General features: G+C 70.5%; 40 protein-coding genes, 5 tRNA genes, 2 pseudogenes and 1 riboswitch (1 of these 48 running past the window's edge). Of the genes and pseudogenes, 25 read left to right on the forward strand and 22 right to left on the reverse strand.

Annotated elements, in window-relative coordinates; genetic code table 11:
* Nucleotides 1-635: 635 nt before the first annotated feature.
* A complete protein-coding gene (locus ACIBJG_RS02935; RefSeq protein ID WP_352123066.1) occupies nt 636-1,190 on the reverse strand; it encodes a MarR family transcriptional regulator in 555 nt (184 codons plus the stop codon).
* Nucleotides 1,191-1,346: 156 nt separating this feature from the next.
* On the opposite strand from ACIBJG_RS02935, the gene ACIBJG_RS02940 reads away from it, so the two are divergent.
* Nucleotides 1,347-2,654: an MFS transporter gene (locus tag ACIBJG_RS02940; protein WP_399303845.1), complete on the forward strand. Its 1,308-nt coding sequence runs from the start codon at nt 1,347-1,349 to the stop codon at nt 2,652-2,654.
* 18 nt (nt 2,655-2,672) lie between these two features.
* Here the strand turns inward: ACIBJG_RS02940 and ACIBJG_RS02945 are convergent, their stop codons facing one another.
* The gene (locus ACIBJG_RS02945) at nt 2,673-4,340 is read right to left on the reverse strand and encodes a SpoIIE family protein phosphatase (RefSeq protein WP_399303308.1); all 1,668 of its coding nucleotides are present in this window, start codon (nt 4,338-4,340) and stop codon (nt 2,673-2,675) included.
* Nucleotides 4,341-4,534: 194 nt separating this feature from the next.
* Complete coding sequence (locus tag ACIBJG_RS02950; RefSeq protein ID WP_399303310.1) at nt 4,535-5,932, reverse strand: NAD(P)/FAD-dependent oxidoreductase; 1,398 nt, start codon at nt 5,930-5,932, stop codon at nt 4,535-4,537.
* 338 nt (nt 5,933-6,270) lie between these two features.
* On the opposite strand from ACIBJG_RS02950, the gene ACIBJG_RS02955 reads away from it, so the two are divergent.
* Together ACIBJG_RS02955 and ACIBJG_RS02960 are read left to right on the forward strand one after the other, a co-directional pair.
* Nucleotides 6,271-7,173, forward strand: coding sequence for a TetR/AcrR family transcriptional regulator (locus ACIBJG_RS02955; RefSeq protein ID WP_399303312.1), 903 nt, complete (start codon nt 6,271-6,273; stop codon nt 7,171-7,173).
* Between the two features lie 356 nt (nt 7,174-7,529).
* A complete protein-coding gene (locus ACIBJG_RS02960; protein ID WP_399303314.1) occupies nt 7,530-9,527 on the forward strand; it encodes a sigma-70 family RNA polymerase sigma factor in 1,998 nt (665 codons plus the stop codon).
* A gap of 37 nt (nt 9,528-9,564) precedes the next feature.
* Here ACIBJG_RS02960 and ACIBJG_RS02965 read toward each other — a convergent pair whose 3' ends face one another.
* Nucleotides 9,565-12,927: a BTAD domain-containing putative transcriptional regulator gene (locus ACIBJG_RS02965; RefSeq protein WP_399303316.1), complete on the reverse strand. Its 3,363-nt coding sequence runs from the start codon at nt 12,925-12,927 to the stop codon at nt 9,565-9,567.
* 521 nt (nt 12,928-13,448) lie between these two features.
* The gene (locus tag ACIBJG_RS02970; protein WP_399303318.1) at nt 13,449-15,560 is read right to left on the reverse strand and encodes an asparagine synthase-related protein; all 2,112 of its coding nucleotides are present in this window, start codon (nt 15,558-15,560) and stop codon (nt 13,449-13,451) included.
* Nucleotides 15,561-16,940: 1,380 nt separating this feature from the next.
* Here ACIBJG_RS02970 and ACIBJG_RS02975 point away from each other — a divergent pair.
* The 4 genes from ACIBJG_RS02975 to ACIBJG_RS02990 all read left to right on the forward strand — a co-directional run bounded on the left by ACIBJG_RS02975 (nt 16,941) and on the right by ACIBJG_RS02990 (nt 22,777).
* Complete coding sequence (locus tag ACIBJG_RS02975; protein ID WP_399303320.1) at nt 16,941-18,656, forward strand: sporulation protein; 1,716 nt, start codon at nt 16,941-16,943, stop codon at nt 18,654-18,656.
* 133 nt (nt 18,657-18,789) lie between these two features.
* Nucleotides 18,790-20,046 (forward strand): L-2-hydroxyglutarate oxidase, encoded by a 1,257-nt coding sequence (gene lhgO / locus ACIBJG_RS02980; protein WP_399303322.1) that lies wholly within the window; start codon nt 18,790-18,792, stop codon nt 20,044-20,046.
* A 4-nt stretch (nt 20,047-20,050) separates the two neighbouring features.
* Entirely contained in the window at nt 20,051-20,914 is an 864-nt protein-coding gene (gene trmB, locus ACIBJG_RS02985) for a tRNA (guanosine(46)-N7)-methyltransferase TrmB (RefSeq protein ID WP_399303847.1), read from the forward strand.
* Between the two features lie 180 nt (nt 20,915-21,094).
* On the forward strand, nt 21,095-22,777 hold the full coding sequence (locus ACIBJG_RS02990) for a PrsW family glutamic-type intramembrane protease (RefSeq protein ID WP_399303324.1): 1,683 nt from the start codon (nt 21,095-21,097) through the stop codon (nt 22,775-22,777).
* Here the strand turns inward: ACIBJG_RS02990 and ACIBJG_RS02995 are convergent.
* From ACIBJG_RS02995 to ACIBJG_RS03010, 4 genes are all read right to left on the reverse strand, one after another.
* Complete coding sequence (locus tag ACIBJG_RS02995; RefSeq protein ID WP_399303326.1) at nt 22,774-23,718, reverse strand: aldo/keto reductase; 945 nt, start codon at nt 23,716-23,718, stop codon at nt 22,774-22,776. The genes ACIBJG_RS02990 and ACIBJG_RS02995 overlap by 4 nt on opposite strands.
* A 161-nt stretch (nt 23,719-23,879) precedes the next feature.
* Entirely contained in the window at nt 23,880-25,043 is a 1,164-nt protein-coding gene (locus ACIBJG_RS03000; RefSeq protein ID WP_399303328.1) for a M23 family metallopeptidase, read from the reverse strand.
* Nucleotides 25,044-25,054: 11 nt separating this feature from the next.
* Nucleotides 25,055-25,208, reverse strand: a riboswitch (cyclic di-AMP (ydaO/yuaA leader).
* A 265-nt stretch (nt 25,209-25,473) separates the two neighbouring features.
* The gene (locus ACIBJG_RS03005; RefSeq protein ID WP_399303330.1) at nt 25,474-26,661 is read right to left on the reverse strand and encodes a PP2C family protein-serine/threonine phosphatase; all 1,188 of its coding nucleotides are present in this window, start codon (nt 26,659-26,661) and stop codon (nt 25,474-25,476) included.
* Between the two features lie 188 nt (nt 26,662-26,849).
* Nucleotides 26,850-26,923, reverse strand: a tRNA-Met gene (locus ACIBJG_RS03010).
* Nucleotides 26,924-27,381: 458 nt separating this feature from the next.
* Here ACIBJG_RS03010 and ACIBJG_RS03015 point away from each other — a divergent pair.
* Both ACIBJG_RS03015 and ACIBJG_RS03020 read left to right on the forward strand, forming a co-directional pair.
* The gene (locus ACIBJG_RS03015; RefSeq protein WP_399303331.1) at nt 27,382-27,744 is read left to right on the forward strand and encodes a hypothetical protein; all 363 of its coding nucleotides are present in this window, start codon (nt 27,382-27,384) and stop codon (nt 27,742-27,744) included.
* 154 nt (nt 27,745-27,898) lie between these two features.
* On the forward strand, nt 27,899-28,309 hold the full coding sequence (locus ACIBJG_RS03020; protein WP_399303849.1) for an SHOCT domain-containing protein: 411 nt from the start codon (nt 27,899-27,901) through the stop codon (nt 28,307-28,309).
* 120 nt (nt 28,310-28,429) lie between these two features.
* Here the strand turns inward: ACIBJG_RS03020 and ACIBJG_RS03025 are convergent, their stop codons facing one another.
* Entirely contained in the window at nt 28,430-29,842 is a 1,413-nt protein-coding gene (locus ACIBJG_RS03025; protein WP_399303333.1) for an NAD(P)/FAD-dependent oxidoreductase, read from the reverse strand.
* A 118-nt stretch (nt 29,843-29,960) separates the two neighbouring features.
* Nucleotides 29,961-30,563 (reverse strand): hypothetical protein, encoded by a 603-nt coding sequence (locus ACIBJG_RS03030; protein ID WP_399303335.1) that lies wholly within the window; start codon nt 30,561-30,563, stop codon nt 29,961-29,963.
* Nucleotides 30,564-30,795: 232 nt separating this feature from the next.
* Between ACIBJG_RS03030 and ACIBJG_RS03035 the strand changes: the two genes are divergently transcribed.
* Nucleotides 30,796-31,227, forward strand: coding sequence for a hypothetical protein (locus ACIBJG_RS03035; protein WP_399303337.1), 432 nt, complete (start codon nt 30,796-30,798; stop codon nt 31,225-31,227).
* Between the two features lie 128 nt (nt 31,228-31,355).
* On the opposite strand, the gene ACIBJG_RS03040 is transcribed toward ACIBJG_RS03035, so the two are convergent.
* The 7 genes and pseudogenes from ACIBJG_RS03040 to ACIBJG_RS03070 all read right to left on the reverse strand — a co-directional run.
* Nucleotides 31,356-31,429: transfer RNA gene (locus tag ACIBJG_RS03040), tRNA-Lys, on the reverse strand.
* A 91-nt stretch (nt 31,430-31,520) separates the two neighbouring features.
* The gene (locus ACIBJG_RS03045) at nt 31,521-33,101 is read right to left on the reverse strand and encodes an amino acid permease (RefSeq protein ID WP_399303339.1); all 1,581 of its coding nucleotides are present in this window, start codon (nt 33,099-33,101) and stop codon (nt 31,521-31,523) included.
* A gap of 103 nt (nt 33,102-33,204) precedes the next feature.
* Nucleotides 33,205-36,234, reverse strand: a complete 3,030-nt coding sequence (locus ACIBJG_RS03050; protein WP_399303341.1) for an FG-GAP-like repeat-containing protein — start codon at nt 36,232-36,234, stop codon at nt 33,205-33,207.
* Nucleotides 36,235-36,451: 217 nt separating this feature from the next.
* Nucleotides 36,452-38,650 carry an FG-GAP repeat domain-containing protein gene (locus ACIBJG_RS03055; RefSeq protein WP_399303343.1) on the reverse strand — a complete coding sequence of 733 codons (2,199 nt, stop codon included), beginning with the start codon at nt 38,648-38,650 and terminating at the stop codon, nt 36,452-36,454.
* Nucleotides 38,651-38,957: 307 nt separating this feature from the next.
* Nucleotides 38,958-41,207 carry a DEAD/DEAH box helicase gene (locus ACIBJG_RS03060; RefSeq protein ID WP_399303345.1) on the reverse strand — a complete coding sequence of 750 codons (2,250 nt, stop codon included), beginning with the start codon at nt 41,205-41,207 and terminating at the stop codon, nt 38,958-38,960.
* A gap of 241 nt (nt 41,208-41,448) precedes the next feature.
* Nucleotides 41,449-42,027: a hypothetical protein gene (locus tag ACIBJG_RS03065; protein ID WP_399303347.1), complete on the reverse strand. Its 579-nt coding sequence runs from the start codon at nt 42,025-42,027 to the stop codon at nt 41,449-41,451.
* Nucleotides 42,028-42,203: 176 nt separating this feature from the next.
* Nucleotides 42,204-42,308, reverse strand: a pseudogene (locus tag ACIBJG_RS03070) (metallopeptidase family protein); the annotation flags it as partial.
* A gap of 32 nt (nt 42,309-42,340) precedes the next feature.
* On the opposite strand from ACIBJG_RS03070, the gene ACIBJG_RS03075 reads away from it, so the two are divergent.
* From ACIBJG_RS03075 to ACIBJG_RS03120, 10 genes and pseudogenes are all read left to right on the forward strand, one after another.
* On the forward strand, nt 42,341-44,050 hold the full coding sequence (locus ACIBJG_RS03075) for a recombinase family protein (RefSeq protein ID WP_399303349.1): 1,710 nt from the start codon (nt 42,341-42,343) through the stop codon (nt 44,048-44,050).
* 600 nt (nt 44,051-44,650) lie between these two features.
* Nucleotides 44,651-44,914 (forward strand): hypothetical protein, encoded by a 264-nt coding sequence (locus ACIBJG_RS03080; protein WP_399303351.1) that lies wholly within the window; start codon nt 44,651-44,653, stop codon nt 44,912-44,914.
* A 451-nt stretch (nt 44,915-45,365) separates the two neighbouring features.
* A complete protein-coding gene (locus tag ACIBJG_RS03085; protein WP_399303353.1) occupies nt 45,366-46,793 on the forward strand; it encodes an HK97 family phage prohead protease in 1,428 nt (475 codons plus the stop codon).
* Nucleotides 46,794-47,614: 821 nt separating this feature from the next.
* Complete coding sequence (locus tag ACIBJG_RS03090; RefSeq protein ID WP_399303355.1) at nt 47,615-47,836, forward strand: HNH endonuclease; 222 nt, start codon at nt 47,615-47,617, stop codon at nt 47,834-47,836.
* 163 nt (nt 47,837-47,999) lie between these two features.
* Nucleotides 48,000-48,434: a hypothetical protein gene (locus ACIBJG_RS03095; RefSeq protein WP_399303356.1), complete on the forward strand. Its 435-nt coding sequence runs from the start codon at nt 48,000-48,002 to the stop codon at nt 48,432-48,434.
* A gap of 418 nt (nt 48,435-48,852) precedes the next feature.
* Entirely contained in the window at nt 48,853-49,098 is a 246-nt protein-coding gene (locus ACIBJG_RS03100) for a hypothetical protein (protein ID WP_280892212.1), read from the forward strand.
* Nucleotides 49,067-49,591, forward strand: coding sequence for a DUF6879 family protein (locus ACIBJG_RS03105; RefSeq protein WP_399303358.1), 525 nt, complete (start codon nt 49,067-49,069; stop codon nt 49,589-49,591). Before ACIBJG_RS03100 ends, ACIBJG_RS03105 begins: the two co-directional genes overlap by 32 nt.
* A 23-nt stretch (nt 49,592-49,614) precedes the next feature.
* Nucleotides 49,615-49,815: pseudogene (locus ACIBJG_RS03110) on the forward strand (helix-turn-helix domain-containing protein); the annotation flags it as partial.
* Between the two features lie 54 nt (nt 49,816-49,869).
* Complete coding sequence (locus ACIBJG_RS03115) at nt 49,870-50,466, forward strand: DUF5753 domain-containing protein (protein WP_399303851.1); 597 nt, start codon at nt 49,870-49,872, stop codon at nt 50,464-50,466.
* A gap of 94 nt (nt 50,467-50,560) precedes the next feature.
* Nucleotides 50,561-50,758: a hypothetical protein gene (locus ACIBJG_RS03120; protein WP_399303360.1), complete on the forward strand. Its 198-nt coding sequence runs from the start codon at nt 50,561-50,563 to the stop codon at nt 50,756-50,758.
* Between the two features lie 335 nt (nt 50,759-51,093).
* On the opposite strand, the gene ACIBJG_RS03125 is transcribed toward ACIBJG_RS03120, so the two are convergent.
* Nucleotides 51,094-51,507 (reverse strand): metallopeptidase family protein, encoded by a 414-nt coding sequence (locus ACIBJG_RS03125; RefSeq protein WP_399303362.1) that lies wholly within the window; start codon nt 51,505-51,507, stop codon nt 51,094-51,096.
* A gap of 86 nt (nt 51,508-51,593) precedes the next feature.
* Here ACIBJG_RS03125 and ACIBJG_RS03130 point away from each other — a divergent pair, with 86 nt between their 5' ends.
* From ACIBJG_RS03130 to ACIBJG_RS03145, 4 genes are all read left to right on the forward strand, one after another.
* Nucleotides 51,594-53,183, forward strand: a complete 1,590-nt coding sequence (locus tag ACIBJG_RS03130) for a metallophosphoesterase (protein ID WP_399303364.1) — start codon at nt 51,594-51,596, stop codon at nt 53,181-53,183.
* Between the two features lie 177 nt (nt 53,184-53,360).
* A tRNA-Glu gene (locus tag ACIBJG_RS03135) sits at nt 53,361-53,433 on the forward strand.
* Between the two features lie 36 nt (nt 53,434-53,469).
* Nucleotides 53,470-53,544, forward strand: a tRNA-Asp gene (locus ACIBJG_RS03140).
* 22 nt (nt 53,545-53,566) lie between these two features.
* Nucleotides 53,567-53,643: transfer RNA gene (locus ACIBJG_RS03145), tRNA-Phe, on the forward strand.
* 38 nt (nt 53,644-53,681) lie between these two features.
* Here ACIBJG_RS03145 and ACIBJG_RS03150 read toward each other — a convergent pair.
* The 3 genes from ACIBJG_RS03150 to ACIBJG_RS03160 form a co-directional block, all read right to left on the reverse strand.
* Nucleotides 53,682-54,557: a cytochrome c biogenesis CcdA family protein gene (locus ACIBJG_RS03150; protein WP_399303366.1), complete on the reverse strand. Its 876-nt coding sequence runs from the start codon at nt 54,555-54,557 to the stop codon at nt 53,682-53,684.
* The gene (locus ACIBJG_RS03155; RefSeq protein WP_399303368.1) at nt 54,554-55,462 is read right to left on the reverse strand and encodes a DsbA family protein; all 909 of its coding nucleotides are present in this window, start codon (nt 55,460-55,462) and stop codon (nt 54,554-54,556) included. The genes ACIBJG_RS03150 and ACIBJG_RS03155 overlap by 4 nt, the downstream gene beginning before the upstream one ends.
* 63 nt (nt 55,463-55,525) lie before the next feature.
* Complete coding sequence (locus tag ACIBJG_RS03160) at nt 55,526-55,885, reverse strand: hypothetical protein (protein WP_399303370.1); 360 nt, start codon at nt 55,883-55,885, stop codon at nt 55,526-55,528.
* A gap of 158 nt (nt 55,886-56,043) precedes the next feature.
* Here ACIBJG_RS03160 and hrpA point away from each other — a divergent pair, with 158 nt between their 5' ends.
* Nucleotides 56,044-57,671: the 5' end (the start) of an ATP-dependent RNA helicase HrpA gene (gene hrpA / locus ACIBJG_RS03165; RefSeq protein WP_399303371.1), read on the forward strand. The gene runs 2,293 nt beyond the window's last position; only the first 1,628 of its 3,921 coding nucleotides appear in the window; the start codon lies at nt 56,044-56,046; its stop codon lies off the right edge, out of view.

Consider the following 57,671-nt stretch of genomic DNA (forward strand, 5'->3'; position numbering starts at 1 on the left):
GCGTTCGTCCTGAGCCAGGATCAAACTCTCCGTGAATGTTTTCCCGTAATCGGGTAGACACCACGAGAGCGGAACGACCGAGTCGGAATATGACCAGTCGTCCACTGAATCCTCGCTGTGTGCATTGCCTACCAGGCCAGAGACCCGTTAGGACTTTTCAAAGGAACCTCGAACCTGCCGAAACAGGTCGGGGTATCAACAAATATGGCGTTGACTTTTGGCACGCTGTTGAGTTCTCAAGGAACGGACGCTTCCTTTGTACTCACCCGCAGAACATTTTCTGGGGCTTTCCTCCGGGCGCTTCCCTTCGGTCTTGCGTTTCCGACTCTATCAGATCCTTTCGGGCCTGATTCCCAGTCAGCGGGTTTTGTCTTTCCGGCTGTTGGGCCGTTCCGACGTCCAAACTCTAGCGAATTTTCCCGGCGACTCATAATCGAGTCTTCGTACATCAATTTCGGCATGCCGAAATTGATCCCGAGTGGGAGATCGTGTGGAGAGTGGGTTGCCGCATTCGCGGCGGATTGTTGTCCAAGAACCGTTCCGGCTCGGGGACAACTCGAAGAACCTTACGGATCCCGGCGGGTCGTGTCAACCCCCTCTTGCGGCCACTCCCGCAGGGTCTGCGGCAGGCAGTTTCACCCCAGGTCGGTGAGGCGGCCGCCGGCGTCCGGCTGGGCGTGCTCGACGCGGCGCAGGAGGCGGATCAGCATCTCGCCGAGGACTCCACGTTCGTCGCCCGAGAGGTCCTGGAGCAGGTCCTCCTCGAAGTGTGTGGCCATCCGCATCGCCTCGAGCCACTTCGTGCGACCCTCGTCCGTCAGTTCGACGATGACCCGCACCCGGTTGTTCTCGTCGCGGTCGCGGGTCACGAGTCCCTCGCCCGCCATGCGGTCGATGCGGTGCGTCATCGCGGCCGGGGTGAGACCGAGTCGCTTGGCCAGCTCTCCGGGGCCCAGCCGGTAGGGGGCGCCGGACAGGACGAGGGTCTTGAGGACCTCCCACTCGGCGTTGCTGATCCCCAGGGCGGCGACCTGCCGGCCGTACGCCACGTTCATCCGGCGGTTCAGCCTCCCCAGGGCCGAGACGACCTGCTCGACCTGTGGGTCCAGGTCGCGGAACTCGCGCTGGTAGGCGGCGATCTGCTCGTCGAGGCTCGGCTCCTGGAGCTCGGGCTCGGTGGTGTCAGACATGGCGGGCAGTATGGCACGCCCTTCGTAGCCGTCGAAGTCCTTCGGTCTGTATTGTTGACGTTCTAACTTTAGTGCTAAAGTCTTCGGGTTCGAGTCGTTCACGTCGTTCGATGACGTGGTTCCGAGACCTTGAGGTAGGTGAGTGTGACCAGGGAAATGGGTGCAGCACTGCGGCGGATCCAGCTGGGGAGCGCGCTGAGCGCGTTCGGGCTGGGCTTCACCGTTCCGTATCTGTACGTCTACGTGGCGCAGGTGCGGGATCTGGGTGCCGGTACGGCGGGAGTCGTACTGGCGGTCTTCGCCATGGCAGCGCTCGCCGTCCTACCGTTCACCGGCCGGGCCATCGACCGGCGCGGGCCGCTGCCCGTCCTGGTCATCGCCTCGGTCGTCGCCTCCCTGGGCGCCGCAGCGCTGGGGTACTCCTCGGGCGTCACCGCCGCCGTCCTGTCGGCAGCGGTGCTCGGCGCGGGTACCGCCGTCATGCAGCCGGCGCTCGCCACGATGCTCGTCCGATGCTCCGATACGTCCACCCGCACCCGCGCCTTCGCGATGCAGTTCTTCCTGCAGAACCTGGGGCTCGGCATCGGTGGTCTGGTCGGTGGGCTGATCGTGGACACGAGCCGGGCCTCGTCCTTCACGATGCTGTTCCTGATCGAAGCGGTGATGTTCCTCGTGCTCGGTGCCATCGCGGCGACCGTGCGGATGCCGCGTACCCCTGCCGCCGTGAAGGAAGCGACGGCCGACGGGTCCGCTCCGCGCGGTGGGCTGCGGGTGCTGCTCTCGCACCGGGCCATGGTGCAGCTGTGCGTGCTGGGCTTCGTGGTGTTCTTCGCCTGCTACGGACAGTTCGAGTCCGGCCTCGCGGCGTACGGCACCGAGGCCGCCGGGATCCAGCCCTCGACGCTCGGGATCGCCCTGGCCGCCAACACCGCCGTCATCGTGGTGGCCCAGTTCGTGGTGCTGCGCATGGTGGAGCGTCGCAAGCGCAGCCGGGTCATCGCCTCGGTCGGCCTGATCTGGGCGTTCGCCTGGATCGTGGCGGGCTACGCGGGTCTCGGGCACGGCAGCCAGACCATGGCGACCGCCGCGATGATCTCCACGTACGCGCTGTTCGGGCTCGGCGAGGCGATGCTGTCGCCGACCGTCGCGCCGCTGGTCGCCGACCTGGCGCCGGAGTCGATGGTCGGTCAGTACAACTCCGCGTTCGCGCTCTGCAAGCAGCTGGCGCTGGCGGTCGGCCCTGCCGTGGGTGGTCCGATGGGGGCCTCGCTGCACGGGCCGTACATCGTGACGTTCGTCCTGTTCTCGCTGGGCATCACGGTGCTCGCGCTGCGGCTCGGCCGACGGCTCACCCCCGTACAGGACCAGCCTTCGCTCGCGGCCGTGCCGTCGCGGGTGGTGGCCGTGTCGTTGCCGGAGAACGCTTCGGCCGAGGGGCCGGCGGCGGTCGCCGCCGGGCACTGACGGGCCGGCTCCGGTCCGCTACTGCGGCAGGGCGAACTCGCACCAGACCGCCTTGCCGCCGCCGGGTGTGCGGCGACTGCCCCACGACGTGGCGATCGACGCGACGATGGAGATGCCCCGGCCCGCCTCGTCCCCCGGTGCGGCGCGGCGCCGACGCGGCAGGTGGTCGTCGCCGTCGGTCACCTCGATGATCAGCCTGCGGTCCGTGCGCCGCAGGCCCAGGCGCATCGGCGGCGTCCCGTGCTGCAGGGAGTTGGCCACCAGCTCACCGGCGGCGAGGACACCCAGGTCGCACAGTTCCATCGGGAAGCGCCACGACGTCAGCACGCCTGTCGCGAAGGCGCGGGCGCGCGGGGCCGCCTCGATGCCGCCGAGCAGATCGAGCGAGGCGTTGTGGAACAGCTCCGCCGTCGCTCCTGTGCGGGCGGGGTGCTGGACCACCAGTACCGCTACGTCGTCGTCATGTTCCGCGGTGATGTTGAGAGAACGCATCAGGCGGTCGCAGACCACCTGTGGCGCCCCCTTCGCGCCGGACAGTGCCCGCTCCAGCGCGGCGACGCCCACGTCGATGTCCTCGCTGCGGCGCTCGACCAGGCCGTCCGTATAGAGGACGGCGGTGGAGCCGGGCGGCAGCGCGATCGTGCCCGAGGTGTGGATCCAGCCGCCGGTGCCGAGCGGGGGGCCGGTCGGGTCCTCGGCGCGGTGGACCGTGCCGTCCTCGTCGCGCACGAGGATCGGGAGGTGGCCTGCGGAGGAGTAGACGAGCAGGCCCTCGTTGGGGTCGTGGACGGCGTAGGCGCAGGTCGCGATCTGGCTGGCGTCGATCTCCGCCGCGAGTCCGTCGAGTAGCTGGAGCACCTCGTGCGGGGGGAGGTCGAGACGGGCGTAGGCGCGTACTGCGGTGCGCAGCTGGCCCATCACCGCGGCGGCGCGTACCCCGCGGCCCATCACGTCCCCGATGACGAGTGCGGTGCGGCCCGCGCCGAGGGTGATGACGTCGTACCAGTCGCCGCCGACCGCGGCGTCCGTGCCGCCCGGCTGGTAGGTGGCGGCGATCCGCAGGTCGTCGGGCTGTTCCAGCTCCTGCGGGAGCAGCGAGCGCTGAAGGGTGACGGCCGTTTCACGGTGCCGGCTCTCGCTGGTGCGCAGCCGCTCGGCCGCTTCGGCGTGGTCGGTGACGTCCGCGGCGTACACGAGAACGCCGCCCTCGTGTCCCTGGGCCATGTCGCGCCGCACGGGGGTGCAGGTGACCGTGTACGAGTTGCCGCTGCCGGCCTTGCGGGACTTGACCGTGCGCGGCGTGCCGCTGCGCAGGACCTGGTCCATCAGGGGGAGCAGGCTGAGCTCGGTGAGCTCGGGCATCGCCTCGGCCGCGGGGGCACCGCAGGGGCGGGGGCCGAACGCCGCCTCGTAGGCGTCGTTGACGTACTCGATGCGGTGGTCGGGTCCGTGCACCAGGGCGACGAGGGCGGGCAGCCGGCCGAGGATGTCGCGGGCGGAGAGGTTTTCCAGGGCGGGTGCGGCGGCGGGCGGGGTGCCGGGGCCGTCGGGAGCGCCGTCCGGAGGGCCCGCTCCGGTGTCGGCCCGGTCGTACTCGGCGCGGGCCGCCGGTACGGGACTGCGGTCCTCCCGGGCGGCTCGACGCTGCGTACCGGGTAGGCGGGCGCTCCAACGCGTGAAGTTCACGGAATCCATTGCCTCGTGTGTCGGTCTGGTCCGCTCGGGCGGGCTGCTTCCTCTGCCGGGGCGTCACAAGTATGCGGTGGCGGTCTGTTGCCCCTGGGACGGTCTTCCTCGATGGTCACTGTCGGTCGCTGCCGGCCGGGTCACTCTGTGCAGATGTGAGCCCACCTATGGTCACACGTCCAGTGTGTCGGACCCTACTGACAGTCGCCGTCGTCCGGGCCGGGGCGTCTGCCTGCGGCGATCTCGAACTCGGCCCGGGGGTGCTCCAGTGAGCCCAGGGAGACGATCTCGCGCTTGAAGAGTCCGGCGAGGGTCCATTCGGCCAGGACCTTGGCCTTCCGGTTGAACGTCGGGACGCGGCTCAGGTGGTACATACGGTGCATCAGCCAGGCCGGATACCCCTTGAGCCGACGTCCGTAGACGTGCGCGACGCCCTTGTGGAGGCCCAGGGAGGCGACGGATCCGGCGTAGCTGTGGCGGTACTCCTTGAGCGGGCGGCCGTCGATCGCCGCGACGAGGTTGTCGGCGAGGACCTTGGCCTGGCGGACCGCGTGCTGGGCGTTGGGGGCCGTCTCCTTGCCCGGTTCGGTTGCGGTCAGGTCGGGGACGGCGGCGGCGTCGCCGGCGGCCCAGGCGTGGTCGGTCGCCTCGACGGTGAGCCGGGCGGTGCAGACGAGCCTGCCGCGTGCGTTCAGGGGGAGGTCGGTGGCGGCGAGCAGCGGGGCGGGCTTCACTCCGGCGGTCCACACGAGCGTGCGGGTCGGGAAGCGGGAGCCGTCGCTGAGCACGGCGATCCGGTCCTCGCAGGACTCCAGGCGGGTGTCGAGGCGTACGTCGATGTTGCGGCCGCGCAGTTCCCGGACCGCGTACCTGCCCATCGACTCCCCGACCTCGGGGAGGATGCGGCCGGTGGCTTCGACGAGGATCCACTTCAGGTCCTCGGCCTTGATGTTGTGGTAGTACCGCGAGGTGTAGCGGGCCATGTCCTCCAGCTCGGCGAGCGCCTCCACTCCCGCGTAGCCGCCGCCGACGAAGACGAAGGTGAGGGCGGCGTCGCGGATGGCGGGGTCGCGGGTGGCGGACGCGATGTCCATCTGCTCGATCACGTGGTTGCGCAGCCCGATGGCCTCCTCGATGGTCTTGAAGCCGACGCCGTGCTCGGCGAGGCCGGGGACCGGGAGGGTGCGCGAGACGGATCCGGGGGCGAGGACGAGCTCGTCGTACGGGATCTCGACGGCGCCGGTTCCGTCCTCGCCCGTGGCGAGGGTGGTGACGGTGGCGGTGCGCTTGGCGTGATCGATGCGGCGGGCCTCTCCGACGACGATGGTGCAGTGCGCCAGGACCCTGCGCAGTGGCACGACGACATGGCGCGGCGAGATGGAACCGGCGGCGGCCTCGGGGAGGAACGGCTGATACGTCATATAGGGGTCGGGGGTGAGGACGACGATCTCCGCCTCACCGCTTCTCAGTCTCTGCTTCAGCTTCCGTTGGAGACGCAGCGCTGTGTACATCCCGACATAGCCCCCACCGACGACGAGAATGCGCACACCCGGCGGGGGGCCGGGGGGTGTTCCCCCAGAATCTGAAGCCATCACCACCCCATGACGCAACGTGCGCAGGAGTTTGTCCACAGCCTCGGCAAATTGTGTGACCGGAGGTTCTGTAGGGGCCGCGGTGGGCGACCGTGCCGTATATACGGAAGTCCCGCAGGTCAGAGGTTATGGAGAGGGCTGTGGGAGGGGTGCCGGTGGGTGACCGGCCGGTCCGTGCTCCGCGCGGACGGCGCTCCCGGCGGGCTGCCCCCTTCTGAATTGACCCTGGCTCAACTATGTTCGTATGTCGTCGGGGTGTCGGACGGTGACCATCGATCCACCCCTGACTGACACGGCGGGAGTCTCCGGGGGGAGACGTCATAACCGGGGGAACAGTTATGCATATTCAGGAATCGCATTGGCCGACTGCTGCGGTCACGTCCGAAGGAAACGGACGGATCGGGGCAGTCGGCACAGTGAGCGGTGTCGGGGCCGGCGGGACCACCGCGGCGTCGGGGACCGTGAGCACGCTGGGCGACCGGGCCGGCGGAGCCGGCACGCACGGGCGCTCGGCACCGCTGCGTGTGGACGCGCAGCGCAATCTGGAACACGTGTTGCGGGCCGCGCGCGAGGTGTTCGGCGAGCTGGGGTACGGCGCTCCGATGGAGGACGTGGCGCGCCGCGCCAGGGTCGGTGTCGGCACGGTGTACCGGCGCTTCCCCAGCAAGGACGTGCTGGTGCGCCGGATAGCCGAGGAGGAGACCGCGCGGCTGACCGACCAGGCCCGTTCCGCGCTGGGTCAGGAGGAGGAGCCGTGGTCGGCGCTGTCGCGCTTCCTGCGGACGTCGGTGGCCTCGGGCGCCGGGCGGTTGCTGCCTCCGCAGATACTGCGGGTCGGCGTCGAGGTCGACGAGTCAGCGGTGGTCGGCGACGCGGGTGCCGTACGGGCCTCGGAAGCGGCGCCGGGCGACGCGTGGGACGAGCCCCGGGTGCCCCAGCAGCGCCAGGAAACCGGTCAGGCTCCGGTCCAGGCCGGTCTGCGGGTGGCCGAGCACCCTTCCGGACCGGCGGACGTGAGCGAGGACCTCGGTGCCGGGGCGGCCGATCTGCTGGAGGTCGTGGGACGACTGGTCGACCGGGCGCGGGCTTCCGGGGAGCTGCGCCGCGATGTGACGGTGGCCGATGTGCTGCTGGTCATCGCGACGGCGGCGCCCTCGCTTCCCGACGCGGACCAGCAGGCGGCGGCCTCGGCCCGGCTGCTGGACATCCTGTTGGAGGGACTGCGCTCGCGCCCCGCGTGAGCTCGGCCCGGAGGCCGCAGGGGGCGAGGGTCGGAGAGGAAGAGGCGGGACGCGGCAGGTCCGGGCCGGCTGGGCCGAGCCGCGCTGCTGCCCCTGCCCGGATGGGGCACGGTCGGCTGGGGGCTGTTCGGATGGCCGCTTCCTTGTGGGCTGCTTCCGGCTGACTCGTCGCGTTCCGTCCCCACTGCACCGTCAACACATCCAGTTGCTCCTTCCCCGAATGGGTGTCGACTAGTGCTCGCCTTCGGGAAAACTCCCCGGATGAGTGGTTGGCGGGGCTGAAGGGCCGCTGTTCCTGCGCTCTGTGGCACGCTTGCCCGGTATTCGGGCCGAAAGCGCATACGGGGGCGTCCGCGATGAGCGGTGACGGGCAGCAGGAAGAGCCGCTCGACGGTGTGTCCATCTCCGGCGGCGGTACGGAGGCGGGCGCACCGCCCGGACATCAGGTGCCGAGCCAGGCCGGGCGCCGGCGCTCGGAGCCCGGGGAAGAGGGCGGCGGTACCGTCCTGCCCGGACCGTGGCCGCCCGCTCCCGTCGAGAACCCGGCGGGTACCGGCACGGACGCGATCGATCCCGCGGCCGCGGTGCCCATGCAGCGGGCGCCCCGCAGCACGGCCGCGGGGGACGCCCCCTCCGACGCCCGCTTGATCCAGCAGATGCGGGAGGGCGACGGCCTCGCGTACGAGGAGTTGTTCCGCCGCCACTCCGATGCGGTGCGCCGCTATGCGCGTACCTGCTGCCGGGACGCGCACACCGCGGACGACCTGACGGCTGAGGTCTTCGCCAGGACCCTGCAGGCGGTACGGGGCGGCAAGGGTCCGGAGGAGGCCGTGCGGGCCTATCTGATGACGGCGGTCCGGCACGTCGCCGCCGCATGGACGAAGACCGCGAAGCGAGAGCACCTGGTCGACGACTTCGCGGTGTTCGCGGCGCAGGCGTCGCGCACCTCGGAGGTGTCGGACGCGGACACGCTCGATCTCGGTGCCGACGTGATGGCGATGCACGAGGCCGAGCAGACGATGGCGATGCAGGCGTTCCGCAGTCTCCCGGAGCGCTGGCAGGCCGTCCTGTGGCACACCACCGTCGAGGAGGAGTCGCCCAGTGACATCGCCCCGCTGTTCGGACTGACGGCCAACGCCACGTCGGTGCTGGCCAGCCGCGCCCGTGAAGGGCTCAAGCAGGCCTATCTGCAAGCCCATGTGAGCCAGGCGCTCACCTCCGGCGGCGACTGTGCGCGCTACGCCGACCGGCTCGGCGCGTACGCCCGCGGAGGCCTGCGGATGCGGGCCGAGCGCGGCCTGCGCGGACATCTGGACGAGTGCGCGAAGTGCCGGCTCGCGGCGGGCGAGTTGGCCCATGTCAACGCCGGGATCCCCGCGCTGCTGCCGGTCGCGGTCATCGGCTGGTTCGCCGCCGGATACGCGCTCAAGGCCGCCGGGATCGTGGCAGGTGGCGCTGCCGGTGCCGCCGGTGCGGGAGCCGCCGCCGCGGCGACCGGCGGAAGCTCGTCCGCCGGTTCTGCCGGGGGCGCCGCGGCTTCCGAGGGGCTCGGTGCGCCGGCGAAGGCCGGTATCGCGGCGGCGGTCGCCGTCGCGGCCGCGGCCGGGCTCGTGTGGGCGCTGGTAGGCGACGATCAGCCGCGCCCCGAGGCGAAGCCGGTCGCCAGGCCCCCGGTCGTGGCGCCCGCCGTGCCTACTCCCACACCCCCGAAGCCGACACCGATGCCTCCAGCGCCCGCGCCCGTGCCACCGGCGCCCGCACCGCCGGAACCCACGCCCACATCCACTCCGACGCCCACCCCGACGCCCACCCCGGCGCCCACCCCGACGCCGCCCCCGAAGCCCACTCCGGCCCCCACCCCTCCGCCGCCCACGCCCACGCCCCCGGCGCCGACTCCGCCGCCGCCCGCACCGGCCCCGGAGGTGTACCAGGTCAGCGAGCTGGACTACACGCTGCTCGGTGACCACACCGGGCCCGAGGTCGTGCTCGAGGAGAGCAGTTGGGTCTGGCAGCGTTCCGATATGTCGATCGGCGGCACTCAGTACGCGCACGGGGTGACCGTCCACAGCCGTTCCTCGGTCTACATCCAGCTGAACCGCCCGTGCACGCGCTACGAGGCGATGGTCGGCGTGGACGACCTGACCATGGGGCTCGGCTCGGTGCGGTTCTCGGTGTTCAACGGCGACGGGGCACGGCTCTGGCAGTCCCCCGTGATGAACGGTGACGACCCGGCCGTGCCCGTGAGCGTCGGCATCGAGGGTCAGGAGCGGATCCGGCTCGTCGTGGAGCCGACGACCCCGTTCGGCGGCGTGGCCCTCGCCGACTGGGCCGAATCGCGCATCAGCTGCCGCTGAGCGATCGGCCGGGAGCCTTCCCGTACGGCCTCCGTCGTCACGGCAGGTCCGCGGTGACGCTCTCCAGCAGAGTGATGACTCCGTCGATGGTCAGCCCGACGCCCGCGACGCGCTCCTGCTCGTAACGGACGGCACCCAGTTCCTTGCGGGCCAGTTGCTCGGCCGCGTCGACCTCGGCCTGCTCGGCCGGGGTCCTGGGTCCGGACAGCCGCCAGCCCTCGGCGGCGGCGAGGACGCTCGCGGCTGCCGCGTGAGCGCCCACCTTCGGCAGCACGGTCACCACGCCGTCCGCCAGGTATCCGGTGACGATCTCGGCGCACCGCGCGTCCCTCGCCGCGACCAGGGCCGCCGCCAGCCCGCGCAGCCCGGCGACGGGGCCTCCCGCGGGCTCGGGTTCCTCCACGGAGATGCGGGCCGACAGCCCCTCCAGCGCCACGGTGAAGTGCGAAGGCGGGCCACCACGCCCGGTCTCCCCCTGGGCGGCGACGAGCGCGTGCCGAGCGGCCGCCACATCGCCGCGGTGGAACGCCATGGTGGCCCGGAGGTAATGGATGTACGCGGCGGCGTCGTGCACCTGGTGACTCTCCGCCTCGGCCTCCGAGCGGTCCAGCCCCTCGGCGGCGGCGGCAAGGTCGCCCGTGCGGTAGGAGAGTTCGGCGAGCCGGGCGAGCAGGAACGGGGCCTCGGCGTGTGCCCCGACCTCGCGGGCGAGCAGCAGCGCCTCCTCATAGGCCGCACGTGCCTCGTCGTAGCGCCCACGCATCATGCCCGCCTCCGCTGCGGCGCTCGCGACCTGGGCGCGCATCCAGCGGTCGCCGATGCGGCGGCTCAGCACGCGCAGTTCGGCGAGGTCGTCGTCGATCCCTGGCATGCCACCGGGCATGTCGACGATCATGTGGGTGCGGAACATCAGGGTGATTCCGTACTCCCACTCGCCCCCGTGGACACGGGCGTTGTCGACAGCCGCGTCGATCTTCCGCCGTACGTCTTCCGCCGTTCCGGTGAGGAACGAGGTCATCGGCCAGAGCAGCCCGGGGAACCGGGCGCCCCGCGGCCCGGAGGCGGCGAACACGTCGGCCACCCGGCTCACGAACGCGTGGAGCCGCGCGTCGTCCTGGTCCGTCTCGGTCGACCCACGCTCCGCCGCGTAGAAGAACCACAGGATGTGAAGGTTCATCCGGTCCCAGTACCGGGCGTCCGTGTCGTCTGCGGGGTCCTGGCCGAGCGCCAGGACCTTCACGGTCCAGGCGAGGCCCTCGGGGCGGTAGTTGCGCAGCCACCAGAACCAGGCCAGGCCCAGCACCAGCCGTGTCGCGTCCTGTTCGCGGGGGAGGGCGGCGTCCGTGGTGCGGTGCAGGGCGGCGCGGATGTTGTCGAGGTCCGTCTCCAGGCGCTGGATCCAGGGGAGCTGGTCTCCGGAGCGCAGACGCGGTTCGGCCTCCTCGACGAGCGCGGTGAAGTACGCGGTGTGCGCGCGTCCGGCTGCGGCCCGTATCTCCGGGGTCTCGGCTATGCGCTCGACGGCGTACTCGTGAATGGTCTCCAGGAGCCGATAGCGCATCGTGCCGTCCGCGGCCGGGGCGGCGACGACCAGGGACTTGTCGACGAGGGCGCCGATCAGGTCGGCGGTGCCGGCGGAGGCGTGCGGGCCGGGGCGGGCCGGTGGGCTGATGACGGCTTCGGCGGCGGTCAGGTCCCAGCCGCCCGCGAAGACGGAGACCTGGCGCAGGGCGGTGCGTTCGTCCTCGTCGAGGAGGTCCCAGGACCAGTCGACGACAGCTCGCAGGGTCTGCTGGCGGGGCAGCACGGTCCGGCTGCCGCCCGTCAACAGGCGGAACCGGTCGTCGAGCCGGTCCGCGATCTGACGCGGCCCGAGCAACCGCAGTCGGGCAGCCGCGAGTTCGATGGCGAGGGGAAGGCCGTCCAGGCGGCGGCAGATTTCGGCTACGGCTTCCGCATCATGCGCTGGTTCGTGTTCGGGGTCGAATCCAGGGCGTACGGCCCTGGCGCGCTCGGTGAACAGACGGTGGGCGGGGTCGGCGGGCAGCGGGTCGACCGGTCGTACGGACTCGCCGGGGACGCCGAGCGGTTCGCGGCTGGTCGCGAGGACGCGCAGGTGTGGGCAGCGGGTCAGCAGGGTCTCGGCCAGCGCGGCGGCCGCCCCGATGACGTGCTCGCAGTTGTCGAGGATGAGGAGGACGGGCCGGGCGCGCGAACCGAGGCGGTCGATGAGCAGGTCGACCGGGTCGGCGCGGGGGAAGGGCCCGTCGTGGGTGCTGTCCCGCAGCAGCGTCGTCTCGCGCAGCCCGAGCGCGGACAGCACGGCTCCCGGGACGGCGTCGGGGTCCTCCACCGGAGCGAGTTCGGCGAGCCAGACGTCTCGCGGAGCGGCGGCGGCCTGGCTCTCGCGCGCGGCGGACTCCTCGGCGAGGCGGGTCTTGCCCGAGCCTCCGGGGCCGGTGAGCGTGACCAGCCGGGACCGGATCAGGTCGTCCCGGATGGCACGGAGCTCGGGTTCACGGCCCACGAAGGAGGTGAGCCGGGGGCGAAGGTTGCCCCGGGGCGGTTTCACGTGAAACGTGCCGGTCGGGGCGGGAGTGGCCGGTGCGGGGGCGAGCAGTTCGCGGTGGAGGGCGGCCAGTTCCGGCCCGGGGTCGGTTCCGAGGCCGTCGGCGAGGGTGCGGCGCGCGTCCTCGTACGCGGCGAGCGCGTCGGCCTGCCGGCCGTCGGCGCGGAGGGCGCGGATGAGCTGGGCCCGGAAGCGTTCGTCGTACGGGTGGGCGGCGGTCAGCTCCGTCAGTTCGGCGACGAGGGCGGCGGGGGCGGCGGCGGCATGGGCATCGGCGGCGGCATCGGGATCGGGCGCGGTTCCGGCCGCCCGCTGCGCCTGGGGCACCGCACTGCGCAGGTCGGCCTCGATCCGGCGCTCCAGTGTGGCGAGGCGGTGGGCCTCCGGACGAAGGGCGTGGCCGTGGTCCCCGTCGGGCAGGTCGGCGAGGGCGGGGCCACGCCAGAGGGCGAGTGCGGTACGCAGGGTGCGGGCGGCATCGGCCGAGGCGCCGGCCTCCAGCTCGGCCCCGCCCTGCCGGGCCAGCCGCTCGAACACGTACAGGTCGACGTCGTCCGGCCGGGCGGCGAGGCGGTAGCCGCCGGGGCTGCTGGTCAGCGCATCCTTGCCCAGCACCCGGCGCAGCCGCCCGACGAGGGCCTGGAGCGCGGCGGTGGCGTCCGCCGGGGGCTCGTCCGCCCAGACGTCGTCCACGAGCTCGCCAACGGGTACGGCGCGGTCCGGCCGCAGAGCGAGGGCGGCCAGCAGGGCGCGCAGACGCGTACCGCCGAGGGGCAGCGCCGCGCCACGCTCGTCTCGCGCCTCCGTGACGCCCAGGATCAGATACCGCACCCCGCCATTGTGTCCCGATGCTCGGACAACGGGGCGTCGGATGCCGCACCACGACGCGTAATGCGGGAAGCCGCCGCGGGAGACCGGGCGCGGGGAGCGGACGCAGGAAGCGGGAGCCCCCGTGCAGGAGACCGGACGCGGGAAGCGGATGCCGGGGCCGGGCCGTGGGAGGCCGCCGCGGACCAGGGCCTGTCCGGCGGCTCAGGGTCGGCCAGGGTGCGGCTCTGGTGCGGTACATCGCAAGGCGCCGGAGCGTTTTCATAGCGCAGCTATCCGGACGTCTCGGCAACGCGGCAAGGTGCTGTGTCAGACCCGCCACCCCGGCCCTGATCCGCCGGACAGGCCTACGCGGCAAGGTGCCGTGCCGGACGCCGCCACCCCGGCGCTGACCCGCCGGACAGGCCAACGCGGCAAGGTGCCGTGCCGGACGCCGCCACCCCGGCCCTGACCCGCCGGACAGGCCAACGCGGCAAGGTGCCGTGCCGGACGCCGCCACCCCGGCCCTGATCGCCGGACACGCCCTAGCCCTGCAGCGACCGTCGGGCCGGGGCCACTCCGCCGGCGACCGCGCGCTGCCGTGGTGCCGCCGTCCCCGTCCAGCAGGTGCCGCGCCGCGACACGAGGCGGCGCAGCCACAGTTCCGTGGAGGCGAGGTCGGCCAGGCCGTCCAGGGGGAGGGGCTCCCCCTCGGAGGCCGCGCGCAGGGCCTTGCGTACGACGCGGGCCTCGACCAGACCCGCGTCGGCGAGCAGCGGGGCGTCGAACAGGGCGATCAGTTCGGGCAGCGAGGCGCGCAGGCCGGTACGGGTGACGGCGGTCGACGTGGCCTGGGACGGGGTGCCCCAGCCGGGCGGCAGATCGTGGATGCCCGCACCCGCCAGGACCCTGCGCAGGATCGCCGCGCGGGCGCCCGGCTGGACCCGGAGGGATTCGGGGAGCGCGCGGGCGGCGCGTACGACCTGGTTGTCCAGGAAGGGGGCGTGCAGCCGCTGGCTGCGGATCTCGGCGGCCTGTTCCAGGATCCGGTGGCCGGCCGCGTGCCGGGCCAGGGAGGCTCTGGCCCGGGCCTCGCCGGGTCGCTGGACGGAGGTGGGACGGATCGCCGCCTCCTGGAGACGGACCGATACTTCAGCCAGCGCCTCTCCGGTGAGCCACCGGGCGGCCGGTCCCGGACGGGACCAGGCCAGTGCGGCGAGCGAGGCGTCGGCGGGGGTGTCGAGGTCGGGGGTGAGGCGGTTGGCGTCGGGCAGGCGGCCGGCCGCCGCTTCGAGACCGGTGCGGTAGGACGTACGGGCCAGGCGCCGGGCCGCCCTGTAGACGGTCAGCGGCACGAACAGGGAGTGCGCGGACGGTCCTTCCGCCCTGGCGAGCGCGGCGACCGGGCGCACCAGATGGCGCCTCCTGCGGTCGATCAGCAGATCGGCGAGACGGGCCGGGTGGGCGTCGAGCACCTGCCGGGCACCGTCGCCGACGAAGTGGTCGGCGCTGCCCGCGGAGAGGCGGCGGCGGTGGCGTTCGACGAGGACGAGGGAGGGGGCCGGCTCGTCGGTGAGCGGGCCGTTCTCCAGGTCGGCGTAGGGCAGGGCCTCTTCGCCGGCGGCGACCACGACGTGGTGCAGCCTCGGGTTGGCGGCGATGACGCGGGCACGTTCGAGCTCGTCCTCGTGCGCGCGGGTCGTCAGGTCGTTGAAGGTGACGGCGAGCAGTCGCTCCCCCGCTCCCGTGCCGTGGCCCAGGATCGTGCCGGGCAGGCCGGGGAGCCCGGCGGCGAGCAGGGCGAGCGTCGCCGAGGCGCTGCCCCCGGAGAGGTCGGAGCCGATTCCGGGCACGGGTGCGCCCCTGGCGGCACGGCGTTCGGCTGGGCCCATGCCGGGGACGGGGCCGGGGTCGGGCGGCAGGGTCTCCGGGGCGTGGCGCGGGGCCAGGAGTCTGGCGCGTACCGCTTCGACGAGGGCGTCGCGTACCCCGTCGACGGCGCTCACCGGGTCGAGTTCGGGCGCGGCCACGGCGAGGGAGGCCACCGCCTCGTACCCCGTGATCTCCCGCGAGCCCTCGCGGAGGATCAGCGCGTGACCGGGCGGGATGCGCTTCACCCCCTCGTACGGGGTGCCGTCGCGCAGCGCCTCCGGGGTTTCGGGGCAGGCGAGCAGGGCGGCGAGGTGGCCGATGTCCAGCTGTGCCTCGATGAGGTCGGCGAGGGGGAGCGCGGCGGTGGCGTAGGCCGTGCCGCCGGCCCAGGGCGTGTAGAAGACCGGGCGGGCTCCGGCGAGGTCGCCGGCCACGGTGATCCGTCGGCCTATCTGGACGACGGCCGTGTAACTGCCGGTCCATGCGGTGAGGTGGCGCAGGGCCCCGCCGCGGGCGGCGAGCAGACCGACGCGCAGTTGTTCGTCGGTGGCACCGCAGCAGCCGAGGACGGCGAGCCGTGCGGTGGGGGCGCCCTCGGCGGTGTCCACCCGGACCGTTCGGATCTCGTCGGGCCGCCAGTCGCCCACTGCCCAGAGCGGATCCGGGTCCCCCCACAGGAGTTGGGAGCCCACGGGGTGCATCGTGCGCCCCTCGTCACTGCCGCCGACCGCTCCGGCCGTGCCGAAGCTCGCGGCGATACTGCTCCAACCCACCAACCAACGCATCGCCGCCTCCACAGGCTGTGGACAAATCGGCGCAGCAGGGCAGTATCGGGAGAACTCCGGTAACGCGCGGCGCCGTTGCGGACATGCTGCCACGACAACGGCGCGCAGGAGTGGCTACGGAGGGCGCACGTCGTGAGCGCATGCGCCCCTGGCAAAGGCCGGAGGGCGGCCGCCGGACCTGGCGTTCCGTGAACGGCCCGCGCGCGTCGGCCCCGACGGCAACGGAGTTACGGATTCCGCGCGTTGCCTTCCCCTCGCCCGCCCCGGACTCCGCGCGCCGCACTTCCCGCCCGTGTCACGGATCGCGCGCGTCGCCTTCCCCGTGCGCGCACCGGAGCAACGGCCCGGATCCGGCCACGGCCCACACCCCGCCGGGGCGGTTTCCGGGGTGTCCGCGAAACCGTCGGCCCAACCTCGTCCGACCGGCGATATCCAGCCATTCTCAGGAGGTGTGGGAACCGGTCCGTCAGCACGTCGTGGACATGTATGCACCAGTTCAGACTGGTTCGTTCCGAACCGCATCCAGACCTGCGAGCCTCCCGGTCCGAGCCCGGAAGGGCTCGGCAGTCGCTCCGGGGCCCGCCTCGACGGCCGGCGCCACACCGGCTCCACGCTCGGTCCGGGAGGCGCGGTCCGCCCCCCGGACCGGTCCGCCGCCTGCGGGGAATGAGGCGACGGTCTTCCCCCAGCCCGCTGTGTCCAGTGCAGCGGGCCGACCCACGCAGCACCCATGCAAGCGCTCCCGCAGGAACCGGGCCAGAGCGCACGGCCGGGCGCACGGCCACACGCCAGGAGCACGCGGAGAGACCCCTCACGGAGCTCCGGCGAGGGCCGCCGAGGCGGTACGGACAGGGCGCCGGACGCGCCCCGGCGCTCGGGTCCGGGCTGGTCGGGCGGAGGAGACCGGCCGGCGACGCGCACCTCTTCCCGCTCCCCGCCCGCCCCGTCCGGGACTCCCGGCCGCCCCGCCCGGGAGCGGTCCCGCCAATCTCCGTACAGGGTGCAGGCGGACCCCACACCCTCTCCCCCGAGCCCTCTCCTTTCCTCCGCCCTTCCTCCGCTATTCCTTCGCGTGGCGTCCGCCCCCCGTTCGCCCATGCCGCCCCTTCGGCCCCTCACGCCGTTCGGTTCCCCGTCGCCCCCCGCGTGTGGCCGGTACGGACAACAATCCCGCCATACGGACGTCTGGCCCTTAACGGTAGGGATGCGGCGAACTACGCTGGGTTTACTGATGTTCTCAGCAGGGCGGCATATTCCTCGGGGCTCGGCCAAATGCGTGTGCGGCCGGAGTGCCGGGGTCCGTCCCTGGGGAGAACCCGGTACGAATGCCGCGCGCCGCATCGGTGACGCGGCTGCCGTCTGTGTGTCGAGGGGTGGCGCATGTCCAGGGAGCAACGCGGACCGAACGAGAAGCTCGGAACCGTTCTCGCCCTCGCGGGAATCAGCAACGCCGGGCTCGCCCGGCGGGTCAACGACCTCGGGGCGCAGCGCGGACTGACACTTCGGTACGACAAGACCTCGGTGGCCCGGTGGGTCTCCAAGGGCATGGTGCCGCAGGGTGCCGCGCCCCATCTCATCGCCGCGGCGATCGGCGCCAAGCTCGGCCGGCCTGTCCCGCTGCACGAGATCGGGCTGGCCGACGCCGACCCGGCGCCGGAGGTCGGGCTGGCGTTCCCCCGCGATGTAGGTGAGGCGGTCCGTTCGGCGACCGAGCTGTACCGGCTGGATCTGGCCGGGCGACGAGCGGGCAGTGGCGGGATCTGGCAGTCGCTGGCGGGTTCGTTCTCGGTGAGTGCGTACGCGACCCCGGCGTCCCGCTGGCTGATATCCCCCGCCGACCCGTCGGTGGCACGCGCCTCGACGACGGCTGTGGCGGCGATCCTCGGTAAACACAGCACGCAGGGCGCACAGGGCGCAGCAGGGGCGCAAGGGGCATCGAGCGCGCGGGGTGTTCCCCTTCCGCCCGGCTCCCTCGGGCCGGAGGGCGGCTCGGGCTCCGGCCCGGCGCAGGACGCGTCGAAGCAGTCGACGGCAACGGCTCCCGGGCACCGCGCGGCCGCCGGGCCCGGCACCTCCCTCATGACCGGCCACGGCACGACGCCGGCTCCCGGGCACGGGCTGTCGATCCCCGTGCAGCCGGGCCCGGACTCCGCGCACTCCGCGCCCGACGTGTCGCCGCTGCGGGTCGGCCACAGCGATGTGTCCAAACTGCGGGAGGCCGCCCAGGACGCACGCCGCTGGGACTCCAAGTACGGCGGCGGGGACTGGCGTTCGTCCATGGTCCCGGAGTGTTTACGGGTCGACGCGGCACCGCTGCTGCTGGGTTCGTACAGCGACGAGGTCGGCCGGGCGCTCTTCGGCGCGGCGGCCGAACTGACCAGGCTCGCCGGGTGGATGGCCTTCGACACCGGTCAGCAGGAGGCTGCCCAGCGCTACTACATCCAGGCGCTGCGGCTGGCACGGGCCGCGGCCGACGTACCCCTCGGCGGCTATGTTCTCGCGTCCATGTCGCTTCAGGCGACCTATCGCGGCTTCGCCGACGAGGGCGTCGACCTCGCTCAGGCGGCGGTCGAGCGCAACCGCGGTCTCGCGACGGCACGCACCATGAGCTTCTTCCGCCTGGTCGAAGCCCGCGCCCATGCGAAGGCGAACGACGCACCGGCCGCCGGGGCCGCGCTGAAGGCGGCCGAGGGGTGGCTGGAGCGTTCCCGGGACGGCGACGCGGACCCGTCGTGGCTGGGCTTCTACTCGTACGACCGGTTCGCGGCCGACGCCGCGGAGTGCCACCTCGACCTGAAGGCGCCGCGACAGGTGCGGCGCTTCACCGAACAGGCGCTGTCCAGACCCACCGAGGAGTTCGTCCGCTCGCACGGTCTGCGGCTCGTCGTCTCGGCCGTCGCCGAGCTGGAGTCGGGAAACCTGGACGCGGCCTGCGCGGCGGGTACCCGGGCCGTCGAGGTGGCGGGCCGCATCTCGTCGGCCCGGACCACCGAGTACGTGCGCGACCTGCTGCACCGGCTGGAGCCCTACGGGGACGAGCCGCGCGTCGTCGAGCTGCGGGAGCGCGCCCGTCCGCTGCTGGTCGCCCCCGCGTAGCCGCGCCCGGCGCGGGCCCGCGTGCCGGGTCCGCGTCCCGGCCGGGCCCGCACGGGATGCGCCACGCTGTGCCCGCACTGGTTTGAGTGCGTTGTCAGTGGGTCAGTGCACTATCGGGTTGGGAGGTGGCGTGATGATGACGCACGCGGCGTACGACTGCGATGTGCTGGTGATCGGCGGCGGGATCGTCGGCCTGTCGGCCGCGTATGCGATCACACGGACCGCACCGGGCACGCGGGTGATGGTGCTGGAGAAGGAGTGGGGCCCGGCGCGCCACCAGACCGGGCGCAACAGCGGAGTGATCCACAGCGGCATCTACTACACCCCGGGCTCGCTGAAGGCGCGGTACGCGGTGCGCGGCGCGGCCGAGATGGTCGACTTCTGCCGGGAGCACGGCATCGCGCACGCCGTGACCGGCAAGCTGATCGTCGCGACCGGCCGCTCCGAGCTCCCCCGGCTGCACTCGCTGGTACAGCGCGGCCGGGAGCACGGGCTGCCGGTGCGCGAGCTGGGGCCCGCGCAGATCGCCGAGTACGAACCGCGGGTGCGGGGCCTCGCCGCGATCCGGGTGGGCACGACGGGTGTGTGCGACTTCGGCGCGGTCGCCGAGCGGTTCGCCACCGAGGTGCGGGGCGGCGGCGGCCTGATCAGGTTCGGCGCCGAGGTCACCGAGATCGACCGGCGGCCGTGGGGCGTCGCGGTGCGGACGGCGGACGGCCTGGTGGTGCGGGCCCGGGTGCTGGTCAACTGCGCGGGGCTGCACTGCGACCACGTGGCGCGGCTGGCGGGCGACGACCCGGGGATGCGCATCGTGCCGTTCCGGGGGGAGTACTACGAGCTGGCCCGGCCCGAGCTGGTGCGTGGCCTGGTCTATCCGGTGCCGGACCCGGCGTTCCCGTTCCTCGGCGTCCATCTGACCCGGGGCCACGACGGCAGCGTCCACGTCGGGCCGAACGCGGTACCGGCCCTGGCCCGCGAGGGATACGGCTGGCCTGTCGTACGCCCCCGTGAGCTGCTGGACACGATGAGCTGGCCGGGCTCCTGGCGGATGGCCCGCCGGCACTGGAGATACGGGGCGGGCGAGGTGCACCGCTCGCTGTCGAAGCACGCGTTCACGGCGGCCGTGCGGCGCCTCCTGCCCGACGTGACGGAGGCCGACCTGCGCCCCGCCCCGGCCGGGGTCAGGGCCCAGGCCGTGCTGCGGGACGGCACACTCGTGGACGACTTCCTGATCCGCGAGGCCCCGCACACCGTGCACGTGCTGAACGCCCCGTCGCCCGCCGCCACGGCCGCGCTGCCCATCGGGCGGGAGGTGGCACGCCGGGCGCTGCTCCGGGCACAGGGGACGGGGTGGAAGCCGCCCGCCGTAGAATCAGGTCATTGTGTCTGAGCCCATGAACCCCTCCCCCGCGACGCCCGGCGACGCCGAGCCCGGAGCCGCGCCCGGAGCCGGCCTGACGGCCGGCGCACCCGCGACCGCCGGAATCCCGGACGAGCTGCGTGCCGCGGCTCTGGACCGTGCGCGCAGGCTGCGCCAGGAGCCCCGCTTCCCCGGCGGTCCCGCCGCCGATCCGGCCGGCTCGCACCACGAACGCCGGATCCGCAGTTTCCAGCCGCGCCGCAGCCGGGTCTCGCCCGGCCAGCAGGACGCCCTGGAGCGGCTCTGGCCGAAGTGGGGCCTGGACATCGACGGGCTGCGCGTCCTCGATCTGCCCGAGCTGTTCGACGGACTGCCCGTGGTCCTGGAAATCGGCTTCGGCATGGGAGAGGCCACCGCGCAGATGGCCGCCGACGACCCGGGCACCGGCATCCTCGCTGTCGACGTGCACACCCCGGGCCAGGGCAATCTGCTGCGTCTCGCGGACCGGAACGGCATGTCCAACATCCGGGTCGCCAACGGTGACGCGATCATCCTGCTGCGCGAGATGCTGAAGCCTGACGCGCTGGACGGGCTGCGGGTGTACTTCCCCGACCCATGGCCCAAGTCGCGCCACCACAAGCGCCGGCTGATCCAGCCGGAGTTCCTCGACCTGGTGGCACAGCGGCTGAAGCCCGGAGCGGTCCTGCACTGCGCGACCGACTGGGAGCCGTACGCCGAGCAGATGCTGGAGGTGCTGACCGCGCACCCCCGCTTCGAGAACACGGCGGCGGACGGTGGCTACGCGCCACGGCCCGCGTTCCGGCCGCTGACCCGGTTCGAGGGACAGGGCCTGGACAAGGGCCACGTGGTGCACGACCTTCTCTTCGCCCGCCACTGAAGGGCCCCTGAACGGCCCGCGAACCGCCTCCGGGCGGCCTTTGGACGGCCTCCGGGCGACCTCCGAACGGGACTTCCGTCGATCCGGGTGCGGTCCACGCGGTCCATGCCGTCCACGCGGTCCATGCCGCGCGGTCCACGCGCCATGGCCGTTGTCAGTCCCGCTGGTTAGGGTCGTGGGGTGTCCGACGGGTCTGTTCAGCAGCAGCGGCATTCGCAGCCGGCCGTACCGGTGCTCGAGGAGCAGCTGGTCGGCGAGGTTCTGGCTGCCGTGCCGGACCGGGGCCAGTGGCGGTACCGTCCGCGCCGCGTCGGGATGCTGTGGCGGAGCAGAACGCTCCGCGTCATCGCCGTCTTCACCGTGCTGGCGCTCTGCGGTCTGGTGATCCTGGCCCTGGTCCGCGACCAGACGGGGACGCAGGGCTTCCTCGTCGGGCTGGGGCTGGCCGTGCTGCCCGTCCCGGTCCTGATGACGGCGTTCCGCTGGCTGGACCGGGTCGAACCCGGACCGTGGCGCAACATGCTGTTCGCCTTCGCCTGGGGCGCCTGCGCGGCCGCCCTGGTCGCGATCCTCGCCAATTCCTTCGCGACGCGGTGGATCGCCACCGCCACGGCAGACCCCGGCAGCGCGGACACGCTGGGCGCCACGGTCATAGCGCCCGTCGTGGAGGAGAGCGCCAAGGCGGCGGCCGTACTGCTGCTCTTCCTGTTCCGGCGGCGGGACTTCGGCGGAATCGTGGACGGCGTGGTCGTCGCCGGTTTCACCGCGACGGGGTTCGCCTTCACGGAGAACATCCTCTATCTCGGCAACGCCTTCGGCGAGGACCAGCAGATGGGTTCGGGCTTCGCCTCGGTGACCGTGGCGACGTTCTTCGTACGTGCGGTGATGTCGCCGTTCGCCCATCCGCTCTTCACCGTGCTGACCGGTATCGGTTTCGGCATCGCCGCGAGCAGTGCGCGCCATCAGCGGGTCCGGCGCATCGCGCTTCCGCTGCTGGGCCTGCTCCTCGCGATGGGCATGCACGCCCTGTGGAACGGGTCGTCCACGTTCGGCCCGTACGGCTTCTACGCCGTGTACGGGGCCTTCATGGTCCCGGCCTTCGGGCTGGTGACCTGGCTGGCGGTCTGGGCCCGACGGCGCGAGCTGCACGCCCTCGGCGTCGAGCTGCCGGCGTACGCCGTGGCCGGCTGGCTGTCCGCCGCCGAGCCTCTCGCCCTCTCCTCGATGAGGGCCCGCGGCATGGCCAGGGACATCGCACGCCAACGCGCCGCGGCAGCGACAGCGACAGCGAGCGACCCGTACGGGAGGCCCCAAGGCCACGCGTACCACCCGGCGTACACTCCCGCGCACGCCCACCACCCCGCCCATGCCCATGCCCACCCCCGCATATCCGCCGCGGCGCGGAAGGAAGTGAAGGCGCGGGGCAGGGCGGCGGCCCGTACGGTCGCCGAGTACGAGTCGTTCGCGACCTCACTGGCCTTTCTTCGCCGGCAGGCCCGCCGTGGCACGGCGGGCCCGGACTTCGCCGAACGCGAGCGGGAGTTGCTGCACCACTTGTGGCAGCGCAGGGAGACCGCCGGCCCCGCGCTGGCGTACGCGGCGCAGGCCGCGGTCCGGCTGCGCCCCCGTCCCGTGCCCGCCGTGCACCGGCCGTACCCGTACGCCGCATACCCGTACGCGGCACACCCGTACGGCGGGCAGCCCTACAGCGCACCGCCGTACACGAACCCCCCGTACGACCAGCCCCGCCCCGCGCACGCGAACCCGCCGTACAACCAGCCCCGCCCCCCGCACGCGAACCCGCCGTACAACCAGCATGGTCCCCCCTGTACGAATCCACCGGAGTACGGGCAACGGGGTTAGGCGGAAGCCTCGGTGAGGTCCGTCAGCTCCTGCTGCGTCAGCCGCAGGCCGGCGACGGCCACCAGCGCCGGAAGCTGCTCGACCGTACGGGCCGAGGCGATCGGTGCGGCGACGGTCGGCCGGGCAGCCAGCCACGCCAGCGCCACGGTCGCGATCTCCGCGTCCCGCTCCTGCGCCACCTTGTCGAGTGCGGCGAGCACCTTCCGGCCGCGCTCCGACTCCAGGTGCGTGCCGGCGCTCCCGGCCCTGGCACTCTCGACGGCCGTGCCCGGACGGTACTTGCCGGTGAGGAACCCGGAGGCGAGGGCGTAGTACGGGACGGCCGCGAGGCCGGCTTCGGCGGCGGTGTCCTGGAGTTCGCCCTCGTACGTGTCCCTGGAGACGAGGTTGTAGTGCGGCTGCAGGGCCACGTAGCGGGCGAGCCCTTCGCGCTCCGAGAAGTCCAGCGAGGCCCGCAGCCGCTGCGGGCTGATGTTGGACGCGGCGATCTCGCGGACCTTGCCGTCCTTCACCAACTGGTCAAGGGCGGTGATGATCTCCTCGACCGGGACCGCCTCGTCGTCGAAGTGCGTGTAGTAGAGGTCGATGTGGTCGGTGCCGAGCCGGCGCAGCGACTCCTCGGCGGCGGCCTTGATGGTGGTGGCGGAGAGCCCCTTGTACGCGGGGTGGGCGCCGACCTTGGTGGCCACGACGATGTCGGAGCGGTTGCCGCGCGCGGCGAGCCACTTGCCGATGAGCGTCTCGGACTCGCCGCCCTCGTTGCCGGGGACCCAGGCCGAGTAGCCGTCGGCGGTGTCGACGAAGTTGCCGCCGGCCGCCGCGTACGCGTCGAGGACGGCGAAGGACTGCGCCTCGTCGGCGGTCCAGCCGAAGACGTTGCCACCGAGGGCGAGGGGGAAGACCTGAAGGCCCGACGAGCCGAGCGTGCGGAGAGAAGTCATGGGGGGACAACCGCTGCCACCCGCTCCGCTATTCCGTGGCCCGCACATCTGAACGGACCAGCCCGGCGGCCGGGGACAGACCGGCAGCCCTGACGTCGGGGGGTGAGCGTCAGGGCTGCCGGGGTTTCATCGGCCGGAGAACCGGCGCGGGGTGGGCGGTCTCAGACCGTCAGGCCCCGGGCGCTCAGCCAGGCCATCGGGTCGATGCCGGTGCCGTCCGCGGTGTGGACCTCCAGGTGGAGGTGCGGGCCGGTCACGTTGCCGGTCGCGCCGACGCGTCCGATGGTGTCGCCGGTGGTGACCTTCTGGCCGATGCTGACATCCATCGAGGACTGGTGGCAGAACCACAGCTCCGTGCCGTCCTCCAGCTCCAGGACCGTGCGGTAGCCGTAGGAACCGGAGTAGCCGGCCGACTTGACCGTGCCGCTGTGGATCGCCTTGATCGGCGTGCCGGTGGGCGCCGCGAAGTCGAGGCCCGTGTGGTAGCCGGAGGACCACATCGATCCGGCCTCGCCGAAGGTCGAGGTGATCGTGTACGAGGAGGTGGGGATGGCGTAGCTGGCGGCGAGCTTGGCGAGCCGCAGGGCCTCCGCCTTCTTCGCCGCCTCCTCCGCCGCCTTCTTCTTCTCGGCGGCGATCTTGGCCTCGGCGGCGTCCTGCTTCTTCTTCGCCTCCGTGGCGGCCTTCTCCGCGGCGGCCTTCTCCGCTGCCGCCTTGACCTCGGCGTCGGCGGCGTCCTGCTGCTGCTCGGCCTGCTGGAGGATGCGGGCGCGGAGTGCCTCACCCGCGTCGGTGGTGCCCTGCTCGGCCTCGGCGGTGGTGATGCCGGCGGTCGTCAGCGGGGCGGAAGCGGTCTCGGTCTTCTCGGCACTGTCCTCGGACTTGCCCGAGAACAGTGCGCCGACGCCCGGGAGGGACTTGGCGTCGGGGAGGTTGTCCGCGATGGAATCGGGAAGAGAGATGGAGACCGGCGGCTTGCTCTGGGCGGTGGCCATGCCACCCGCACCGACGGCCGCGATGACGCCGACGCCGAGGACGGTGGAGCTGCGGGCCAGACCATTGCGCTGCTTGGCGACGCGGTGCTTGCCGCGGACGGGGCGGACGGACTCCTCGGTGGGATTCCATTCCTCCCAGGCCCGGTCGGGCCCGGCCTCGTCGGCGCGGAAGTCGTTGCCGAAGTCACTGCCCCGATCGGTCCCGTAATCGGTCGCGTAGTCGACCCCGTACTCCGTACCGAAAGCGGTGGCGGGCCGGGTCGCGAAGTCATCGCCGTACTCGGACCCGAACCGGGAGGGAGCTTCGGGGGCAGGCTTGTTGGACGCCACGGGGGCGCACTCCTTTCCTTCCTTCTCGCCTACCGGGTTAGCTGACGGGTTCGGAGCAGGAAGGTCTCCTACGGGTTCCTCCGTCTCGTAACAAGACAGAGATGCCCGATTCACCCCATGTAGGTGGTTCCCCGGTTCCCTTGCGGAATTCGGCGCTCGCGCACGGTGCCGCCACTGACGGCGGCTGGGACAACCGCGCTGCGTTATCGAACGTTAATAGACACCGGGGTCCGATTCCAAGCCGTTCCCACTGATCGTTCACGTCCTTGGCCTGGACTTTACGGGACACAACCGGGTGGAATCGGGCGAGTTGATCACCCTTCACCCGCCATCCACTTTCTGATGTTGCGTCAAATGTTATGCGGAGGGGTGCCCTTCGGTTACGGACGGTGGCATTGCGGCCCACCGCTCCCGCCCACCCGGCGCGGGCTCAGCCGCCACCGTCTCCCAGGCCGACGATCTTCACGGTCCTGCGCCGGTCCGACTGGCCCTCCGCGGGCCGCCCGACCGCGAGGAGCGCCATGTCGTCCGTCGACTCGCCGCCCGTGTGCAGCCGCACGTCATCGGTCAGCGCGGAGAGAAGCTCCTCCGGCCCCGGGAAGATCCGTCCTCGCAGCCGCTCGGCGGGGTCATAGAAGACCCCTCCGGCATTACGGGCCTCGGAGAGGCCGTCCGTATAGAGGAGGAGTGTCGCCCCGGCAGGCAGGTCCCACTCGTCGGCCCGGTCCGGCCACGCCCCCAGGTCCATCCCCAGCGGCAGCGCGGGCAACGACGGACCGAGCACCTCCAGCGCCCCGTCCGTGTGCAGCAGCAGCGGCTCGGGGTGTCCGCGGTTGACGATCCGCGCCCGGGCCGCACCCGGCGGGATCTCCACGAGCACCGCGGTGATGAAGCCCTCCACCGCGTCGAGGCCGCCGCGCCGGCTCGACTCCCGCGCCAGCGCACGCTCCAGCCGCTGCGCCACGCCCTCCAGGGTCTCCTCCCCCTCGGCCGCCTCCCGGAAGGCTCCGATGACCACCGCCACCGTCTCCACGGCTTCCAGCCCCTTGCCACGCACGTCCCCGACCACCAGCCGCACGCCCTGAGGGGTGTCCGTCACCGAGTACAGGTCGCCGCCGACGAACTCGTCCGCCTGCGCCGCCTCGTACCGCGCGGCCACATGCAGCCCGCCGATCCGCTCGGCCGGTGTCGGCAGCACAGCGCGCATCGCGGTCTCCGCGATGACGCGGGCCGAAGCCAGTTGCTCGTTGCTGCGCCGCACGACCCCGTTGATCACCACAGCGAGGACGGAGACGGTGAGGACGGTGAGCAGTTCGATGGAGGGTACGACCTCGAACAGGGTGCCGCTGTAGGCCCGCAAACCGACGACCGCCAGCAGCGCGGCAGCCCCGGCACAGACGGTGCCGGCCAGCGAGAAGAACGGCGCGGCGATCAGCGGAGCCGCCGCGTACAAGGGGATGGCGGTGAACTCGGGCCGGGTCACGGCGTCGAACAGCACGCCCCCGACGATCATCAGCGCGGGCAGCGCCCGGACGAACCGGCGGGCCCGCACGTCACCGACAGGCCTCTTCCGCCGCTTCTCCCGCTTCCCCACCTGCTGGTCTCCTGCCCGGTCCATCCACGGCCGCGGACGGTACCGCGCACCACCCCCAGGTTTCCCGGAGCAGGGTCGCGGGGCGACTCCTCATCGGCCAATGGGGGTACGCGTACACACTGTGCGGCTCGCACCGAGCGACCCGGCGGGCCGACGGCGAACAAACGAATCAGGCCCGGCACGCTGTATGCATGCCGGGCCTGATTCTTCAGTAGCGGGGACAGGATTTGAACCTGCGACCTCTGGGTTATGAGCCCAGCGAGCTACCGAGCTGCTCCACCCCGCGTCGGTAAACACAACTCTACGGCATGTTCGAGGCACTCATGACCACCCGGCGCGAACGCCTCCGCGGGCGCCGCCCGGGGCCGGCCCACCGGCCGCATGGGCGGCCGCACGCCCGCCCATGACGGCCCCGCGTCCGCGGGCGACACCCCTCCCCCAACCGCCGGACAGGGAACGCAAACCGATGTCGCGGCATCCGAACACAGCGGCTCTGCCGCCCCTTTGAGGCCCCAGGACATTTCCACCTCCTCGGACCATCTCCGGATGATCCATGGATGATCTTCATCGGATCGTCAAAGTGTTGAAAACGAGAAGGTGTTGCAAGGAACACGTGTTCTGTCGCAAGGTAACTGCTGCATCCCCCGGACCGGTGGGCTGCCCGTGAGAGCAGACCCCGGAGCGCAGTCGCCCCGCCGGTCGCTCCCGGTCTCTCATCGCAGCCTGTCTGGAGGGCCCTCGACGATGACCGCACCGCTCACCCCCGCCCCCGCCCCTGCCCCTGCCGCCTCTCCCTCCCCCGTACGCGCCGCCGTGATCAGCGGCGCCATCGGCGGCCTGATGGGTGCGGTGATGAGCGCGGCGGTGAACTATGCCGCCATCGGCCTTCCGGACAGCGAATCGGTCAACGCGCTCAACCACGCGATCTCGGGCCTGATCAGTGGGTTCATCGCCGGATTCATAGGAATCCTGGTGCACAGCCGGAAGGCCTCGGCGGCCGCACGCGCGGCGGAGGCGGCTCCCGCGTCCGCGGTCCCGCAGCCGGCCGAGCCCGCGGAGCACTCCGCCGACGCAGCCTCCGTCGCCACCTCCGTACCGGAGAAGTAGCCGCCGCATTCCAGGCCGCACCGCGTCGCACCGCGCCCGCCCGTCCCCCTTCCCCCTCCTGGCGGAACAAAGGAACTCCAACGGGCGAAGGCATAAATGCGGTGGTATGACTGATTTTGGATTCAGCCATTCGACGCGGCGCCTGGAGTGGACGATGGACGACTACCCCCTGCTCAACCTGTTCTGGACCATGCTCTGGTTCTTCCTCTGGATCATGTGGCTGTTCCTTCTGTTCCGGGTCATCATGGACGTTTTCCGCAGCCACGACCTCGGCGGATGGGCCAAGGCGGGCTGGCTGATCCTGGCTCTGGTGCTGCCGTATCTGGGCGTGCTGATCTACGTGATCGCTCGCGGCAAGTCCATGGGCGAACGAGACGCGAGGGACGCGAAGGAACGTGATGCGGCCTTCAAGGCGTACGTGAGAGATGCCGCGGGCACGTCCGACGCGAACGGCGCGCCGAAGAGCAGCCACGTCGAGGACCTGTCGAAGCTCGCGGACCTCAAGGACAAGGGCGCGATCTCTGAAGAGGAGTACCAGCGGGCGAAGACGAAGCTCCTCGTCTGACCACCCGGACACACGGCGTCGGTGCCGGCCGCCCCTTCGCGGCCGGCACCGACACCGTCGTACGTACCCGGCGAACGCCGGGAAGCCGACGGGCAGCCAGGCCCCGCGTGGCACGGCCCGTCAGGTGCGGCGTACGGCCGACTCCCACTCCTCACGGGCGGGGCCGTCGAACCCGGGGGTGAAGTCCGGGTGCTCCGCCAGCCAGCGCGCCACGCGGGCCCGCACCTCCTCGGTGCCGTAGGCCTCATCGGCGGGCTGGACGAGATGGCGGATGCGGGCACGTGCCCGCATCACGACCGGGTCGTCCCAGGAACAGGCGGACACGGCCGCCGTGCCACGAGCCGCCTCCGTGGGCGGCTCGGGCGAACGCCGCGCGGGACGGGCGAGCCGGGCCTCGTTGGCGCGGTCCATGGCGACCTGGACGTCGAACCAGGGGCGCAGGGTCCGCCCGGCCCAGCGGTGATGACCGGCGGCGAACGCCGCGGGGTCGTCGGCGGCCCGTGCCACGTGACCGGCCACCCACTGCGCCGCCCACAGGGCCAGCGCCACGCCCTGCCCCATCGTGGGGTTGGTGTGCGTGACCGCGTCGCCGACCCCGACCAGGCCGGTGACGATGGGCCCGGCCGCGTCGGACAGGGCGGTCCAGCGGTTGTCGAGGCCGCCCATCGCGAGCACCCCGGAGACCGCTTCGGGCCGCAGGTCCAGCCACGCGGCCACGGCGGGAAAGGTCCGGGCCACCCTCTCGAAGACCTCGGGGTCCAGGAGCGCGCCACGCGTGGGGTCGGCGGTGGACACGGTCAGGAAGACCGCGAAGGTGCCGTTGTCCGACGGGAACACCCCGCCCACCGCGAAGGCTGCCACGGATCCAGCCTTCACCCGCCCCGGATCCTTCGGCCCCTCGGGGCGCAGCCGGTACCAGCGGCAGAAGTACGCGATCCCGGTGCGGTGGGTCTCCACCACGGCGTCCCGGCAGCCCGCCTCCGCCAGCCAGCCCGGCACCGGGGAACGGCGTCCGCCGGCGTCCAGCACCAGATCTGCGTCGTACCGCCCGGACCCCGACCGCACCGCCGTCACCCGGGGTACTCCGGGGCGGCGGTCGACGACGAGCCCCTCGGCGGGCTCCCCGAGCCGGACGTCGACGGTCGGTTCGCGGTGAACGGCATCGTGGAGCGCGGCCTCCAGCACGATGCGCCGCGTCTGGACCGTGACCAGGTCGTCGTCCCCCGGACGCACGGGCGGGCGCTCGGCGAACCACTCCAGCTCGTTGCGTTCGCCCGCCCCCATCCGGAGCATCGCGTCGTACACGTCGGGGGCCTCCTGGCGCAGCACCGTACGGACCGGTGCCAGGAGCCCGTGGGGCTGGGCGGCCTGCGGCACCCCCGGGCGCCGCCAGTCGAAGAAGTCCGCGTCGAGGTCGCGCCCCGGCCGGTGTCCGTCCCGCTCCAGCACCGTGACCGCATGCCCCCGCCGGCCCAGGAACAGTGCGGCGGCCAGACCGCCGATCCCGCCACCGACTACCGCGACCTGTGTCAATACAGCTCCCTGTGCACCGTGCTGGCCATTCACGGTAGCCGAGGGCGCGGTGGCCCGTACCTGGACTCCGGGTTCCCGCAGATGCCGGCGAGGCGACGCCGCGTCCCGACGGCGGACCTCACTCCGCCGGCTGTCGCATGACCTCGGTCACCCTGCACGACACCTTGCCCTTGGTCTCACCGACCCCCTGCGCCTTCTCCTTCGCCTTCTGCCCCGGAGCCAAGTTGCTGGTCACCGCCAGCCCGTCGGCCAGGCGCGTACCGGACGGGTCGACGAACTCCATCCGGATGATGTAGGTCGCCGTGTCACTGCCGTGGTTGAGGATCTCCACATCCGCATGCGCCCACGTCGTCAGGGAGTCGACCGTGCACGCAGTGATCGTCACGTCCCGCTCGGCGTCCTCGGGACCGGCCGTCGCCTTCTCCGTGGCCGGCGCCGACGCCGACGCCGCCACCGACGGGGCGTCGGCAACCGGCCTGCCCGACTCCGGCCGGTCGTTCCCGTCGTCGCCGCTGCTGACCAGCGCCACGATCGCGCCGACGATGACGAGCGCCAGGAGCAGCCCACCGCAGCCGACCCCGACGATCAGCCCCACGTTCGCCTTCTTCGGCGGCGGCATCGGGCTGCCCCACCCCGGACCCGGCTGCGGCGGATACTGCCAGGGCTCCTGCGACTCGGGTTCCGGCCGGCCGGGCTGCGGTGGCGGATAGCCGTACGACATGTGTGATCCCCCCAGGGATGTGCGGGTGCAAGAGGACACCGTATGACCTGGCGGAACGGTCGGCGCCGGATGTGGCGAAAGCGTGATCATGAAACCTGCGGGGCGCCCGCCGGGCCGCAGGCTCGAGCTTGCGCGATGATGGCGCCGCCGGTACGCATGCGACGGATGAAGCGTGTGCGTATCAGCCAAGGATCCGAGCCTCTGCAGAATCACCGCGAAGGGGTAGCCGGTCGTGCCCGACTTCGAAACCGATGAACCCGATCGGCTGGCCGGTGAGAGGTTTCGGCGGTGGAGTGAACGCTACGCCGACGAGGAGCCCCTGCTGCCGGTTCCGGGGTGGTGGCCCTGGCCTCTCCAGGAGGTCAGCCACCGGGACGGTGACCCCGATACGGGGATGGTGGCTGTGGACCTGCTCCCGCAGAACGATCGGGTGGATCCGGAGGCAGTGCTCGTACGGCAGCCTCTTGAGGAGGCACCGTTTGACTATGGCTGGCCCGGTGCTGCCTGGCATCCGGCAGACGATCCGGAACTGATCGTCCGAGCAGAGCAATGGGACGACGGCTCTTGGCGCTGGATTCTCTTTGTGCGAGGACCATCGCTCCCTGCCCATGCGCTGAGGCGCATCCAGGAAACCATCGAGTGGCGACCCGCTCGGATGCTCTGACTGAAGCAGCGTCGCCGACCCGGTCGTCCCTCACGCGAGCGGCCTGAACGACGAAGCGCCCCGACCGGATGAAGCCGGTCGAGGCGCTAAGTAGCAGGTCGGACAAGGCTTCCCCGCCCTGCATCGCGTAGGCCGTGTGGGACTCGAACCCACAACCAACGGATTAAAAGTCCGCTGCTCTGACCAATTGAGCTAACGGCCCTCGGCGAATCACCCCCGAGCATAGCCCGCCGTTGCCCGGCCGCCGATCGGGTATCGGTTGCCGGGCCCCGTCGTGGTGGACGCCGCCGGGTTCAGCGTGGCCCGGTGCGGGCGATCGTGCGTTTGTGATCGGGATTGAGGAACCAGTGGCGGGCCGAGGCGAACCACCACGTGGCGGCGAAGCCCAGGACCACCAGGACGGCGACCGGGGCGTAGTTGAAGGTCTCCCAGGTGACGGGCGAGACCTGGGGCAGCATGAAGAGCACGGTGATGACGACGACCCACACCACCGCGACGATGCCGATGGGACGGGACCAGCGGCCGAGGTGCCAGGGGCCGGGGCGGAAGTCGTCGCCGCGCAGGAGGCGGAGCAGGGTGGGGATGACATAGGCGATGTAGAGGCCGATGACCGCGATGGAGGTGACGGCCGCGTACGCCGTGACGTTGATCAGGTACGGAAGGCCCAGGACCAGCGCTCCGAAGGCGGCCAGCCAGACCGCCGCCACGGGGGTGCGGGTGCGGGGGCTGACCGTGTGCCAGACGCGGGAGAACGGCAGGGCACCGTCCCGGGAGAAGGCGTAGATCATCCGGCTGTTGGCGGTCACGGACGCCATGCCGCAGAAGAGCTGGGCGCCGATCACCACGAGGAGTAGCAGTTTGCCCGTGGTGGCGCCCAGGGCGTCGAGGAGGATCTGGGCGGGCGGGGCACCGGTCGGGGAGGCCAGGGCCCCGTCGTACGACTGGATGGCGAAGGTGAAGCCGAGGAGGAGGACGAAACCGGCGATCCACGAGGTCCAGATCGACTGGACGATGCCACGTGGGCCGGCGGTCGCGGCGTCGTGCGTCTCCTCCGTCATGTGGGCGGAGGCGTCATAGCCGGTGAAGGTGTACTGCGCCATCAGCAGCCCGATCATCACCACGTAGAAGCCGCTGCCCCAGCCGGTGTTGTTCACGAACTCGGTGAAGACGAACGACGCCGACTGGTGCGAGTCGGGTACGAAGGTCAGCGCGCCGACGATGACGGCGACGCCGAGCACGTGCCACCAGACGCTGACGCTGTTGAGGATCGCGACGATGCGCACGCCGAAGGTGTTCAGCAGGCCGTGCAGCAGCAGGATCGCGGCGAAGAGGAGGATCGTGCGGCCGGGGGTGACCCCGAAGTCGAACTGGAGGTTCAGGTACGCGCCCAGGAACGACGCCGCCCCGAAGTCGATCCCGGCGGTCACGGCGACCTGGCCCAGCACGTTGAACCAGCCGGTGAACCAGGCCCACGCGGCCGCCGAGCGGGGCGGGGCCAGCCGGTGGGCCCAGAAGTACAGGCCCGCGGAGGTCGGGTACGCGGAGCAGATCTCGGCCATCGCCAGACCGACGAACAGCGTCATCAGGCCGACACCGACCCAGCCCCAGGTGATCAGGACCGGACCGCCGGTGTTCATGCCGAACAGGTAGAGCGTCAGGCAGCCGGAGAGCACCGAGATGATCGTGAAAGAGACCGCGTAGTTGGAGAAGGCGGACATCCGGCGGGCGAGGACCTGCGTGTAGCCGAGCTCGGCCAGCCGCGCCTCGTCGGAACCGGCGGGCGGGGGCGCTGCGTCGGGTGCGTGCTTCGACAGGTCGGGCGGGCCGGCTGGGGACGGTTGTCCGGAAGGCGCTCCAGGTGGGTTGCTTGTCATGCCCCCAGCGATTCCCTCGCCGGGGGCACGACATGCGTCGGACGCGGACCGGTGTCGCGGCTCGAGCGCGATCCGCCGCCATCAGGGGCGGATCACGCCTCCGTCAGGAGAGCCTGGAGTACATCTGCCAGCCGCCGCCGACCTTGACCCGTGTGGAGAACAGGCCCTTGCCGTCGCCGCGGTAGCTCCACAGCACGCCTGCCGTGTCCCGGGCGAGGAGGTCGGCCTTGCCGTCACCGCTCGTATCGCCCACACCCACGAGCGAGTTGTAGACCTGCCAACCGCCACCGGCCTTCACCCGGGTCGCGAGCGCGCCCGCCCCGGTCCCGGCGTACCGCCACAACACCCCGGCCGTGTCCCGGGCCAGCAAGTCACCCTTGCCGTCACCGTTCAGATCGCCGGCACCGACCAGCAGGTAGCCCTTCCAGCCCGTGCCGATCTTCACTCGCCCCTTGAAGACACCGGCGCCCTTGCTCTCGTACAGATACAGGTATCCGGTCGACGTCTCCCGTGCGATCACATCCGCCCGGCCGTCCCCGGTCAGGTCACCCGGCGACGTCAACGCGTCATACACATTCCAGCCCGAACCGACCTTCGTGTACGCGGTCGTCGACTTCAACGCCCCACCGCACGAAGGCTTGTACGCCCGAAGCTCACCGCTCTTCACCCGCACCAGCACGTCATTGCACCGGTCACCACTGACGTCATCGAACGGGACGGCCGCAGTGACGCCGTTCGCACCCGTCCAGCCCGACCCCGACACCTTCGAACTCACCGTGCCGGTCCCGTTGCCCGTACCCCCACGGAAATCCGCCACACCCGCCGACGTGAACGCCAGCAGATCACCGAAGCCGTCGTTACCGACGAAGTCCCGACCGACAGCCGTGCCGCCCGTCACGTTCACCGAACCCGACGTCGAGAGCGCCGCGCCCTGCCCGTCGGCCGGCTTCGCCGACAGGGTCCAGGTGTACGCGCCGTTGGCGACCAGCCGGCCCGCCGTGTCCTTGCCGTCCCACGTCGCCGACAGCAGGCCACGTGCCTCACCACCGGTGAACGTACGCGCCGTGGCTCCTGTCGCCTTGCTCCTCAGGGTCAGCTGCCAGGAGCCTGCCGGCTTCGACAGCCACCAGCGGGGCGACCAGGACGTGCTCCTGGCATTGACCGAGGCCGAAACGTCCTTGTCGAGAACGGAGAGACCGGTGGTGGGCACACCGGAAGGCACGACGTGCGTGTTGCCGTCCTTGTCCGCGTACACGAGCGGGCCACCGAACCGGTCGAGCGTCCAGCCCTCCCCGGGTTCTACGTTGGCGGGCTTCCCCACGGTGCGTGTGCCCGTCGTGCCTCGCACATCGGTGATGCTGAGGACGCCGCCCTGCTCCCAGCCGACGTATCCGTCGCCGAGCATCGCGTTCCGGTGCGCCGGAAGCCGGACCGACTTCTTCGTGACGGTGCCGTACACCCCGGCGGCGCCGTTGTCGCACACCCAGTAGAGATCGGAGCCGTTGGCCCGCAGGTCCTTGATGTTGCAGTCGCCGACGTCCACGCGGCGGAGGGCCTTGCCCGTCCGTACGTCGAGTGCGTCCACGACTCCGGCCGTGGCGCCCTCGACCCAGAGCGTCGCTCCGTTGATCGTGAACGCCGGCATGTACTGGTCCTGGGCCGGGCCGGTGTAGACGGCCCTGCCCGTGTCCAGGTCGATGACCCGCAGGCGGGGCGAGTAGTCGTCCGACGCCGGGCCCGGAATCCTCACCACGGAGTAGCGGCCGGACGCCTGCATGGTGTCGTTCGGCTGCTGGTACGTGGAGTCGTCGTTGATCTTCCGGGCCGGGAGAACCGCCCCCTCGTCGAGGACGCTCAGCCCCTTGCCGTTGATCCCCTGGTACGCCAGCCGGCCGTCGCCGGTCGACAGCGCGTCCTCGCACCAGTCCCAGTCACAGCCGGCGTAGTCGTTGAACAGCCCCCGGTCCGATCGGGGACCGGCCGTCGGACCACCGCTCAGCGATACGTCGGTGCGGCGCAGCCGCGCCGTCCCGAACGGAACCCTGTCGATGGTGTGCAGCCGTCCCTGCGCGATGCTCATGCCCTCGACCACAGTGGCGATGTCTGCCACCTCGGCGACTCGGCTGGGAGTGGACAGCGCTCCGTCAGCTCCTGCGCCTATCGCGTACACGGCAGGCAGAGCGCTCTCGTCCTCGGGCACCCTGCCCAGAAGCATCGTCCCGTCGGGTTCGAACGCCACGAGCGACGCAGCACGGTCCAGGACCACGCGCTCGGAGCCACCGGTCACGGGGACCGCCAGCACCGTGTCGTCGGCTATCGACGCGTCGGCGGAACCGGTCGTAGAGGGGCGGGTGAACAGCACGTCCCGCCCCACCACTCCGAGCACATCCACCTCTCGGCGGCTCAGGCCGGGGAGGGTGAGCTCATGGGCAGGAGCGGAAAGATCCGCCATGTTCCAGACACGGAGAACATCGCTGCCCGCGGACTGCTGGACCATCTGTTCGCCGCCGCCCGTGACCACCCCGCTGAGGAGAGCCGTGGGATGCAGCCCCGCCGCGTCCAGCCGGTACACGACCGTCCCGCTGCCCACCCTGGCCTCGACGAACAGGCCGCCCGCGTCTCCGTGCCCCCGTACCTGAAGGCGCGTCGCCCCCGCGGGCAGACCCTGAACGAGGTCGTCCACCACCTGGTCGCCTTCGCGGGTCAACCGGTGCAACGCCTCCTGACCGTCCACGGTTTCGATCGTGACGATCGTGCGCCCGAAGACTCCTCCGTAGCGCTGGCCCGAGGGGATCGGAAGAGTCCATTCCTCTCCGGTTCTCATGTCCCGCTGGACGGGCCGCACTCCTCCGACGAAGGTCACTACGTCAGTCCCTGCGACATGAGCGTCCCCCCGGACCGCCGGGGGAACCGGCACCGGCCGGGTGGACCCATCGGCATACGAGGTCCAGTTGTAGCCCTCGCCCGCCACACCCCACAGATAGCCGGTCGCCCCCGCGCCGGTCAGCCGGGTCGCATTCGGGTTCCGGTTCTGCTCCGCCGGGATGACGAGTGCGGCCGGCAATCCGGCCGCCCCCGCCGTGCCCGCGGTGAGAGGGACGAACCCTGCCCCGATGCCAAGTGCCGCGATCACCGCGACAGCACTGCGTACAACCGTGTGGCGTCTCAAACCGAGCCCCTCCCGGGAACTTCGAGAAGAGCATGAGGAGGACGCGGCAGCACACGCCGCGGTCTGCGCGAAGTACGAAAGCCCCCCGGCCCCTACCCCTCATGCAAGTGGGGCGACTTTAACAGCAACCTCACAGGCGCTGGGAGGAAGTTTCGAATCCGTTCAAAAAAGCCAGGGCCCGTCAGGAGAGCCTGGAGTACATCTGCCAGCCGCCGCCGATCCTCGCACGAGTCCAGAACGTGCCCTTGCCCGTGCCGTTGTACCGCCACAGCACACCGGCCGTGTCCCGGGCCACCAGGTCGGCCCTGCCGTCGCCCGTGATGTCACCGACAGCGGCAAGTGTGTTGTAGACCTGCCAGCCGCCGCCGACCTTCGTCCGGGCAGCGAAGGCGCCCTTGCCCGTGCCGTTGTACCGCCACAGCACACCGGCCGTGTCCCGGGCGAGCAGATCGCCGTGCTTGTCACCGTTCAGATCGCCTACGCCGACGATCGTGTTGTAGGTGTTCCAGCCGTTGCCGATCTTCACCCGGCCGACGAGCTTGCCCTTGCCGTTGTCGGCGTACATCCACAACTCGCCGGCGGGCGTCCGGGCCACCAGGTCCGTGCGCCCGTCACCGGTCAGATCGCCCGGCGCGGTCAGCGCGTTGTAGATCTGCCACCCCGAACCGATCGTCAGCCGGGCCCCGTTCGGCTCGATGGCCTTCCCGCAGCTTCCGTCGTGCCGGGTGAGCACACCGGCGGAGTTCCGCACGAGCAGGTCGTTGCAGCCGTCCGCGGACAGGTCCCCGAACGTGACGACCGTCGACGTCGCCGGCCAGCCGGTCGCCGACGCTCCCGTACGCAGGTCTCCGGCGCCCGTCCCGGTACGCACGGCCAGTGTCCCGCCCGAGGTCAGTGCGAGGAGGTCGCCCTTGCCGTCACCGCTGAAGTCACGCCACTCGGGCCGCGGCTCGACGGGAGTGGGGGCGGTGGTGGCGGCACGCACCTGTGTGGTGAAGTCGCCGGTCGACTCGGTCCACACGGCAACGGGACGGCCGTCGGCGCCGACGGTGATCTGTCCGACGGCGTAGTCGCTGGTGCCCGGACTCAGAGGCGTCGGGGCCGCGGACCAGACCCCGTTCACCCGGGAGGAGGTCATGAGCCTCCGGGACGAGCTGCCCTGCGTCCACACCGCGTGCACACTGCCGTCGAGGCCGACCGCGAGATCGAACTGATCGTCCGGCACATAGCCCGTGGAAAGGGTCCTCACCGCAGACCAGTTGCCGGTCGACGCGGACCAGGTGGCGGTCAGGGCACGGAAACCGGAGCCCTCGGCATAGGCGACCCCCAGCACCGTGAGATCGCCCTCAGGGCCGACGACGGCCTTGCGCCAGGCGCCGGTGTCGAACCCGGTAACCGGCTGCGGGGCTGCCCAGTCCAGGCTTCCGGCCGGGCGCTGGGCGGACACCTGGGCCGCCGCACCCTCCACGGACTCCCGAGCGGTCCACACCAGGGCGGCGCGGCCGTCCCGGCCGAGCGCCAGTGTGGGGCTGCTCGCGTAGGAATCCGGGCCGGAGACCGTGACCGGCTCGGTCCAGCCCGCACCTCCAGGGACCAGGTCCACGACCTTGATCTCGCCGTTGTTCGCGCCGAACTGCGTGAAGGCCACGGTGGCCGCGCCCTGGTCCGAGTGGACGAGCTCCGGATCGGAGAGGGACTCCATGTCCGCGAGCTGCTCGTCCAGCCGGGCCGGTTCCGACCAGGCCCGGCCGGGCGCCTCGCGGACCGACGCGTACAGCTCGGACGAACGCCCCGAGCTGTGCCGCCACACCGCGACAAGCGTCCCGGACGGCGAACCGGCCAGCTTGCCCCCCTGGATGTTCTCCGCCGCGGTCACGATGTCGGCCGGGGCCGACCAGGTCGTGGCACCGGCTGCGAGCACCGCCATCCGGAAGACGGCGCCCGGCTTCTCCCCGTACGGCGGGATGTCGTTCGGGTACTCGACCCACGCCGCCGTGATGGAGCCGTCGGCCCCGACGGCGAGGTCCGCGTTGCCGCGCTCGCTGCCCGTCGTCGTGAGGACGTGCGGCGACCCCCACGCGGTGCTGCCGGCCGGGCGCACCGACACGACGAGTTCGCGCTTGCTGTGGTCGCCGGGTGTGCGGTTCCAGAGGGCGACCACGGCACCGTTGCCGGCTGCCCTGACGTCGAGAACGCTCTGAATGGACGTGCCGTCCGTCAGCGGTACGGACACCGCCCACGGGTCGAGGCTTGCGGAGGCTGCGGCCTGCGTCGCAAGGGCCGGGGCGGCGGTCGCTGTCGAGGACAGCGGGCCGATACCGGCAAGAAGGGTCGCTGCGGTGACGGCAGCGACGGAATGACGAAGAAGAGCGCGAGGCACTCGGGTCCTCCCCTGAGGCAAATGAGAGGCATGGGTAGCCAGCAACGTCCACGGCACCGACCACGAGGTGTCGCGGAAGAAGCGAGTGATCTCCGGCGAATCCGCCGGGCGCCGGTGCGGGAAAGGCCCCCCAACCGCACAGCCCCCATGCAAGTGAACGGACGATACCAGCGGCCCCACCTGCATCGGAAGATGCTTCGCGCCTCGAACAGCGCAGCGTTCGCACCCGTCGCATGCAACAGGGCCCGCACACCACCGAAGTGATGTACGGGCCCTGCTCAGCAGTCAGGCGATCGCGATCCGACGATCAGCCGTTGCGCTTCCAGCGCGGCTTGTCGTCGCGGCGGCCGAAGGTACCGGTTCCGGTACCCGTGCCGGTGCCACCGCGGTGGTCGTCGCGGCGGCCGGTCGGACGGTCGCTGGCGCCACCGGCGCGGAAGCCGCCGGAGGGACGGTCGTCGCGACGGTCACGGTTGAACGGACGGTCGCTGCCGCCGGAGCGGAAGCCACCCGAGGGGCGCTCGTCACGACGGTCGCGGTTGAACGCCGGACGGTCGTTGTCGCGGTTGAAGCCGCCCGACGGACGGTCGTTGTCGCGGCGCTCGAAGGAACGGCCACCACGGTCGTCGCGACGGTCACCGCCACCGGAGCGGAAACCGCCCGAGGGACGCTCGTCACGACGGTCGCGGTTGAACGCCGGACGGTCGTTGTCGCGGCGCTCGAAGGAACGGCCACCACGGTCGTCACGACGGTCACCGCCACCGGAGCGGAAGCCACCGCCCACGGGGCGGTCCTCACGGCGGTCGTTGCTGCCGCGGAACGACGGACGGTCGCTGCTTCCGCGGTAACCGTTGCTGCCGGCCGGACGGCCACTGCGCTCGCCGACACGGTCGTTGCCGCCACGGTAACCACCACGGTCGCCGCCGCGGTTGTCCCGGCGCTCGAAGTTGCCGCGGTCGTCGCGACGCTCCTCGCGCGCAGCCTGCTGCTCCGGCACGGAAGCGGCGGCCAGAAGTGCGGCCTCCGCCTCGGCGGCGACCTCGGCCACTGCTGCCTCGGGGTCGTCGCCCCGCTCGCGCGCGGCGCGGGCGACCAGGCGGTCGGCCTCCTCGCGCAGCTCCACGGCACGGCGCTGGATGCGCTCCAGCTGCTTCGTCAGGTCGGCGGCCTCGCGCTCGGCCTGCTTGGCGGCGTTGTTCGCGGAGTCGGCCTGGACCTCGGTGAGCGAACGGGCGCCGGTGATCTCGGCGACCTCCGGCTCGAAGACGCCCGCGCCCTGGACGATGTGACGCGAGGCGTCGACGCCCGCGTCCTCCATCAGGCGGAAGATCTGGCGGCGCTGGTGCGGCAGCGCCAGCGAGACGACGACACCCGACTTGCCGGCACGGGCGGTACGGCCCGAGCGGTGCAGGTAGTCCTTGTGGTCACCGGCCGGGTCCACGTTCAGGACCAGGTCGATGCCGTCGACGTGGATACCGCGCGCGGCGACGTCGGTCGCGACGAGCGCGTTGACGAGGCCCTTCTTGAAGTCCTCGAGAACGCGGGTACGCGCGCCCTGGGTCATGCCGCCGTGCAGCGCGTCGGCCTTGACGCCCGCGTCGACGAGCTGCTCGGCGATGCGGTCGGCGCCCAGCTGGGTGCGGACGAAGATGATCGTGCGGCCCTTGCGGGCGGCGATCGCGGAGGTGACCGGCGCCTTGTCCTTCGGCTTCACGACGAGGACGTGGTGCGACATGGTCGAGACGTTGCCCTGGGCGGAGTCGACCTCGTGGGTGACCGGGTTGCTCAGGTAGCGCTTGACCAGGGTGCCGATCTCGTTCTCCATGGTGGCGGAGAAGAGCATGCGCTGGCCGCCGCCGGGGATCTGGTCGAGCAGCTCGGTGACCTCGGGCAGGAAGCCCAGGTCGGACATCTGGTCGGCCTCGTCGAGGACGGCGACCTGGACGTTCTCCAGGGAGCAGGCGCCCCGGTTGATGATGTCGCGCAGCCGGCCCGGGGTGGCGACGAGGACGTCGACACCGCGCTCCAGCGCGTAGATCTGGTTACCCATCGACGTACCGCCGCAGACGACCTTCATCTTCAGGCCGAGCACGTCGCCGTAGGGCTGCAGTGCGTCCGCGACCTGCATCGCGAGCTCACGGGTCGGGGTGAGGATGATCGCGCGGGGCTTCTTCTTCTCGGTGTGCCCACCGGCCAGCGCGGTCAGGGTCGGCAGACCGAAGGAGAGGGTCTTGCCGGAGCCGGTACGGCCGCGGCCCAGGATGTCCTTGCCGGCCAGGGCGTCCGGGATGGTCGCAGCCTGGATCGGGAAGGGCGCGGTCACACCGTTCTGCGCGAGCTTGCGGACGATGCCCTCGGGCAGGCCCAGCTCGGCGAACGTGATGGTCGGCTCGGCGTCCGCCTTGTCGGCGGCGTCGGTGTCGGCCTGCTCGGCCTTGGGGGCGTCGGTCTCGACGGAGTCGGCGACCTCTACGGTCTCTGCGACCTCGGCGACGACGGCCTCCGCGGCCTCGATGAGCTCGGCGCTCTCGACGTTGTTCTCGACGTTCTCGGGCATGACGGTGTGGTCAGAACTGGAAATTGACATGCGAAATGCGAAACCTTCCGGAGTCTCGGCACGCGCCCGTAACTCCGTGTTTTCGCAATTTCGACCGCCTCAATGCGGTCCAGCCACGGCAAGGGAGAGTACGCGCCACACGGCGCTCTTCTGTGTCGGCGCCGGGCAATGGGATCAAACGATCTATAACCATACGCACCCTTCCCCCGTTTGCGCAAACCGGCCCCGGTCGGCCACCCCCTCAGGCCGGTCTCACCTGCGGTGATGCCTCCGGAGTCCGCATCGCGTACACGGCATCCGGCGCACCCGTCGTGCCGCTACGGAGCTGAGCGGCCGGCGAGGCCGACGGCACCGGCGGTGCCGGCTCGGAGGGCTCCGGATCGGGCTCCGGCGGAGTCGGCGGCTGCGGGCTCTCGGGGGTGCCGGGGCCCGGGTCGGACGGAGCCGGCGGTTCCGGCTGCTCGGGGGCCCCGGGCCCCGGCGCCGCGGGCGTCCGCGTGGCCGGGTGACCGCCCCCGGCCGGGCCGGACCGGTCGTCGGGTTCGGCGCCGGGGCTGCCCGAGGGGGCGGCCGAGGCACTCGGGCCGGCGGACCGGCCGGCCCTGCGCTCGGAGTGCGCCCCGGCGCCGCCCCCCGTACGGGCGTGGCCGGTCCCGGCGACCGTGGATCCGTCCGGCTCGGCCACCGAGCCCTTCGGCACGGCGGAGCCGGAGGGCGCCGGCTTTCCGCCGTCGGAGCCGATGCTCATGCAGCCGGTGGACGCGGCGATCGTCACCGCAGTGACGGCCGCCCAGCGGACGGGAACGGACAACTGGCGCACGGGGGCACCTCCGGGGGCGCGAAGAAGGACGAGGCATCCCGGAAACGAGCCGGGAGCGCTGTGCCCAACTCCCGCCGCCCCGCAGGGGACACGCCCCCGGGGCAGGCCCGCACACCTCGTTCACACCTCGCCGCGTGCCGCGTGCCACCCGAATCTGCGCGGATACGGCCCCGGCCTCACCCGTAACCGAGCGCGTGCAGCCTCTCGTCGTCGATGCCGAAGTGGTGGGCGATCTCGTGCACGCAGGAACACCCGTTAGACACCTTGTCCGATCGGGGATCTAGGCTGGTCTGCGGGGATAGGAGAGATTTGCATGTCACCACGAGAGCCATTCTCGCGCGCCGTGTGCGTCCTGCGCGCGATTTTGTACCTGCGGATCTCAGATCTCACGGACACGTCCACGTCGATTCCCCGGCAGGAGAAAGCGGGCCGGGGGCGAGCCGAGGACCTGGGCGCGGACGTGATCAAGGTCTTCAAGGACGAGGACAAGTCCGGGTTCCACACGTATGTGAACCGCCCCGACTGGGAAGCCGCTCTCAACATGCTCCGCGAACGGCTCGCGGACGTGCTGATCGTCTTCAAGGTGGACCGGGCTACCCGCCAGGGCATCCCCCAGGCATCAGAAATCATCCGGATCGTCTACGAGACCGGTTGCCGATTCATCTCCATCGCGGACGGGATCGACTCGAACAATGAGGGCTGGGAGATCCAGCTCACATTGGCTGCGCACCAAGCCCACAAGGAATCCAAGAACACATCCATCCGAGTCACGGACCTTCGGGCGGACGAGCGAGACGAAGGCCGCTGGATGGGCAACCGCCCGTACGGGTTCATCGTCACGCCGGAACGGAAGCTGAAGCCGCACCCAGAGGAGTCAGAGATCATCCGCGCCGTCGTGGCAAAGCTCCTGGACGGCCAGTCTCTCCGCTCTGTCGCGAAGTGGATGAACGACGAGGGCTATGACTCCCCACGCTGGGCCAGCCGGAGGCAGCGCATCGCCCAGCTTGAAGCCAAGGGCGAACCGCTCAAGGCGCAGAAACTCCGCGAGAAGCCGATCAAGACCCCCAACTCATGGTCCTGGCCGGTCGTCCGGCAACTGGTCATCGCCCCGACGCTGGCGGGATATCTGCCGCACAAGGGCGAGGTCCACCGCCACACCGTGACGGGTGAGATGGTCCGGATCAGCGAGGAGATCATCAGCTTCGCGGACCACACCCGCTTGCGGTCGATGTTCGGGAGCCGGGTCCCGGTCCACTGGACCCGCGATGCCACGCCCGGAAACAAGTCCAAGGAGACCGGCCGGGCGGTCACGGGTCTCCTCACGGACTATCTGCACTGCGCCGAGTGCGGGTCCCGCATGTCCTACGACACAGCGTTCGTCCGGAACGGGGAAGTCTGGCCCCGCTACCGCTGCATCCGGCGACACTTCAGCGGTCGATGCCCCGGAGTCCTGATCAAGGGCACTCATGCTGACGCGCTGGTGACCGGAGCCATGGTCAACCGTCTCGGCGCGCTCGATGACGACGATCCCGCCGTCCTGGCCATCGCTCAGCGCTGGGCGGACATGAAGCACCCGGACCGCAAGGCGCGGCGCTCTCAGCTTGAGGCGCTGATCCGTGAAGAGGAACAGTTCCTTGACCGCCTGGAGGCCGAGAAGCTGAACGGCCTCTTCCAGGGCACCCGGGGTGAGGCCCGCTTCAAGCGTCGCTATGACGAGAGCAACGGGCGGCTGGACGCATACGAAAAGGAGCTAACCGAGCTTCCCGACGGGCAGGCGCTCGACATCACGTTCCTGCGGGACACAGACCTCTTCAAAGAAGCATGGGAGAACTGGCCGCTTGCTGAGCGGCGCGAGATCGTCGGTCTCGTCCTTGAACAGGCTGGGGTCATCAAGGCGCGCAAGACCGGGGTCCGTCCGACCATCGACCGCTTCCGTTTCTGGTGGGTCGGAGAGGAACGCCCGAAGGAGATGACCTTCCCTACGGCGCTCGCTGAGGCTGACGCCTCAGCGATGCCCGCCTGACCCCTCAGAGTCCTTCACGCGGCCACCCAGCCCCGTTCCTCCACCTTCGGAGGGGCGGGGCTTTCCGTTGCCCCGACGAGGGCCGTTCTGCGTTTCAGATGGCGGGCAGTGTCTCAAATGGCGACATGCAAAGTGTCCATTATTTGAGACGTCTCGACATTTAGTGCGGCGTTTCCGTTGGGCAGCGGGAGGGGTGACGGCTTTCGTCACTCAAAATCGGCCCCGTCACCGCTTTCCACCCCCTCCGACCTGGGGAAAGTGATGAAGTGACGATTCTCTCTTAATTCTGGTAACCGTACATACATCTATCTACTGCTCTTAGGGCTTCGATCAAAAAGTGACGTCATCACGTCACTCGTCACTCAGGGGCGCACCGCGCATCCCAGGGGATTGACTCACTAGATATTAAGTGAGGGGTTGTGCACACACCCGGAGAGTTGAGCTAACCGCTCCTCTCTGGGTGCCCACACTTCCCCGCTCGTGCGTAACGGCAACCGCGCACACCCGAACTCTTGCCCGGCATGGGAAGACCTAGGTTGCCGCCTAGAAGGTCTTCCTGTGCCGGGCATTTTTGTTTTTCTGGACACCGAAAGAAGCCACATGACGCCCAACGAAATTTCCCAGAAGGACACCCGCCAGTCGGGCACCCGAAGCATTGCCCTTCGAGTTGTCCGCGAGATGCTTACTCGCGTCTCCGCTGACGGCCTGATGGTCAATGGAAAGCCTCACCCCCTGCTAGACCATCTTCCCGAGATGCTACGTGCGGCCAGCGAGTACGGCACATACACACTGGAAGTTCGGAAGGCCGAGGACAACGGGATCATTGCCCCGTTTATCTCCACGCGTGAGACCGAGTCGCGCTGATGACTGCATACGACAATGTCCACAAGACGGTTAAGCGTGCATGGGGGCCCGCCTCACTGCACGAGTGCACATGGTGCGGCTGCACGGCATCCGATTGGGCCCTTGACTGGACTTACGGGGATATCAGCGAAGACGAGCGCGGGCGCTTCTACTCGGCCGACTGGTTCCTGTATATCCCGCTGTGCCGGACGTGCCATCGCACCTTTGATGTTGCTCACGCAAGAGACCCGGACGGACTTGTAGCCGCCATTCCCGGTATGCGGCAAGCGGCATGGGATCGGACGACAGAAGCGAAGCGCGAACTAGACGCTAAGCGGCGTGCCGATCAGATCCGACTGTTTCTCAAGTGCCACTTTCCGCAGGCAGTCACCGGGGCTTGAGCGTTAGCAATTCCAGCCTTCTCGATGAGTAGGCTGATCATCATTCGAGAGGCACCACCTTGACCACACACATGGAATCGCGCGCGCTAGTTCGCGCCCTATCTGCCCGATCGGCCGGCTCGGCCCGCACAATTCGCGGATACGGAATCGTCTTTCACGCGCTGTCTGCCCGCATGGGCAGCCCCGCATTCGTTGAGCAGATCAGCCCCACCGCATGGAATCCTGCCGCTGACCCATACGACGTCATAGCCACGTTCGGCCACGACGAAAAGCAGTTCCTAGGGCGACGCTCCGCGAACACGCTCCGCCTGGGAACTGACGCCACGGGCATTTGGTACGAGGTTGATCTACCGAACACGACGGCGGGAAATGACCTCTTCGAACTCGTCAAGCGTGGCGACGTGACCGGTAGCTCTTTCACGTTCCGCGTCGACGACGACGAGTGGCATAAGGCCGCTGACGGTACGCCACTCCGGACCGTTACCCGTATGCGCGTATTCGAGCTGGGGCCCGTCCTCAATCCGGCCTACCCGGATACCACCGTTGCCGCGCGTTCCATGCGCGCTGCCTCTTCCGTTTCCACCCCTCTCCAGAAAGAAAACATCATGACTGAGCTGAGCCTCAACCCGATCCTTGCCGACCACGCGAAGCGGTCCCTTGTGGACGTGCGTCTACTCGGCAACTCGCTTACTGAGATGCGTGAAGCGGACTTCGTTCCGTCTGAGGATGCTCGACCGGTGCCGGTCGTCCTCAACGCGTCTGGCCGTGGCTCTCGGCTCATTGAGCGCGTCACCACTTACCCGTTCTCACGCCAGTTTGGCTACGTGCCGATCACGCCGAAGGTGACCGCCGAGATTCAGCCGCGAAACGCCGCTCAGGCGGCCCTAGCGGCTCGTGTGTCGACTATCGGCACTGCCGCTCTCAAGGTCTCCGCACTGGTCTCCATCGACAATGACGAGCTTGTTGACGTCCCCTCTTCTGAGGGTGCGCTGAATACCGCTCTTGCTGCTGCCGTCGGGCAGCGCGTTGACGACGTACTCATTAACGGCGGCGACGACGGCGACACTGTGGCCCCTGGAATTCTGGACAAGGGGACTCGGACGGCAGCGCTGGCGAAGATCGGATACGACGAGCTTGCCGACGCCGTCGCGCGAATTGAGACCAGCGGCGGTATCACTGATGCTGTGATTGGCGACCCGATCGCTATCGCTGCACTCCGTAAGGCTCTGCCGGGCGACAAGCTGTCGACGCTGCCTGAGTTCGTGTCCCTTCCCCCGCTTGCGGACGGCACGCCGATTCTCGCGGTGGACACGGTGATCGTTGCTGACCTCGCTTCGTGCGGTGTTGGTATGCGTTCCCGGCTTGAGGTAGCGAAGACGACGGAAGCGCCGGAAGCGCACGAGTCTGATTCGGCGTTCATTGCCGGTCGCGCGCGGATCGGTTCCATCGTTCTCGCTGACGCTGCCCGCGTTCAGGTCCTCACCACTCAGGCCGCGTAGTCGTGAGTGACCGCGAAGCGCCCCGGATGCCTAGCCACCTTTGCTATCCGGGGCGCTCTTGCGCCGAGTGTCGGAACTACGACCGGTGGAAGCGCGAACAGAATGAAGCGAAGGCGACGGAAGCTCTTAACGCGATTGCCGATGAAAACGGAAAGGGCACTCAGTGGCCGTGTATGAGTGACCAGTGCGGTAACTCCTGGCATGACCGCTCACGAATTTCGCTCGTCATCGCTGAGCGCGCTAGCCGCTACCGGGTCAGGTTCGCAAAGACCATCAAGAAGACCGGACTAGTTCCTGTCTGTCATGACTGCCACCAGTGGATACGTGAGCGAGTGATGTTCGATGATTAGTGGCCGTTCCCTGGTTGCCCGCTGGCTTCCTCGCTCGCCTCAGCGTGAGCCCCTGCTAATCGAGTTCTCTGCGCGACTGGCAAAGCTTCACCGGAGTACCCCCGCGCGCTGCGAGCACTGCGACGCGTACGGCCCCGTCTCGGCCGTAGTCGTTGCGTGGACAACGCCTCTTGCGAAAGGCGGAAAGCGGGAACACGCGAACACTCACGCTGCCTGCGTGGGTTGCTGGCAAGAGACCGGCCGCAAGGACGGCTTGCCCGTAATGGAAGGCGGGGTAATCGCTAGGCGGGGTGGGGCAGTTGGGGTGTCGGGCATCATCTGTCTTTAGCGCCCCAAGGGGGCTATCCGGGAAGGGGGTGCCCCGTGCGCATCCGGTGTCTCGACTGTAGACAGTGGGCCGTAAAGGCGGGGCGCTGCCATGAACACTCGGCCCAGCGCACAGCAATGCGGAATAGCAAGAGGCGGGCAGCCATGGCGGACGGCGACAACGCTGCCCGTCGTGCCCGCACTGCCGTCGATAAGGCCGGTGGTGCGAAGTGCGGCAAGTGCGCTCGACTGTTCTGCGCTGAGTTCATCGACATTGACCACGTGCTACCGCTCGCCAAAGGTGGACGAGACGTCATGAGCAACATTCAGGCACTGTGCAAGCCGTGCCACAAAGGGAAGACGCGCGAAGACTTCCGCCATACCTGACGGTGCGTCAGATACCTAGGGCGTACCGGTCTGAAAGTTCGCCGCGCGTGCCTCTCAGCGATCCCGCCCCAGCTCGGAAAACGCGTGCGTGACGGACTGGCCCCGCTGGGTGTCACACACTGCCGCCGCACCACTCCACCACTCGACCCGCAAGGGGGAACCCATGAACCAACGACGTTGCGCGCTCGCCTCTTGCGGGCGGGCGCTGCCCAAGAATGCTGACCACAGAAAGCGCTACTGCGGCGACGCCTGCCGGAAGTCAGCCAACCGCGCCAAGCACGCCCGCGAGAGGATCGAGACGGTCACCCACCTCAAGCCGCCGAGTGCCCCTGTGGGCGACTCTGAGCGCGTGGACGACCTTCGGGCCGTCTGGCGCTTGCTCGTCGACTCAGTGGCCGCTCACGGCGTCGTCGTCCCCGGTTCTGCCGGTGCGCCGGTGAGCCATCCCGCGCTGCGCTTCCTTGCTGGGATCGATGCTGCCCTACTGGCTCACGAGAAGGTCACCCCGGACGTCTCTACCGCCGACCCGCTTGAGGCTGCCCGCGCTGCCGCCCTGCGCGCCGTTGCTGCGTACGACGAGCGGGAGGGGGTCGCATGACTCGCCATTCCGTTAGCGAGGAACTTGCCCTGGCCGCTTGCCGGTTGGGCGGGGACTCTGACCCGACGGCACACGAACTCTGGCCGGTCGTTGCCGCGCTCTTCGCTGCGGAAACAGGCCGAGCCCTGACCTCTGCCGACCTGTACGCCTGCATGGCGTGCCCGTGCCACTTCTGACCCTGCCCCCGACGGCTGCCCGCGCTGGGTGCCCGTCGGGGGCTTTCGTCGTTTGGAGACGCCTTCGATCTCAAGGGCGAACCTCCGGCCGGCTCGGGGCCTTCGGAGAGCAAGTCCCTTGCAATGGACGCGACTTACCGCGCCTTCGATTCCTACATGCGTGGGGGCACCCTTGACGCTCTCCAGCCGTGCGGGTGAGGCTCGTGCAACTAGCCGCAACCAAGTAGGCAGGGGTCAAGGTCATGGCTCTAATGTTCTTCGGCAAGGACCCGAACACCAACGGCGACAACTGCCCCACCGTGTGGGTGGACGAGAAGTCGGCCGACATGGTGTTCCAGGGGTGGAAGGCGGACGAGGAGACGGAAGCGGAGTGCCTGACCGTCGGGCACATCCCCGACTCTGAGGCAGTGATCCGTGTTCCAGCGAGCATGGTGCATCTGATCAGGAAGGCGTGTGATGAAGCCGAGCAGCGTTCCGCCGTTCAGTGAGCTGATCGGGGACTGTCACCACTCCGCCGTTCACCTCGAACTCAGGGACACGTACGAGGGGTACGACGACGGGGGACGCTTCGCTGAGTGGAAACGGGCAGGCGGGATCACTCCGGCCTTTGTCGAGGACTTCCGCCCGTGGATGGAGACGGTGCGCGAAGCGGTCGGCCGGGGGGTGGAGATGCGCCGGGCGCGCGTCGTCTCCGAGCCGGTCACCGACTACATCCGGTTTGAGTACGAGGCATCGCGCCTCAATCAGGAAGCCGGGGAACAGGTGCGATGGTTGCCGCGCAGGGACGCCGCAACGCTGCTCCTGCCGGGCGCTGATCTGTGGATCTTCGATGACCGGTTGATCAGGTTCGGGCACTTCACCGGCAACGGTGCATTGGACCGCAACGAGATGTGCGACGACCCGGCAGTGATCAAGAAATTCAGCGAGGCATTCGAGACCGTGTGGCAGCGCGCCACCCCGCACGAAAGGTTCACGGTCTAGTCGCTGCGGCGGCAAGCTAGCTCATGCCCCAGTACAAGTCATCGAGTGTCGAGAGCGCCCGCAAAGCCGTGGCGGCACGCCTCCGCGAAGCGCGTCTAGACGCTGGCTTGAAGGGGCATGAGCTGGCCGCTCGCTGCGGCTGGCACAAGTCCAAGACTTCCCGCATTGAGAGCGCCCGGACGCCCCCCTCTGACGCTGATATCCGCGCGTGGTGTGCCGCCTGCGGGACGGACGATCTAGCGGCCGACATAGTGGCCGCATCCCGTACGGCGGACTCCATGTATCTGGAGTGGAAGCGACTACAGCGCACCGGTCTGCGCCGTCTCCAAGAGGCACGCATCCCGCTGTACGAGCGCACCAAGCTGCACCGGGGATACGCCTCCCACGTCGTGCCCGGACTGTTCCAGACGCCTGCCTACGCCGCCGCGCTGCTCTCGTCCATCAGCCGGTTTCACGGCACCCCCAATGACACAGCGGAAGCGGTAGATGCCCGCATGGCGCGCGCCCGCGTGCTGCACGAGGGAACGCACCGCTTCGCGCTGCTGATGGAAGAGGCGGTGTTGCGCTACCAGGTGGGCGACTCCGAGACGATGGCCGGACAGCTTGGGCACCTGCTATCCGTCATGTCCCTGCCCGCCGTCTCGCTCGGGATCATCCCCTTCGCGGCTCGTGAACGAAGCATGTGGACCCTGGAGACGTTCGACATTTTCGATGACCAGCGCGTCCATGTGGAACTGCTGACGGCTCAGGTAACGCTCACTGCGCCCGGTGAAGTGGGCATGTACGTCAAGGCGTGGGCCGACCTACAGGAACCGACCGTTTACGGCGCAGAGGCCCGCGCGCTGGTGACATCTGCACTCGATGCACTGCGCTGAGAAGTCGCGTGCAACAACGTAGAACTAGCTGTGAGGTGCCACGCTGCCGCCCCTAGCGTTTGTCGTCACACGGACGACTCCGAAGGGGCCGGATATGACCGAGCCAACGAGGTACAGCACAACGGCCGTTGAACTCCCCTTCAACACTGGGGAGTTGGAGCCAGTCCCGGTGGAGGGCTGCGCCGGTTGCGTCGAGCTGGCGAATGTGCGGGACCGGGCGCGCGCTGGTGGGGACATGACCACGGTCACCGATTGCAACGTGTTCTTGCGGCGGCATCCCAAGGGGCACTAGATGACGACGGCCCCGGTGCGGTCCCGCGTCAGGGCACCGGTCAAGCGGCAGCGGATCGCGAAGGCCGCCCCTGCCCCTGCCCCGATCACGTCCTATTGCGGAGTGTGCGCCGGACACCGGGCTATCTGGTGTGACGAGTGCTGCGGCTTCGCCGGATGTGAACTCTGCGGGTGGACGTTCAAGCGTCCGTGTCCGGTGTGCGTAGGCGGGGACGCGCAGCGCATCCGTTGGTGAGGCTCCCACCCGCTGAGCGACGGCGAGCAACACAGTTCAGCGCGTCGGACCGGCCCCGCTCGTGTGCCTCCCCCGTGGCACATGGGCGGGGCCCTCTGGGGTCACCCCCATCCCAGCTCGTGAAGCCGCTCGTCCGGGATGCCGAAGTGGTGGGCGATCTCATGAACCACGGTCACGGCAACTTCGTCGCGCACCCGCTCCCGAAAGGTGTCCGACGGTATATCGTGCACGACCGTGATCTCCGTCTCGGCGACGACGTCCTCGCGCGATGCGCACATCCGCAACGTCGGCCCGCGGTAGATGGTGATCCGGTCCGGCAGCACGCCCGCGTACCACTCCCCGCGTTCGGTCAGCGGCGTGCCCTCGTAGAGCCCCAGCAGTTCCGGATCGTCGGACTCCGGTTCGTCCTCGACGAACACCGCGACGTTGTCCATCAGCCGGGTGAGCTCCGGCGGGATCCGGTCCAGTGCCTCGCCGACCAGTTCCTCGAACGCTTCCCGCGTCATCTCCAGCACCCCGCCATTGTCACGTACGGCCGCCGGATGCGCCCCGGTGCGCGGGGAAGCGCATATCCGCCTCCCCGCCGGGGCATACGCGCCCAATGGCCCGCGACCCGTTCCGTGCCGCAGCAGCCCGCGTCCGGCACCTCATCCGCCTCCGCCCACGCCCGCGCTCCGGCCCTCGGACCGGCCGCCGCCCCCACCCCCGGTCCTGGTCCCGGTCCCGCACCAGCGGCCTGCTCGCCGGCTCGCCGCGTCCGTTCGCCCGCGCGCTCGGCCTGGTCGCCGTCGTGCTGTTCGGTGCCTGGCTGGGGCTGCTGGCCGTCGGCAGTGTCCGTACGCCCGTGGGCCCGATGGACACGACCATGACCCTTCGCCCCTCCCTCAGCGGCGGCACCAAGATCAACGTGTCCCCGCTGGGCGCCCTGGAACTGGACTCGCACCACGCCCCGGTCCGGCTCGACGTCGACGTCGACCGCCTCGACCCGGTCCGTTCCGAGGCCCTGGTCCAGCACCCCGAACGGCTCGCCGGACTGGAGAAAGAGGTCAGCGGCGACGTCGGCGCCGGTGCCCGCGAGCTCGCCGTGCGCTCCTGCGTCGCGGTCGTCTCCGGAGCCACCGCGCTCGGCCTCGCCGTCTACCGAAGGCCCCGGCGCGCCCTGGCCGCCGGAGGGCTCGCGCTCGCCCTGCTGACCGCCTCGGGCGTCGGGGCGTACGCCACCTGGAACCCCGAGTCGGTCCTGGAGCCGAAGTTCTCCGGGCTGCTCTCCAGCGCCCCCTCCGTCGTCGGTGACGCCCGCTCGATCGTCACCGACTTCGACGTCTACCAGCAGGAACTCGCCCGGCTGGTCACCAACGTCACCAAGCTGTACGACGCCACCTCGACGCTCCCCGTGTACAGCCCGAACCCCGCCACTCTCCGCGTCCTGCACGTCTCCGACATCCACCTCAACCCCGCCGCGTGGCACATCATCGGCTCGCTCGTCGAGCAGTACGACATCGACGTGATCATCGACTCCGGCGACACGATGGATCACGGGGCGGCCGTGGAGAACAGCTTCCTCGACCCGATCAGCGACCTGGGCGCGCCCTACGTCTGGGTCCGCGGCAACCACGACTCGACGGTGACGCAGAAGTACCTGGAGGGGAACAAGCGCTTCAGGAACGTGCACGTGCTGGACGACGGCCGCGCGGTGGACGTCGGCGGGCTGCGGGTGGCGGGCATCGGGGATCCGGAGTTCACCCCGGACCGCACGGGTCCGGAGCAGGCGGAGGGTGTGGAGCAGGCGGCGGGTCTGCGGCTCGCCGCCGCGCTGCGCGGCCAGCGGCGGGCGGGCACCCCGGTGGACATCGCCGTCGCCCACGAGCCGGAGGCCGCCCGGCAGACGGACGGAGCGGTACCCCTCGCCCTGGCCGGCCATGTGCACCACCGGCAGAACGAACTCATGAAGGACGGCACGCGGCTGATGGTCGAGGGGTCCACGGGCGGCGGCGGGCTGCGTGCCGTACAGAACGAGAAGCCGGAGCAGGTGCTCGCGTCGGTGCTCTATCTCGACCGCTCCACCCGTCGTCTGCAGGCCTGGGACGAGATCACCCTGGGCGGCCTCGGCCTGACGACCGCCGAGGTCAGCCGCCATCTGCCGAAGGAGAACCGACCCGACGCGACGCCCTCCCCTATTCGGTTTGGCTGACACCGAAACCCCCGTGTACAGTCTCCGACGTGCCCAAGGGCGCCGGTCAGGGCTCGACCGTTCCGAAACCTCGAAGGTTGACGAAGAAGCCGAACCTCTTGGGGGGAAGCGGAGTCACACGCTTCTTCACTTTCCCTTCGGGCGACAGACGTGGAAGCAAGCTGTACCAGCAGTTCTGCCCTCATCGTCTAGTGGCCCAGGACGCCGCCCTTTCAAGGCGGTAGCACGGGTTCGAATCCCGTTGGGGGCACGCACAACCTGTGCGACACTTAGTCGCACAAAGCTTGGTCCTGTGGAGCAGTTTGGAGTGCTCGCCACCCTGTCAAGGTGGAGGCCGCGGGTTCAAATCCCGTCAGGACCGCTGCAGCCCTTATGAGCTGCGTGGCTGGGTAGCTCAGTTGGTACGAGCGATCGCCTGAAAAGCGATAGGTCGCCGGTTCGATCCCGGCCCCAGCCACCACCCGAAGGCCCCGTCCGTTGGACGGGGCCTTCGTCGTGTCAGGCACCCTCCCGGTCCGCGGTGTTCACGCTGTCGGCGCCGTCCGCGCCTTCCCCGCCCCGGCGCCGCCCGGACCGCACCGCGAGCCCCAGGAGCACCACGGCCACCACCCCGACCAGCAGCACCGCGTCCGGCACGTGCTCGCCGATGCCGCGGGCCCACTGCTCGACGGCGAACGACTGGTCCACGTTCAGCAGTCCGGGCAGCGCCGTCGTCCCGTCGTACGCCAGGAACATGGCGCCGAGGCCGATGAAGAAGAGCCCCGACAGCAGCGTCGTGGTGTGCAGCTCGAAGCGGCCGAGCCGCAGGGCACGGCCGCGCAGCCACGCCCTGCGGCCGAGGTCGAACCGCTCCCAGAGCAGTGCGAGCAGGAAGAGCGGCACGGCCATGCCCAGCGCGTACACGGCGAGCAGCAGCCCTCCGTACGCCGGGCTGCCGCTGACGGCCGCGACGGTGAGGACGCTGCCGAGGATCGGTCCCGCGCAGAAGCCGGCCAGGCCGTAGACGGCTCCGAGCGCGTAGACGGACAGGGCGGTCGTGGGACGGATCCGGCCGCTGAGGGCGGAGATCCGCCGCGAGGCGAAGCCCAGACCGACGATCTGGGCGACGCCGAGCCCGATGATCAGCCAGCCCGCGCCGAGGACGAGGGCGTCGCGATGGCTGTAGAAGAGCCGCCCGGCGTACGAGCCCGCGGCGCCGAGCGGGACGAGGGTGGTGGCCAGGCCGGCGTAGAAGATCCCGGTCCGGGCGAGCAGCCGGGAGGCGGAGTCGATGGAGTACGCGAAGAAGGCGGGGAGCAGCAGGGCGCTGCACGGGCTGAGCAGGGCCAGCAGCCCGCCGAGGAACGCGGCGAAGTAGCCGATGTCCGCCGTCACTTCGCGGAGCCCCCTGAGCCCACGGAGCCCTTGGCGTCTTCGGACTTCTGCGGACCGGCGGAGCCCTTGGCGTCTTCGGTGTTCCGCGGGCCGGCGGAGCCCTTGGCGTCCTGTCCCGCGTTGCCGGGGTACTTCGCCCTGTCGGCCGCCTGCTCGATGGCCCGGGTGAACGTCTCCGACGGCTGTGCCCCGGCGATCGGGCGGCCGTTGATCAGGAACGACGGGGTGGACGTCGCGCCGATTCCGTACCCCTGTTCCTGGTCCTTGCTCACCGCTGCCGCGGCCGCCTTGCCGTCCGTGTCGCGGACGAAGCGGTCCAGGTCGGGCACCCCGGCCTGGCGGGCGAGGGCCTTCAGCCGGTCCTTGCCGAACCCCTTCTCCTTGACTCCTTCGGCGTACGCGGCGCGGTGGAACTCCCAGAAGCGGTTCTGCTGCCCGGCGGCCCAGGACGCGCGCGCGGCGGCCTCGGACTCGGCGCCGAAGATCGGGAAGTTGCGCCACTCGATGCGCAGGGTGCCGGCGTCGACGTACTTCTTCACCAGGGCGGGTTCGGTGTCCCGGGCGAACTTCCCGCAGTAGCCGCACTTGAAGTCGGCGTACTCGATGAGGACGACGGGCGCGTCCGCCCGGCCCAGCGACAGTCTGTCGCCGGCATCGCGCCGGGCGAGCTTCGCCAGCTCCGGGTAGACGCCCTCCTCCGGATCCGCGGTGACGCCGGCCACCACCGAGGACGAGGAACCGGCGCCGGGGGCGTCGGGGGCGGTCGCCCGGTAGGACACGTATCCGAACAGTGCTGCTGCGACGACGATCCCGGCGCCGTAGACCAGCGGCTTCCTGCTGGATGTCCGGGGCGACGGCTTCCGGGACGCGGGCTTCGGGGAGGGCTTGGGCCTGGATGTGGGCATGCGGAACTCCGAGCTGGTGATGCGCGAGAAAGGGGGACGGACGGCCGGGAGGGGCGGGGCCGTCTACACCCTCAGTACGGAGAGTTCCACCGGGGTCGGCGCGGCCGCGTCGGGTCCGCGCAGCGCCATCGGCGCGGGTTGCCGCACCGGCACCGGGACGGTGACCGCGGGCAGGCCCCACTCGGCGAGGCCCGGCGCCTGGTCGTGGGCCGCGCGGGCCCGCCCGGGAACGGCCGGTTCGGTGCCGTCGTGCTTGCCGCCCCTGCCGCAGCCCGGAAGCCCGTCGCCCTGCCCGGTGGCCATGGACGCGGCCACGGAGGGACCGGCCGAGGACACCGGCTGCGCAGCCGCCGTCGGCCCGCAGAACAGCCCCAGGACGACCGCAAGGGCCGCCACCAGGCAGCACCACGACGAACGGGACATGGCGGACAGACCTTCCGGCAGGGGCTCGGCTGAGGGACCAGCTGTCCGGAATGGTACGTGCTGTGATCACGCACTCCCCGGCCGTACGGGCCCGGTGACCGAGGCCGCGCGAAATAGGTTCGCCGTTCTCCGGGCCCGGGTGAGATCCTGGGATCCGTATGTCTACTTCCTTCGCTGATCTCCAGTCCCAGCTCGGGCAGCTCTCGCTCCGCGACGCGCACCGGCTCGGCCGCCGCCTCGAAGGCGCGCGCCGCATTCGTCAGCCCGACGCCCAGCAGGGCGTGCTGGACGAGATCGCGGCCCAGGCCACGAAGGCAGCCGGACGGCTCGCGCTGCGGGCCGGGCGGATGCCTGTCCTCTCGTACCCCGAACAGCTGCCGGTCAGCCAGAAGAAGGACGAGATCCTTCAGGCGATACGCGACCACCAGGTCGTGATCGTCGCCGGTGAGACCGGCTCCGGCAAGACCACCCAGATCCCCAAGATCTGCATGGAGCTGGGCCGGGGCGTCCGCGGCATGATCGGCCACACACAGCCGCGCCGGATCGCGGCGCGCACGGTGGCCGAGCGGATCGCCGAGGAGCTGAACACTCCGCTGGGCGAGGCGGTCGGCTGGAAGGTCCGCTTCACCGACCAGGTCAACCAGGACGCGACCTTCGTCAAGCTGATGACGGACGGCATCCTGCTCGCCGAGATCCAGACGGACCGCGAGCTGCTCGCGTACGACACGATCATCATCGACGAGGCCCACGAGCGGTCGCTGAACATCGACTTCCTGCTCGGCTATCTGGCCCGGCTGCTGCCCAAGCGTCCGGATCTGAAGGTCGTCATCACCTCGGCGACCATCGACCCGGAGCGCTTCGCCCGCCACTTCGGCGAGGCGCCGATCGTCGAGGTCAGCGGGCGTACGTATCCGGTGGAGGTGCGCTACCGGCCCCTCCTGGAGGACGACAGCGAGGATGCCGACCGCGACCAGATCACCGCGATCTGCGACGCCGTCGACGAGCTCCAGTCCGAGGGGCCCGGCGACGTCCTGGTCTTCCTCTCCGGTGAGCGCGAGATCCGCGACACCGCGGACGCGCTCGGCAAGCGCAACCTCAGACATACCGAGGTACTCCCTCTCTACGCGCGCCTGTCGCACGCCGAACAGCACCGCGTGTTCCAGCGCCACACCGGACGCAGGGTCGTGCTGGCGACCAACGTCGCCGAGACCTCGCTGACCGTCCCCGGCATCAAGTACGTGATCGACCCGGGCAACGCCCGTATCTCCCGCTACAGCCATCGCACCAAGGTCCAGCGGCTGCCGATCGAGCGGATCTCGCAGGCCAGCGCCAACCAGCGCAAGGGCCGCTGCGGCCGTACGTCGGACGGCATCTGCATCCGGCTGTACTCCGAGGACGACTTCGTCACCCGTCCGGAGTTCACGGACCCGGAGATCCTCCGGACGAACCTGGCCTCCGTCATCCTGCAGATGACCGCGGCGGGTCTCGGCGACATCGAGAAGTTCCCGTTCATCGACCCGCCGGACCACCGCAACATCCGTGACGGCGTGCAGCTCCTCCAGGAGCTCGGTGCGCTGGATCCGGAGGAGAAGGATCCGAAGAAGCGGCTCACTCCGCTGGGGCGCAAGCTCTCGCAGCTGCCCGTGGACCCGCGCCTCGCCCGCATGGTCATCGAGGCCGACCGCAACGGCTGTGTCCGCGAGGTCATGGTCATCGCCTCCGCGCTCTCCATCCAGGACCCGCGCGAGCGGCCGTCCGAGAAGCAGACCCAGGCCGATCAGCAGCA

Source organism: Streptomyces sp. NPDC050422, assembly GCF_044458665.1.
In the GTDB taxonomy this organism is placed as follows: domain Bacteria; phylum Actinomycetota; class Actinomycetes; order Streptomycetales; family Streptomycetaceae; genus Streptomyces.

Excerpts from the sequence above, each read along its gene's own strand:
- lhgO (WP_399303322.1), top strand. The coding sequence starts at position 18,790 with ATGATGACGCACGCGGCGTACGACTGCGATGTGCTGGTGATCGGCGGC.
- ACIBJG_RS03105 (WP_399303358.1), top strand. The coding sequence starts at position 49,067 with ATGAAGCCGAGCAGCGTTCCGCCGTTCAGTGAGCTGATCGGGGACTGT.
- trmB (WP_399303847.1), top strand. The coding sequence starts at position 20,051 with ATGAACCCCTCCCCCGCGACGCCCGGCGACGCCGAGCCCGGAGCCGCG.
- ACIBJG_RS02955 (WP_399303312.1), top strand. The coding sequence starts at position 6,271 with ATGCATATTCAGGAATCGCATTGGCCGACTGCTGCGGTCACGTCCGAA.
- ACIBJG_RS02935 (WP_352123066.1), bottom strand. The coding sequence starts at position 1,190 with ATGTCTGACACCACCGAGCCCGAGCTCCAGGAGCCGAGCCTCGACGAG.
- ACIBJG_RS03095 (WP_399303356.1), top strand. The coding sequence starts at position 48,000 with ATGAACCAACGACGTTGCGCGCTCGCCTCTTGCGGGCGGGCGCTGCCC.
- ACIBJG_RS02960 (WP_399303314.1), top strand. The coding sequence starts at position 7,530 with ATGAGCGGTGACGGGCAGCAGGAAGAGCCGCTCGACGGTGTGTCCATC.
- ACIBJG_RS03060 (WP_399303345.1), bottom strand. The coding sequence starts at position 41,207 with ATGCCCGAGAACGTCGAGAACAACGTCGAGAGCGCCGAGCTCATCGAG.
- ACIBJG_RS03030 (WP_399303335.1), bottom strand. The coding sequence starts at position 30,563 with ATGTCGTACGGCTATCCGCCACCGCAGCCCGGCCGGCCGGAACCCGAG.
- ACIBJG_RS03020 (WP_399303849.1), top strand. The coding sequence starts at position 27,899 with ATGGACGACTACCCCCTGCTCAACCTGTTCTGGACCATGCTCTGGTTC.
- ACIBJG_RS03005 (WP_399303330.1), bottom strand. The coding sequence starts at position 26,661 with ATGGACCGGGCAGGAGACCAGCAGGTGGGGAAGCGGGAGAAGCGGCGG.
- ACIBJG_RS03115 (WP_399303851.1), top strand. The coding sequence starts at position 49,870 with ATGTATCTGGAGTGGAAGCGACTACAGCGCACCGGTCTGCGCCGTCTC.
- ACIBJG_RS03015 (WP_399303331.1), top strand. The coding sequence starts at position 27,382 with ATGACCGCACCGCTCACCCCCGCCCCCGCCCCTGCCCCTGCCGCCTCT.
- ACIBJG_RS03090 (WP_399303355.1), top strand. The coding sequence starts at position 47,615 with ATGGCGGACGGCGACAACGCTGCCCGTCGTGCCCGCACTGCCGTCGAT.
- ACIBJG_RS02975 (WP_399303320.1), top strand. The coding sequence starts at position 16,941 with ATGTCCAGGGAGCAACGCGGACCGAACGAGAAGCTCGGAACCGTTCTC.
- ACIBJG_RS03100 (WP_280892212.1), top strand. The coding sequence starts at position 48,853 with ATGGCTCTAATGTTCTTCGGCAAGGACCCGAACACCAACGGCGACAAC.
- ACIBJG_RS03075 (WP_399303349.1), top strand. The coding sequence starts at position 42,341 with ATGTCACCACGAGAGCCATTCTCGCGCGCCGTGTGCGTCCTGCGCGCG.
- ACIBJG_RS02970 (WP_399303318.1), bottom strand. The coding sequence starts at position 15,560 with ATGCGTTGGTTGGTGGGTTGGAGCAGTATCGCCGCGAGCTTCGGCACG.
- ACIBJG_RS03045 (WP_399303339.1), bottom strand. The coding sequence starts at position 33,101 with ATGACAAGCAACCCACCTGGAGCGCCTTCCGGACAACCGTCCCCAGCC.
- ACIBJG_RS03085 (WP_399303353.1), top strand. The coding sequence starts at position 45,366 with ATGGAATCGCGCGCGCTAGTTCGCGCCCTATCTGCCCGATCGGCCGGC.
- ACIBJG_RS02950 (WP_399303310.1), bottom strand. The coding sequence starts at position 5,932 with ATGGCTTCAGATTCTGGGGGAACACCCCCCGGCCCCCCGCCGGGTGTG.
- ACIBJG_RS03130 (WP_399303364.1), top strand. The coding sequence starts at position 51,594 with ATGGCCCGCGACCCGTTCCGTGCCGCAGCAGCCCGCGTCCGGCACCTC.
- ACIBJG_RS02940 (WP_399303845.1), top strand. The coding sequence starts at position 1,347 with ATGGGTGCAGCACTGCGGCGGATCCAGCTGGGGAGCGCGCTGAGCGCG.
- ACIBJG_RS03120 (WP_399303360.1), top strand. The coding sequence starts at position 50,561 with ATGACCGAGCCAACGAGGTACAGCACAACGGCCGTTGAACTCCCCTTC.
- ACIBJG_RS03160 (WP_399303370.1), bottom strand. The coding sequence starts at position 55,885 with ATGTCCCGTTCGTCGTGGTGCTGCCTGGTGGCGGCCCTTGCGGTCGTC.
- ACIBJG_RS03155 (WP_399303368.1), bottom strand. The coding sequence starts at position 55,462 with ATGCCCACATCCAGGCCCAAGCCCTCCCCGAAGCCCGCGTCCCGGAAG.
- ACIBJG_RS03080 (WP_399303351.1), top strand. The coding sequence starts at position 44,651 with ATGACGCCCAACGAAATTTCCCAGAAGGACACCCGCCAGTCGGGCACC.
- ACIBJG_RS02995 (WP_399303326.1), bottom strand. The coding sequence starts at position 23,718 with ATGACTTCTCTCCGCACGCTCGGCTCGTCGGGCCTTCAGGTCTTCCCC.